Annotated in this window: 51 protein-coding genes and 1 pseudogene; 24 read left to right on the forward strand and 28 right to left on the reverse strand. The window is 61.1% G+C overall.

Going from position 1 to position 56,907, the window contains the following annotated elements:
• Window positions 1-136: 136 nt before the first annotated feature.
• On the forward strand, window positions 137-1,477 hold the full coding sequence (locus tag ACIQUB_RS21185; protein WP_402931837.1) for a nucleotide sugar dehydrogenase: 1,341 nt from the start codon (window positions 137-139) through the stop codon (window positions 1,475-1,477).
• Here ACIQUB_RS21185 and ACIQUB_RS21190 read toward each other — a convergent pair.
• Window positions 1,467-2,642 carry a DUF3095 domain-containing protein gene (locus ACIQUB_RS21190; RefSeq protein WP_402931839.1) on the reverse strand — a complete coding sequence of 392 codons (1,176 nt, stop codon included), beginning with the start codon at window positions 2,640-2,642 and terminating at the stop codon, window positions 1,467-1,469. The genes ACIQUB_RS21185 and ACIQUB_RS21190 overlap by 11 nt on opposite strands.
• Before the next feature lie 316 nt (window positions 2,643-2,958).
• On the opposite strand from ACIQUB_RS21190, the gene ACIQUB_RS21195 reads away from it, so the two are divergent.
• Window positions 2,959-3,438 (forward strand): class I SAM-dependent methyltransferase, encoded by a 480-nt coding sequence (locus ACIQUB_RS21195; RefSeq protein ID WP_402931841.1) that lies wholly within the window; start codon window positions 2,959-2,961, stop codon window positions 3,436-3,438.
• Here ACIQUB_RS21195 and ACIQUB_RS21200 read toward each other — a convergent pair whose 3' ends face one another.
• Both ACIQUB_RS21200 and ACIQUB_RS21205 read right to left on the reverse strand, forming a co-directional pair.
• Window positions 3,439-4,317, reverse strand: coding sequence for an FkbM family methyltransferase (locus ACIQUB_RS21200; protein WP_402931843.1), 879 nt, complete (start codon window positions 4,315-4,317; stop codon window positions 3,439-3,441). It abuts the gene before it with no gap.
• Window positions 4,317-6,035, reverse strand: coding sequence for an adenylate/guanylate cyclase domain-containing protein (locus ACIQUB_RS21205; RefSeq protein ID WP_402931845.1), 1,719 nt, complete (start codon window positions 6,033-6,035; stop codon window positions 4,317-4,319). The genes ACIQUB_RS21200 and ACIQUB_RS21205 overlap by 1 nt, the downstream gene beginning before the upstream one ends.
• 192 nt (window positions 6,036-6,227) lie before the next feature.
• On the opposite strand from ACIQUB_RS21205, the gene ACIQUB_RS21210 reads away from it, so the two are divergent.
• Together ACIQUB_RS21210 and ACIQUB_RS21215 are read left to right on the forward strand one after the other, a co-directional pair.
• Entirely contained in the window at window positions 6,228-7,313 is a 1,086-nt protein-coding gene (locus ACIQUB_RS21210; RefSeq protein ID WP_402931847.1) for a glycosyltransferase family 4 protein, read from the forward strand.
• Window positions 7,313-8,059 (forward strand): polysaccharide deacetylase family protein, encoded by a 747-nt coding sequence (locus ACIQUB_RS21215; protein ID WP_402931849.1) that lies wholly within the window; start codon window positions 7,313-7,315, stop codon window positions 8,057-8,059. Before ACIQUB_RS21210 ends, ACIQUB_RS21215 begins: the two co-directional genes overlap by 1 nt.
• 2 nt (window positions 8,060-8,061) lie before the next feature.
• Here the strand turns inward: ACIQUB_RS21215 and ACIQUB_RS21220 are convergent, their stop codons facing one another.
• Window positions 8,062-8,892, reverse strand: a complete 831-nt coding sequence (locus ACIQUB_RS21220; RefSeq protein ID WP_402931851.1) for an MBL fold metallo-hydrolase — start codon at window positions 8,890-8,892, stop codon at window positions 8,062-8,064.
• 525 nt (window positions 8,893-9,417) lie between these two features.
• On the opposite strand from ACIQUB_RS21220, the gene ACIQUB_RS21225 reads away from it, so the two are divergent.
• Complete coding sequence (locus ACIQUB_RS21225; protein WP_402931993.1) at window positions 9,418-10,938, forward strand: adenylate/guanylate cyclase domain-containing protein; 1,521 nt, start codon at window positions 9,418-9,420, stop codon at window positions 10,936-10,938.
• A gap of 36 nt (window positions 10,939-10,974) precedes the next feature.
• Here the strand turns inward: ACIQUB_RS21225 and glgX are convergent, their stop codons facing one another.
• The 5 genes and pseudogenes from glgX to ACIQUB_RS21250 all read right to left on the reverse strand — a co-directional run bounded on the left by glgX (window position 10,975) and on the right by ACIQUB_RS21250 (window position 15,589).
• Window positions 10,975-13,065, reverse strand: a complete 2,091-nt coding sequence (glgX, locus tag ACIQUB_RS21230; RefSeq protein WP_402931853.1) for a glycogen debranching protein GlgX — start codon at window positions 13,063-13,065, stop codon at window positions 10,975-10,977.
• Between the two features lie 99 nt (window positions 13,066-13,164).
• Window positions 13,165-13,959, reverse strand: a complete 795-nt coding sequence (locus ACIQUB_RS21235) for an SDR family NAD(P)-dependent oxidoreductase (RefSeq protein WP_402931855.1) — start codon at window positions 13,957-13,959, stop codon at window positions 13,165-13,167.
• A 78-nt stretch (window positions 13,960-14,037) separates the two neighbouring features.
• A pseudogene (locus tag ACIQUB_RS21240) lies at window positions 14,038-14,769 on the reverse strand (glutathione S-transferase).
• A gap of 88 nt (window positions 14,770-14,857) precedes the next feature.
• A complete protein-coding gene (locus ACIQUB_RS21245; RefSeq protein ID WP_402931856.1) occupies window positions 14,858-15,031 on the reverse strand; it encodes a hypothetical protein in 174 nt (57 codons plus the stop codon).
• A 297-nt stretch (window positions 15,032-15,328) separates the two neighbouring features.
• Window positions 15,329-15,589, reverse strand: coding sequence for a DUF2934 domain-containing protein (locus tag ACIQUB_RS21250; protein ID WP_402931858.1), 261 nt, complete (start codon window positions 15,587-15,589; stop codon window positions 15,329-15,331).
• A gap of 290 nt (window positions 15,590-15,879) precedes the next feature.
• Between ACIQUB_RS21250 and ACIQUB_RS21255 the strand changes: the two genes are divergently transcribed.
• The 3 genes from ACIQUB_RS21255 to ACIQUB_RS21265 all read left to right on the forward strand — a co-directional run bounded on the left by ACIQUB_RS21255 (window position 15,880) and on the right by ACIQUB_RS21265 (window position 19,430).
• Window positions 15,880-17,343 (forward strand): phospholipase D-like domain-containing protein, encoded by a 1,464-nt coding sequence (locus ACIQUB_RS21255; protein WP_112949387.1) that lies wholly within the window; start codon window positions 15,880-15,882, stop codon window positions 17,341-17,343.
• 95 nt (window positions 17,344-17,438) lie between these two features.
• Window positions 17,439-18,260, forward strand: coding sequence for an endonuclease/exonuclease/phosphatase family protein (locus tag ACIQUB_RS21260; protein WP_402931860.1), 822 nt, complete (start codon window positions 17,439-17,441; stop codon window positions 18,258-18,260).
• Window positions 18,261-18,380: 120 nt separating this feature from the next.
• Complete coding sequence (locus ACIQUB_RS21265; protein WP_402931862.1) at window positions 18,381-19,430, forward strand: alpha/beta hydrolase; 1,050 nt, start codon at window positions 18,381-18,383, stop codon at window positions 19,428-19,430.
• A gap of 19 nt (window positions 19,431-19,449) precedes the next feature.
• Here the strand turns inward: ACIQUB_RS21265 and ACIQUB_RS21270 are convergent, their stop codons facing one another.
• The 5 genes from ACIQUB_RS21270 to ACIQUB_RS21290 all read right to left on the reverse strand — a co-directional run bounded on the left by ACIQUB_RS21270 (window position 19,450) and on the right by ACIQUB_RS21290 (window position 24,931).
• On the reverse strand, window positions 19,450-20,904 hold the full coding sequence (locus ACIQUB_RS21270) for a diguanylate cyclase domain-containing protein (RefSeq protein ID WP_402931864.1): 1,455 nt from the start codon (window positions 20,902-20,904) through the stop codon (window positions 19,450-19,452).
• A gap of 223 nt (window positions 20,905-21,127) precedes the next feature.
• On the reverse strand, window positions 21,128-22,168 hold the full coding sequence (locus ACIQUB_RS21275; protein WP_402931865.1) for a sulfate/molybdate ABC transporter ATP-binding protein: 1,041 nt from the start codon (window positions 22,166-22,168) through the stop codon (window positions 21,128-21,130).
• Window positions 22,169-22,177: 9 nt separating this feature from the next.
• Window positions 22,178-23,050: a sulfate ABC transporter permease subunit CysW gene (gene cysW / locus ACIQUB_RS21280; RefSeq protein ID WP_402931867.1), complete on the reverse strand. Its 873-nt coding sequence runs from the start codon at window positions 23,048-23,050 to the stop codon at window positions 22,178-22,180.
• Window positions 23,040-23,897: a sulfate ABC transporter permease subunit CysT gene (cysT, locus tag ACIQUB_RS21285; protein WP_402931869.1), complete on the reverse strand. Its 858-nt coding sequence runs from the start codon at window positions 23,895-23,897 to the stop codon at window positions 23,040-23,042. The genes cysW and cysT overlap by 11 nt, the downstream gene beginning before the upstream one ends.
• An 8-nt stretch (window positions 23,898-23,905) precedes the next feature.
• Entirely contained in the window at window positions 23,906-24,931 is a 1,026-nt protein-coding gene (locus ACIQUB_RS21290) for a sulfate ABC transporter substrate-binding protein (RefSeq protein ID WP_402931871.1), read from the reverse strand.
• A 340-nt stretch (window positions 24,932-25,271) separates the two neighbouring features.
• On the opposite strand from ACIQUB_RS21290, the gene ACIQUB_RS21295 reads away from it, so the two are divergent.
• Window positions 25,272-26,315 (forward strand): NAD(P)-dependent alcohol dehydrogenase, encoded by a 1,044-nt coding sequence (locus ACIQUB_RS21295; RefSeq protein ID WP_402931873.1) that lies wholly within the window; start codon window positions 25,272-25,274, stop codon window positions 26,313-26,315.
• Window positions 26,316-26,326: 11 nt separating this feature from the next.
• On the opposite strand, the gene ACIQUB_RS21300 is transcribed toward ACIQUB_RS21295, so the two are convergent.
• From ACIQUB_RS21300 to ACIQUB_RS21315, 4 genes are all read right to left on the reverse strand, one after another.
• Window positions 26,327-26,902, reverse strand: a complete 576-nt coding sequence (locus tag ACIQUB_RS21300; protein WP_402931874.1) for a DedA family protein — start codon at window positions 26,900-26,902, stop codon at window positions 26,327-26,329.
• Between the two features lie 38 nt (window positions 26,903-26,940).
• Window positions 26,941-28,308: an FAD-containing oxidoreductase gene (locus ACIQUB_RS21305; RefSeq protein ID WP_402931875.1), complete on the reverse strand. Its 1,368-nt coding sequence runs from the start codon at window positions 28,306-28,308 to the stop codon at window positions 26,941-26,943.
• A complete protein-coding gene (locus tag ACIQUB_RS21310; protein ID WP_402931877.1) occupies window positions 28,308-28,766 on the reverse strand; it encodes a DUF4126 family protein in 459 nt (152 codons plus the stop codon). The genes ACIQUB_RS21305 and ACIQUB_RS21310 overlap by 1 nt, the downstream gene beginning before the upstream one ends.
• A gap of 95 nt (window positions 28,767-28,861) precedes the next feature.
• Window positions 28,862-30,049: an acyl-CoA dehydrogenase gene (locus ACIQUB_RS21315; RefSeq protein WP_402931879.1), complete on the reverse strand. Its 1,188-nt coding sequence runs from the start codon at window positions 30,047-30,049 to the stop codon at window positions 28,862-28,864.
• Window positions 30,050-30,219: 170 nt separating this feature from the next.
• On the opposite strand from ACIQUB_RS21315, the gene mmsB reads away from it, so the two are divergent.
• The gene (mmsB, locus tag ACIQUB_RS21320) at window positions 30,220-31,095 is read left to right on the forward strand and encodes a 3-hydroxyisobutyrate dehydrogenase (RefSeq protein ID WP_402931881.1); all 876 of its coding nucleotides are present in this window, start codon (window positions 30,220-30,222) and stop codon (window positions 31,093-31,095) included.
• A 7-nt stretch (window positions 31,096-31,102) separates the two neighbouring features.
• Here the strand turns inward: mmsB and guaD are convergent, their stop codons facing one another.
• A complete protein-coding gene (gene guaD / locus ACIQUB_RS21325) occupies window positions 31,103-32,470 on the reverse strand; it encodes a guanine deaminase (RefSeq protein ID WP_402931883.1) in 1,368 nt (455 codons plus the stop codon).
• A 166-nt stretch (window positions 32,471-32,636) separates the two neighbouring features.
• Window positions 32,637-33,536 (reverse strand): transcriptional regulator GcvA, encoded by a 900-nt coding sequence (gene gcvA / locus ACIQUB_RS21330; protein ID WP_402931884.1) that lies wholly within the window; start codon window positions 33,534-33,536, stop codon window positions 32,637-32,639.
• A gap of 128 nt (window positions 33,537-33,664) precedes the next feature.
• Here gcvA and ACIQUB_RS21335 point away from each other — a divergent pair, with 128 nt between their 5' ends.
• The 4 genes from ACIQUB_RS21335 (at window position 33,665) to ACIQUB_RS21350 (ending at window position 37,747) form a co-directional block, all read left to right on the forward strand.
• Window positions 33,665-34,369: an SDR family oxidoreductase gene (locus ACIQUB_RS21335; protein ID WP_402931886.1), complete on the forward strand. Its 705-nt coding sequence runs from the start codon at window positions 33,665-33,667 to the stop codon at window positions 34,367-34,369.
• 188 nt (window positions 34,370-34,557) lie between these two features.
• Window positions 34,558-35,121 (forward strand): alkyl hydroperoxide reductase subunit C, encoded by a 564-nt coding sequence (ahpC, locus tag ACIQUB_RS21340; RefSeq protein ID WP_402931888.1) that lies wholly within the window; start codon window positions 34,558-34,560, stop codon window positions 35,119-35,121.
• Between the two features lie 105 nt (window positions 35,122-35,226).
• The gene (gene ahpF / locus ACIQUB_RS21345; RefSeq protein ID WP_402931890.1) at window positions 35,227-36,807 is read left to right on the forward strand and encodes an alkyl hydroperoxide reductase subunit F; all 1,581 of its coding nucleotides are present in this window, start codon (window positions 35,227-35,229) and stop codon (window positions 36,805-36,807) included.
• A 22-nt stretch (window positions 36,808-36,829) separates the two neighbouring features.
• Window positions 36,830-37,747 carry a LysR substrate-binding domain-containing protein gene (locus ACIQUB_RS21350; protein ID WP_402931892.1) on the forward strand — a complete coding sequence of 306 codons (918 nt, stop codon included), beginning with the start codon at window positions 36,830-36,832 and terminating at the stop codon, window positions 37,745-37,747.
• 7 nt (window positions 37,748-37,754) lie between these two features.
• On the opposite strand, the gene ACIQUB_RS21355 is transcribed toward ACIQUB_RS21350, so the two are convergent.
• From ACIQUB_RS21355 to ACIQUB_RS21385, 7 genes are all read right to left on the reverse strand, one after another.
• Complete coding sequence (locus tag ACIQUB_RS21355; protein WP_402931894.1) at window positions 37,755-38,282, reverse strand: hypothetical protein; 528 nt, start codon at window positions 38,280-38,282, stop codon at window positions 37,755-37,757.
• Between the two features lie 443 nt (window positions 38,283-38,725).
• Window positions 38,726-40,180 (reverse strand): NADP-dependent succinate-semialdehyde dehydrogenase, encoded by a 1,455-nt coding sequence (gene gabD, locus ACIQUB_RS21360; RefSeq protein WP_402931896.1) that lies wholly within the window; start codon window positions 40,178-40,180, stop codon window positions 38,726-38,728.
• Window positions 40,181-40,395: 215 nt separating this feature from the next.
• Window positions 40,396-41,142, reverse strand: a complete 747-nt coding sequence (locus ACIQUB_RS21365; RefSeq protein WP_402931898.1) for a ThuA domain-containing protein — start codon at window positions 41,140-41,142, stop codon at window positions 40,396-40,398.
• Window positions 41,143-41,167: 25 nt separating this feature from the next.
• A complete protein-coding gene (locus tag ACIQUB_RS21370; protein WP_402931900.1) occupies window positions 41,168-42,253 on the reverse strand; it encodes an ABC transporter ATP-binding protein in 1,086 nt (361 codons plus the stop codon).
• A gap of 21 nt (window positions 42,254-42,274) precedes the next feature.
• Window positions 42,275-43,186 carry a carbohydrate ABC transporter permease gene (locus ACIQUB_RS21375; protein ID WP_111560524.1) on the reverse strand — a complete coding sequence of 304 codons (912 nt, stop codon included), beginning with the start codon at window positions 43,184-43,186 and terminating at the stop codon, window positions 42,275-42,277.
• 1 nt (window position 43,187) lies between these two features.
• Window positions 43,188-44,075, reverse strand: coding sequence for a carbohydrate ABC transporter permease (locus tag ACIQUB_RS21380; RefSeq protein WP_402931903.1), 888 nt, complete (start codon window positions 44,073-44,075; stop codon window positions 43,188-43,190).
• An 85-nt stretch (window positions 44,076-44,160) separates the two neighbouring features.
• Entirely contained in the window at window positions 44,161-45,453 is a 1,293-nt protein-coding gene (locus ACIQUB_RS21385) for an ABC transporter substrate-binding protein (protein WP_402931904.1), read from the reverse strand.
• 197 nt (window positions 45,454-45,650) lie between these two features.
• Between ACIQUB_RS21385 and ACIQUB_RS21390 the strand changes: the two genes are divergently transcribed.
• From ACIQUB_RS21390 to ACIQUB_RS21435, 10 genes are all read left to right on the forward strand, one after another.
• Entirely contained in the window at window positions 45,651-46,655 is a 1,005-nt protein-coding gene (locus tag ACIQUB_RS21390) for a Gfo/Idh/MocA family protein (protein ID WP_402931906.1), read from the forward strand.
• Between the two features lie 18 nt (window positions 46,656-46,673).
• Window positions 46,674-47,663 (forward strand): LacI family DNA-binding transcriptional regulator, encoded by a 990-nt coding sequence (locus ACIQUB_RS21395; RefSeq protein ID WP_112981216.1) that lies wholly within the window; start codon window positions 46,674-46,676, stop codon window positions 47,661-47,663.
• A gap of 124 nt (window positions 47,664-47,787) precedes the next feature.
• On the forward strand, window positions 47,788-48,735 hold the full coding sequence (locus tag ACIQUB_RS21400; protein WP_402931909.1) for a lytic transglycosylase domain-containing protein: 948 nt from the start codon (window positions 47,788-47,790) through the stop codon (window positions 48,733-48,735).
• Between the two features lie 180 nt (window positions 48,736-48,915).
• The gene (locus ACIQUB_RS21405; RefSeq protein ID WP_402931910.1) at window positions 48,916-50,061 is read left to right on the forward strand and encodes an extracellular solute-binding protein; all 1,146 of its coding nucleotides are present in this window, start codon (window positions 48,916-48,918) and stop codon (window positions 50,059-50,061) included.
• Between the two features lie 11 nt (window positions 50,062-50,072).
• Complete coding sequence (locus ACIQUB_RS21410) at window positions 50,073-50,954, forward strand: ABC transporter permease (protein WP_402931912.1); 882 nt, start codon at window positions 50,073-50,075, stop codon at window positions 50,952-50,954.
• Entirely contained in the window at window positions 50,951-51,778 is an 828-nt protein-coding gene (locus ACIQUB_RS21415; protein ID WP_047504024.1) for an ABC transporter permease, read from the forward strand. Before ACIQUB_RS21410 ends, ACIQUB_RS21415 begins: the two co-directional genes overlap by 4 nt.
• Before the next feature lie 36 nt (window positions 51,779-51,814).
• Window positions 51,815-52,894 carry an ABC transporter ATP-binding protein gene (locus tag ACIQUB_RS21420; protein WP_402931914.1) on the forward strand — a complete coding sequence of 360 codons (1,080 nt, stop codon included), beginning with the start codon at window positions 51,815-51,817 and terminating at the stop codon, window positions 52,892-52,894.
• Window positions 52,869-53,729, forward strand: a complete 861-nt coding sequence (locus ACIQUB_RS21425) for a glycerophosphodiester phosphodiesterase (RefSeq protein ID WP_402931916.1) — start codon at window positions 52,869-52,871, stop codon at window positions 53,727-53,729. Before ACIQUB_RS21420 ends, ACIQUB_RS21425 begins: the two co-directional genes overlap by 26 nt.
• A gap of 247 nt (window positions 53,730-53,976) precedes the next feature.
• Window positions 53,977-54,681, forward strand: a complete 705-nt coding sequence (locus ACIQUB_RS21430) for a GntR family transcriptional regulator (RefSeq protein ID WP_402931918.1) — start codon at window positions 53,977-53,979, stop codon at window positions 54,679-54,681.
• Window positions 54,682-54,799: 118 nt separating this feature from the next.
• On the forward strand, window positions 54,800-55,768 hold the full coding sequence (locus tag ACIQUB_RS21435) for a dihydrodipicolinate synthase family protein (protein WP_402931920.1): 969 nt from the start codon (window positions 54,800-54,802) through the stop codon (window positions 55,766-55,768).
• A gap of 49 nt (window positions 55,769-55,817) precedes the next feature.
• Here the strand turns inward: ACIQUB_RS21435 and ACIQUB_RS21440 are convergent, their stop codons facing one another.
• Window positions 55,818-56,828: a substrate-binding domain-containing protein gene (locus ACIQUB_RS21440; RefSeq protein WP_402931922.1), complete on the reverse strand. Its 1,011-nt coding sequence runs from the start codon at window positions 56,826-56,828 to the stop codon at window positions 55,818-55,820.
• Window positions 56,829-56,907 lie beyond the last annotated feature (79 nt).

Genomic DNA, 56,907 nt, shown 5'->3' on the forward strand with positions numbered 1-56,907 from the left:
ACCGCGACGAACGGCCTGCCAGATGACACCGCGTGTTCACGTTCGCGTCAGTTGCCCAATATGCCTTTTGGCGGGTTTAATTCGCGGCGATCTTACACTAGATCAGAGTTCCTTTCTGTTTCAGGCGAGACTCGCTTTGCAAAGCACCTCTGTATTCGACGATCTTTCCAACAAGATCGAGACCCGCTCGGCGCGCGCCGGCATCATCGGCCTCGGCTATGTCGGCCTGCCGCTCGCCATGGCGATCGCCCGTAGCGGCTTTGCGGTCACCGGCTTCGATGTCGATCCGAAGAAGATCGTCGCCATCGACGCGCGCAGCTCCTATATCGATGCGGTCACCAGCGCCGACCTGCAGGCTCAGATCGATGCCGGCCGCTTTGCCGCGACGACCGAATTTACCGGCCTAGCCGAATGCGACGTCATCATCATCTGCGTGCCGACGCCACTCACCAAGCACCGCGATCCGGATTTGTCTTTCGTAGAGGCGACTGCGCGCACGATTGCCGAGCATCTCCGCCAAGGCCAGCTCGTTGTGCTGGAATCGACGACATATCCTGGAACCACTGACGATGTGGTGAAGGTCATCCTTGAGAAAACCGGCCTGAAATCGGGAACCGACTTCTTCGTCGGCTTTTCGCCGGAACGGGAAGATCCCGGCAACCAGCATTTCAACACGGCCACGATCCCGAAGGTCGTCGCCGGCGATGGTGCCGAGGCCCTGTCGCTGATGTCCGCCTTCTATGGCGCTGCCGTGAAGACGGTGGTTCCGGTGTCGTCGAATGCCACCGCCGAAGCCGTCAAACTGACGGAAAACATCTTCCGGTCGGTCAATATCGCCCTCGTCAACGAGCTCAAGACCGTCTACGCGGCCATGGGCATCGACGTCTGGGAAGTGATCGATGCGGCCAAGACCAAGCCGTTCGGCTACATGCCGTTCTACCCGGGACCGGGGCTGGGCGGTCACTGCATCCCGATCGATCCCTTCTACCTCACCTGGAAGTCGCGAGAATACGAGCTTCCCACCCGTTTCATCGAGCTCGCCGGCGAGATCAACTCGGCGATGCCGCGCTATGTGGTCGGCAAGCTTGCCGAAGCGCTGGATATCCGCGTCGGCAAGGCGCTGAGCCGTTCGCGCGTTCTCATGATCGGCCTCGCCTACAAGAAGAACGTCGCGGATATTCGCGAGAGCCCGTCCTTGCGGCTGATCGAGGTGATCGAGGAACGTGGCGGCCGGGCGGATTATCACGATCCGCATGTGCCGGAAATCCCGTCCACGCGTGAGTATCAGGCGCTGAAGGGTCGGCAGTCCGTTGAACTCACCGACGAGGTGCTGGGAGGCTATGACGCGATCCTGATTGCGACGGATCACGACGGCGTCGACTACAAGCGTCTTGCCGAAAGCGGTGCGCTGATCGTCGACACGCGCAACGTCTTCGCGCGGCTGGGGATTGCCGCCGAGACCATCATCAAGGCGTGATTTCGTCGATCGACAACGTCTTGCCGGTCATCTGGCTGGCGGCGACAGCGTAGCCGCCGCTTGCTCCGTCGATGAAATGCATATGATCGCGCGATAGCGGCGTCGGCACGAAGCAGGTCATCAGTGCCGATGTCTGGCTGTGAAGGCCATAGCGCGCGATACCGTCGGCCTGCGCCTCTTCAAGCAGCGCCCGGATCATACCGAGGCGATGCGCATCGATGTCGAGCGTCATTTTCAGGCCATCGTCGAATTTGCGAAAGTCTGAATTGCCGGCCACATCGCGCTTGTAGCGCCGCGCATCGAAAGTTCCGAGCTTCAGGTTCAGTTTATGCAGGATCACCGTCAGCGCGATCTGCAGCATGATGAAAATGCGTTGCCGCAGCCTCCCGGTGCGCGGCGCGGTCGCGCGGGCTTCCCGGTTGATACCCTTCAGCGAGAAACCAAGCGCCGGCCCATCGGCCGGAACCGGATGCGCGTCGCGGCTCTGTTCGGCGGATATGCCGACCACATCGCTGACCAGCTGCCGGAACTCCGGCGTCACGCCCCGCTCGCCCGGCACCGCGATGATCGAGGCGATTTCGCCATTGCGGGATTCGATTGGGTTCCAGCGGCAGGAAAGGCCGGTCAGATCCGGGCGCGTGCCCGCCGGCGCCGGCTCGATGGCGTAACGCCCTTCCTTCATCTGCCGCTCGGCCCAGTTGCCGCCGCCGCCGGCAAACATCGCGTAGCTGACAAACGGGCTTGCCGAATATCGGGCGACGCGCACATCCAATCCCTCACGCCTGACGTCGCTGAGCGGCACCAGGGCAACGCGCAGCGTCAGCTGCAGATCTTCCTCGGCCCATCGCTGGGCGGCGGCAAGCGCTTCGCGCGCCGCCGTTTCCATCGAGCCGGGCAGGGCGACGATCGCGCCGTCGCCGCCGAAAACGAAGGGATAGTCGCCCTTTCCGAGCGCATTCAGCACGGCGGAGATGACGCTCGCACCGGCCATGTTCACGTCCTTGTAGCGACCATCCATGATCGCCTGCGTCGACCCGACGATATCGGCAACCGCCAACACCCAATCATCGGGCAGACGCCGATAGTTGTTGGTATCGGTCACGCCCTCGAATTGGTCGAAGACCGGCACGCTGGCGAAGAAGCTGTCGTCGGGAATGTCGTTCATGTGAGAGTTAGAACAGACAGGCCGATCTGCGGCAATGACATTTTGGGCGCAGGCCTATCTTGCCCAATTCCAATGCGTCACGCGGGCGGCGAAGACGATAACCTTCATGTGAGTTTGCCAGGCAGCCGCGCATGTCGGCTTGCACGCTTGACCCTTTGCCGCTAGCTCTGTCGCCAACATCCATGCTTGCAACGCGTGGCTGCGAAACCGCGAGATATCGGCTTTGCGGCAAACGCCAACGGCAGGCATGCATCCATCCCATAGGCGTGATGTCTTCGCATCCGCTCTCAAGAACTACGAACGGACACAGTCGCAAATGAGCCGCCTCGACAGCTTCATTCGCCGTTTGACGGCCCAGCGTGATATTCTGAACTCCATCGTCGATCTCGTTCAAAAGATAGACGGCCCCGTGCTCGAATTCGGGCTTGGCAATGGCCGCACCTATGATCATCTCCGCGAGCATTTCCCCGATCGCCGCATCATCGCCTTCGACCGCGATGTGCGCTCCTACTCGTCCTCGACGCCGCCGGCCGAGAACATGGTGACCGGCGAGATTCGCGAATCGGGCCAAGCCTTCCTCGGCATCGGTGCTGCTCTCGCGCATGCCGATATTGGTACGGGCCACGACGAGATCGACGCGGTGACGCTGACGTGGCTGCCGCAACTGATGGTTGGCGTTCTGGCAATGGGCGGGATCGCCGTCAGCGGTCTGCCGATCGAGCGGCCCGAGCTCGAGCCGCTGCCGCTTCCGCCAGGTATCAAGGAAGGCCGCTACTATCTTTACCGTCGGCGCTGATCAGGGCAGGAACAGCACGTCGTACTGATCGATGTCGCGGGGCAGGTCCTTCACCGGCATTTCTTTCTCTTCGTCTTCGAAGAAGACGAGGCAGCGATCGTAGAAGCCGGCAAGCATGGCGATGAATTCACCTGTCTGAGCGGGGCCGTAAAAGCTTGGGGTGAACTCCATGTAGAGTGGCACGCGGCGCGATAAGAGTGGCACCATGGACCGACATGCCACCGGCTCATATCCCTCGATATCCATCCAGACGAGGCCAATCGATGCAGGGTCGATCGAAAGATCAGCCAGGATCTCCGTCACCGGCCGAACGGGGACGCTGATCTTCGTGTCGCTGGCGCTCTGCTGGATCGCGCTGCTCTTGCCATGGTTATTGGCATTCATGAAGAAATCGATCTCGCCCGACATGTCGCCGGCAGCGCAATTGACCGCCGTAACTTTCTCGTCGAGCCGATTCTGCCGCAGATTGAGCTGCAAAAGCGGGAAGTTGCGAGGATCGGGCTCGATCGTGACGATGTGCCGATAAGCGCCGTTGAGCGCGAAATACACCGTCTGCGTGCCGATATTGCCGCCGATCTCCAGCAGATGGCTGTCACCTCGCAACAGGCCGCGCTGCCGCAGGATCGTCAGCAAGCGATCGACGTGATCGCGCTCGAAATGCCCTTTGCGGAACACCTTGCGGCCGATGTAGTCGGAAGGCGAGAAGGTCATCAGGTGGTCGCCGGCATCGACCGTCATCGAGACGACGCGCGGTCCGATGCTCTCGATCAGGATACGGCGGCCGGTGCGCGTATCTAACAGCTTGCGGGCGATCGCGTTGCGCATCTTGCGCCAGCGCTTCATCCAGTATTTGGCGGTCAGCCGCGATTGGCCGGGCATCAGGTCTGTCCTTCGAGCAGTTCGATCGCCTTGTCTCGCGGAATGACGTAGACTTTCAAGGGCAGCGCGCGGCCTCTGACGCTGATTTCACGACTTTCTATGCCGCCCATGTCGGCACCGGCGAGAGCCGCTACCGGTTCGGAGACGACAAGCGCGACCTCGAATTCCTTCGCTACGGCCTCCAGGCGGCTGGCGACGTTCACCATGTCGCCGATCGCCGTCGTGCTGCGGGCGCGGCCGAAGCCCAGCGTTCCCACCACCGCCGGGCCGGTATGGATGCCGATGGCGATGCGCAGCGGCATCGACAGCTCGTCCGATAGCTCTTCGCTCAGCTTTTCGATGTCGCGCGCGATCGATGCCGCAGCCGTGAGTGCTTGGCGGCAAGCCTCCTCGGGCGAAGTTCCGATGCCGAAGAGCGCCATGGCGCCATCGCCGATGAACTTGTCGACACGGCCACCGGCCTTCTCGACCGCATTGCCGACCAGCGCGAAATAGCGGTTGAGCAGGAAGACGATATCGAAGGGCAGGCGGTCTTCGGTCAGCGCCGTGAAGTCGCGTATGTCGCAGAAGAGAACGGCGATCTCGCGCTCCCGGCCGGGCGTCGTTTCCTGGGTGTTGGCGGGCAGGGCGGTCTCCGTCGCGCGAAGCAGAAGCGGCACCACGGTCACGTCTTGCGTCGGGCGCAGCTGGCAGGCAAGCCGGACATCGGGTGCGGCGTTGATCCGCTTCAGCGTCGATTGCTCCATCCGGTCGGGGGCAGGGAGTGCCTCGAGATTGCTCAGCACCTGCACCCGGCAGGTGGAGCACTGGCCCTTGCCGCCACAGACGGAATAATGCGGTATCCCACCAAGTCTACTTGCTTCAAGGACCGTGAAGCCGCGCGGAACGCGCACCACTTCCCCGCCCTGATAATGCACCGTGATCTGGTCGACACGTTCCCTCCAGCGACGGTGCGTTCTGGCCGCGATGACGAGGAACAAGGCGCCCGCGAACGAGCCGTATAGCCCGGTGCGGATCATCCTGACTTCCGCGATCGCCTCCGGGTCCTTCATGTAGCGAGAATTGAGGTTGGATTCGTAGCGACTGCTATCTGCAATGCCCTCGTAGGCCGGTTCGGCAATGGTACGACCCATCTCGATGAAGCCGAGAATGGCGAGAACCGGCACAAGAATGGCCACGACCAGCAGCGACGCCGCGATATCGGTGTACCAGTTGCGATAACGCAGCCAGTAGTGCAGCCCGATGCAGCCGTGGAACCATACGAACACGAGCGCGACCACCTGGCGCAGCCCATTGCCGGGCGCGTTGATCCACAGCGTGCGCATGATGGTTTCGTAATTGTCGCGATAGCCGTAGAGCGCGTGAACGACACGCGTGCCGATCACGTGGTCGATCAACAAGATGGGAATTGCCAGACCGAGAATGATCTGGGCAAGCTCGCCCTTGGGCATGACAAGGCTGCGACGGATGTAGATCGAGCGCAACACCAGTGCGATATGGGTGAAGATCGCGCCGTAAAGCGCCAGCGTGCCGACCGGATTACGCCACAGCGCGGTGAAAAACCGCCGGCCGTCTTCCGCCGCCGAAACGGAAATGAGGCCGAGCGCATGATTGGAAAAATGCAGGAACGCGAAGGCGAACATGACAAGGCCGGAGCCGAGCCGCGCACGCCTTATCGAGCGTTCCGAAAAAATGCTGCTGACTGCGCCGCTCGCCATTCAATACCGTTCTTGAAACCCAAATCACATTTGCACTAGTGATAGGGCAATTGAGGTTTTATTGCCGCCTTTCGACCGTCCGTGCACGTCACATGTTCGTCAGCAAGCCGTAAGGATGAAGACCATAGCAAACTTTCGCCCGGCGGGCACAGGGGCCGGTCTTGAACACTGCGTCTCAAAGTGCGTGACCGCATGCGCATAGCATTCTACGCACCGCTGAAATCGCCCAACCATCCGGTGCCCTCGGGAGACCGGCTGATGGGCCGGCTGCTGATCCGCGCCTTGCAAATGGGCGGCCATACGGTCGAGGTCGCATCCGAATTCCGCAGTTTCGCATCGACGCCGGACGCGGCGGCAAAGGTCGAGGGCGAGGCGGCCTTGGAGCTACAGCGGCTCCGGGCTGCGTGGTCGGGCGGGGACAAGCCTGATCTTTGGTTCTGCTATCATCCTTATTACAAATCCGTCGATCCGTTCGGGCCTGTGCTCTGTGCGGAATTCGGCGTTCCTCTTGTCACTGCGGAAGCATCCTACTCTCCCAAACGCGATCAGACAGACTGGGCGCCGTATCAGGCGCGGATCGGCGCGATGGTTAGGGATGCCGCGGTCAATATCGGCTTCACGCGGCGCGACCGACAGGGTTTGGAGAGGGCAATCCCCGAGGCGCACGTCGCGGCACTCGCTCCTTTCATCGATACGGCGGCATTTGAAGGCCTCCAGCCAGTGCCGGAGCCCACACGGCTGATCACGGTCGCGATGATGCGCGCCGGCGACAAGATGCAGAGTTACGCGATGCTCGCCGAAGCGCTGACCACGATAAGGGACAAGCCTTGGACGCTTGCGATCGTGGGTGACGGTCCGATGCGTGGTGAGGTGGAACGCCTATTCGCAACATTCGAGCCGGGGCGGATCGATTGGCTCGGAGAGCGTGGAGCTGACGATATCGTCCAGGAGCTTGGAAGATCGGGCATCTACGCATGGCCGGGCTGCGGCGAGGCGTATGGGCTTGCCTATCTCGAGGCACAGGCGGCCTGCCTGCCTGTGGTCGCGCAGGACACGGCGGGCGTTCCGGAAGTTGTCCAGTCTGGCTTGACCGGATTGCTGACGGCTGAAGGGGATATCGCCGCCTACGCTTCGGCGATCAGCGAACTGCTCGACGATGCCTCGAAACGCACCGAGATGGCGAACGCGGCACGCCGCTTCGTCCTGAACGAACGATCGCTTGCGATTGCGGCAAAGGCGATCGACGAGATTTTATGCAGATACATAGGAAAACAATGATGACGGCTCACGACATCTGGGCGCCATTGCGGGCTGAGCTCGACCGGTGGCAGGCCGCCGGCAAGATCGCCCGTTTCTGGCTTCGCGACGACGATGCGATCGAGCCTACGCCGGCGCTGGACAAGCTGCTGAAGTTGACCGCCGATGCCGGTGTGCCACTGACGCTCGCCGTCATTCCGGCGTCCACGGGCGAGCCGCTTGCCGCGCGGCTGGCTGAGGAGCGGCATGTGCTGGTGGCCTTGCATGGATGGTCGCATACCAATCACGCGCCAGCTGACGAAAAAAAGCAGGAACTCGGCGCCCATCGCGCGCCGGAAATCGTGCTCGGCGAACTGCGCGACGGCTTTGCCATTCTGCAACGGCTGTTCGGCCTGCGCTTCATCTCGATGCTGGTGCCGCCCTGGAACAGGATCAACGGCGCGCTTATCGCGGAATTGCCGGCGCTTGGCCTTGAGACCCTGTCCGTCTACGGAGCGGCGAAAGCGGGAAGCCCGATACGGCCACTGAATACCCACGTCGATATCATGAACTGGCACGGCATCCGTGGCGGCAGGCCGCATGACGAGCTGGTAGCTGACGTGGTGAAGGAACTGCGGGCGCGCTTCGATGATGATGCGGAGCCGATCGGCATTCTCACGCACCATCTCGTGCATGACGAAACCGCCTGGGCGTTCCTCTCCGACCTTATGAACGAGACGAGCGCCCATCCCGCCGTCGCTTGGAAATCGGCGGCGTCTTTGGTCTAAGCCTAGAGTTCGAGAACCTGGTTGTCGCGAGCTGCGAACGAGCTCGGGAAGGCGGCCTGTGCCTGCTTTTCCATGTCTTCCAGTTGCGCATCGGTTCGCGAGGGGGCGTGGTGGAAGAGTGCGAACTGTTTCGTGCCCGCCATTTTCGCCAGTTCGATGCCGTGCTGCCAGGTCGAGTGGCCGAAGCCCTTGAAGCGCTGCATTTCGTCTTCGTTGTAAGTGCAGTCGTAGACGGCGAGATCGACGTCTTGCATCATTTCCAGCGCGACGGGATCATGGCTGCCGGGCGTGTGCTCGATATCGTAGACCAGCGCGATGGAGCGGCCCTGATACTCGACGCGATAGCCGATCGCGCCGCCAGGGTGGTTCAGCATGAAGGTCTTGATCTTGACGCCCGGATGCGGCTCCAGAATTTGTCCGGCATGAAAGTCGCGGAAGCTCATCGTCGCCTGGCAGATGTCGGTCTTCACAGGGAACCATGGCGGGCTGATGAACTGCTCGATCATCTCGCGCGTGGTCATCTTGCCATCGAGATGGCCGGACCAGATGCGCAGATCGATCGACGGATAGTAAATGGCCTTGAAGAACGGCAGCCCGATGATGTGGTCATAGTGACAGTGGCTGAAGAACAGGTCGACGTCGCGGACCTGCTCGTTGAGCATGCAGAGCCCGGCCTCGCGGGCGCCGGAGCCCGCGTCGAAGATCATACGGTGTTCGCCACAGCGAATCTCGATGCAGGAGGTGTTGCCACCATAGCGATCGAACTCGGGTCCGGAGACCGGGATACTGCCGCGAACGCCCCAGAACTTAACTTGAAAGAGATCTTTACTCATCGCTTTTTCAAAATGGTCCGACCCCACCGCGCTAACGTGATCATCATTTGATGCCAAGCGTGGCATTCCACAAGCCGTCTTGTTTTACGTACCGCATCCACCCTATCAAACCGACCGGTGGAATTTCTTAAGCAACCGGGTTTTGTCGCAGAAAGCAACAGCTTATGGTTCGATTTTCGTAAATTGCGGTGCGCTTTTGGCCAGCTTGCAGTGCCGAATCCTGATTTTCCTTCAAAATATATGGGAATTCGCATACGGGAATGCAAATGGCGGCCGATCCCACTAAAGTCTAGCATTTGCGCTTGCTCTCGCTCGACGCCCATCGTTGGTCGTGCAATGATCCCAACGCGTCGCCGCCCAATCGCCCGATTTTCCGCGACGGCATCTTCATGGCATTCAGTCTTCAAGTTCGCGTCCAACACAGGACGATCCGTGTTGAAAACGAGGTGGTGCGTGGCAGGCGATGCTGATCATGGTTCGATTGCGAGGAAGAACGGCTACTTCATCACGGCCGTGGTGATCGCGATGCTGGCAGGATTGCCGCTGGCGGTGTGGATGGATGTGAGCAATCTCTCGCAAAGCGCGCTGAAGCGGCAAGCTCAGGACATGAGCTCGCTGATAACAAGCATCCGCTCCTACTACGCAACCAATGTCGTCGGCCGGATACTGGCGGCACACGCGGCTGGAATGGATACCGGCACGCCGGTCACCCACGAATACGCCACCATTCCCGGCGCGATCCCCATACCCGCCACGCTCTCGCTCGAACTCGGGGACGTGATCAAGCAACAGCAGGCGAATATCACTTATCGCTTCGTTTCCGACCTGCCGTTCAACAAGCGGGCGCCGCATGATCTCGACCGTTTCGAGACCGCGTCTTTGGCCGCGCTGCGGGCCAACCCAAAACAGACCTTGAGCGATATCAACCGGAGCGGATTTACCAATACCTTTCGTCTGGTGACCCCGGTGCTCATGGCGCAGGCCTGCGTTGCCTGCCATAACACGCATCCCGAAAGTCCGAAGAGGGACTGGAAGATCGGCGACGTTCGCGGCATTCAGGAGGTCATCATCCGGCAGCCCTTCGCCGCCAACGTTTTCGCCTTCAAATACCTGTTGCTTTACTTTCTTTGTTCAGCCGGTCTCGGCATGGCGTTGATTTTTCTGCAACAACGTCAAGCGGCATTGATCCAGGGCTTCAACCGCGACCTGGAATCCGCCAACGAATTCCTGGCCAGCATATCGATGAAAATCTCGCGTTATCTTTCGCCACAGATCTACAAGGGGATTTTCAGCGGCCAGAAGGATGTCGTGGTTCATACCGAGCGCAAGCGGCTGACGATCTTCTTCTCCGACATCAAGGATTTCACGGCGACCACCGAACGCCTGCAGCCGGAGGCGTTGACGGAGATGCTCAACGAATACCTGACCGAGATGTCGGCGATCGCTCTGAAGCATGGCGGCACGCTCGACAAGTTCATCGGCGACGCCGTGCTTGTCTTTTTCGGCGATCCCGAAACCAATGGCGCGGCGGAGGATGCGAAAGCCTGCTTGAAGATGGCGATCGACATGCAGCACCGGCTTGGCGAGTTGAAAGCGAAATGGCGCGGCGACGGCACCGAAGAGCCGTTTGTTGTCCGCATGGGGATCAACAGCGGTTACTGCAATGTCGGCAATTTCGGCAGCAATGACCGGATGGACTACACGATCATCGGCGCCGAGGCCAATCTGGCCGCCCGCCTGCAATCGATCGCCGAGGGCGGCAAGATCGTGATCAGCTACGAAACCTATGCACTGGTGCAGGATATTGTCGACGCCACGCCACTACCGCCGATCACGATGAAGGGCATCCAGCGGGAGATCGAGCCCTATGCCGTCAATGGCCTGCTGCTTGGCGAGGATCACGCGATCCGCGTCATGAGCGAGCATTTCTCTGGGCTCGACCTGCACCTCGATCTTGGCCAACTGGACCCCAAGGAGCGCGCACGGGTGCGCGCGGCGCTTGCCGAGGCGATGGCAGCGCTCGATGAGCGCGATGCGCAGCGCTGATATAAATCCTCGCTGCTGCGCGCGCTCGGATTTCGCCTAGCCGCTCCTCGGGACGAACACGGCCATGCTTTCGCGCTCGACAGTCAGCGGTTCACTGATATCCAGTTTGTCGAACGGCTCGTCCGCACCAGTCGCCAGCACACGGCTCCACTCCTCGATCCCGTTTACGTGCGGCAGACGGACCTCGCAATCTCCGCCGGCGTTGAGCACCATGAACACACCAGCGCTCTTGTCAGCGTCAGGCGTGTGAGCGCTGTAGGACATGTAGACGCTGAGCAGGCGCAGTTCCGGATCGTTCCAATCCTCTTCGCCCATCTGCTCGCCATCAGGGCGGTACCAGGCGATTTCGGTGCGCCCATCCTCGCCGACGGCACCCGTCAGGAAGCGCTCCTGGCGAAGCTCGGGGTGGTCTTTGCGCAGCGCGATCATCTTCTGGCAGAAGCCGAGGAACGGATCGTCGAGACCGGACCAGTCGACCCAGCCGATCTCGTCGTCCTGGCAATAGGCGTTGTTGTTGCCGCCCTGGCTGTTGCCGACCTCGTCGCCGGCCACGATCATCGGAATGCCTTGGCTGAGAAGCAGCGTCGCCATCATGTTGCGGCGGCGGCGGGCGCGGGCATCCTGGACGCCGGCATCGTCGGTCGCGCCCTCGGCGCCCATGTTGTCGGAGTGATTGTCCGAATGGCCGTCGCGGTTGTCCTCGCCGTTCGCTTCGTTGTGCTTGTCGTTGAAGGACACCGTGTCCATCAACGTGAAGCCGTCATGGGCGGACAGGAGGTTGACCGATGATGTCGCCGCGCGGTCGGAGTGGTTGAACTGAAGTTGCGAACCGGTAAGGCGCGACGCGATGTCAGGCGCCATGCCGCCGTCGCCTTTCCAGAAACGCCTGGTGTCGTCGCGGAACTTGTCGTTCCACTCCCGGAACGGATGCGGAAAGCCGCCGACCTGATAGCCGCCTTCGCCGACATCCCAGGGCTCGGCGATCAGCTTCACGCCCGACAGGACTGGGTCTTGGCGGATCGCGCCGAAGAAGATGCCCTGGCGGTCGAAATCGAGGTCTTGGCGCCCGAGCGTGCTGGCGAGGTCGAAGCGGAAGCCATCCACGTGCATGACGCCGACCCAGTAGCGCAGACTGTCGAGCACCATGCGCATGACCATGGGGTGGGCGACGTTCAGCGTGTTGCCGGTGCCCGTCGTGTCATAGGTGTGGCGCGGATCGTCGGGGGAGAGGATGTAGTAGCTGGCATTGTCGAGCCCGCGGAAGGAGAGCGTCGGCCCGCGTTCGCTGCCTTCGGCGGTGTGGTTATAGACCACATCCATGATGACCTCGATGCCGGCGGCGTGGAACGCCTTCACCATAGTCTTGAACTCGGTGATCTTGCTTCCCGACAGGTATCGCGGCTGTGGCGCGAAGAAGCCCAGAGTCTGGTAGCCCCAGTAATTGGTGAGGCCCTTCTCAAGCAGATAGCGGTCGTTCGGAAAATGCTGGATCGGCAACAGCTCGATCGCCGAGATGCCGAGCTTGGTCAGGTGGTCGATGATCGGCTCGCTGCACATGCCGAGAAACGTGCCTCTCAGCTCGTCGGGCACATCAGGATGCGTCATCGTCATCCCGCGCACGTGCGCTTCATAGATGATCGTGTCCGTCCAGGTTCGGCGGATTGCCTGATCGCCATCCCAGTCGAAATCCGGGTCCTGCACGATCCCCTTGACCATATACGGCGCGCTGTCGCGGTCGTCGAAAGAGAGGTCGTCATCCTTGGCGCCGATCGTGTAGCCGTAGAGTGCGTCGTCCCATTTGAGTTCGCCGAGCACCTGCTTGGCGTAGGGGTCGAGCAACAGCTTGTTCGGATTGAACCGATGGCCAGCCTTCGGCTCGTAAGGGCCGTGGGCGCGATAGCCGTAGACCGTGCCGGGGCCAACGCCGGCGATGTAGCCGGACCAGATGTCGCCCTCGCGCTTTGGCAGCGCCATTCGCGCGACCTCCTCTTTGCCATCGGGCGAGAAGAGGCAGAGCTCCATCTGTTCGGCGTGGGCGGAAAACACCGCGAAATGCGTTCCCTGGCCGGTATATTCAGCACCGAGTTCGGGCTTGAGAAAGTCGAGTTCTGAAAACGAAAAGCTCATCGAACGCCCCCGCTTGGTTGTTAGCCTGCAGGGAACGTTGTTGCGCTGCAAAAGTTCCTTGGATCACAGCGCGAGCGTATCGATTTGCGCCACTGAAGATCAGGGCATCAACTGTCCGCCATTGACCTCGATGATCTGGCCCGTGACGTAGCCTGATAGCGTCGGCGATGCGAGAAACAGATAGGCGCCGACGCAATCCTCCGGCGTGCCGACGAAGCCCATCGGGATCGACTTACGCTGCATCTCCATCTGCTCGTCGTTGGTGTAGCGTTCATGGAACGGCGTGGCGATCACGCCTGGCGCAACCGCGTTGACGCGAATGCGGTCGGGCACGAATTCCTTCGCATGGCCGCGGGTGATGGTGGAGACGAAGCCCTTGGCGGCCGCGTAAAGAATGGCGCCGCCACCGCCGCCGTTTCGCGCGGCAATCGATGTGGTGTTGATGATGAAGCCTCCCTGCTTCTTCAGCCAGGGATGGGCCGCGCGGGTGGCGGCCAGCACGGAGCGGGCATTGAGGTCCATCACCTTCTCGTAGTGCTCGTCTGTGAATTCCGAGGTTGGCTTGCGACCGAGCATGCCTCCGGCATTGTTCACCAAGCCATCAAGATGGCCGAATGTCTTGGCGGTTTCTTCGACAACACGCTCGGTCTCACCCTCCTTCGACACGTCGCCATGCACGAGATGGACGTGGCCGCCCGCCGTCTTGATCTCGTCAGCCAGCGCTTCCGCCTGCTCGCGGCTCGAATTGTAATGAATGCCGACCTTCATCTCCTGTGCCGCAAGCGCCCTGGCGAGTGCCGCGCCAATGCCTGTCGAAGCGCCGGTGATCAGAACGGCCTTGCCGGCCAGATCGGGAATTTTGATTGCCACAAGCAATTGCGCAAGATGTGCCATGAAAACGATCTCCCAGTTTTATCGAAAGGCCGACGCGCGTCCGGCCAAGATGATGTCCCGCCGGGATTAGATTGGAGATCAGTTGCCTGCGTCAAGCTCCGGATAGTGACGGAAGATGCCGTCTTCGTTGAAGGCGAGCCGGCGAGGGGAGGCGAGGTAGGCGGCGATCCGGGGACGCTCGCGCGCCGCCGCATGCAGATCGGCCAAGGCGGGGTAGTGGTTCTAGTAACCCTTCATCGCATTCGGAAATGCGTAGCAGAGACCTTCGATCACCTGGAATAGCGAGAGATCGACATAGGAAAGCTCCGAGCCGACGATGTGTCGCGAGCCGCTCGGGTTCTGTTGTAGTGCGCGCTCGAAATAGCCGAGATATTTCGGGATCCGCTCATCGATGAACGCCGCCGAACGCGCCTTCGCTTCGGCCTTCTGATCCTCGTAATAAAGTCCTGTCGAGATTGGATGGTGGGTATCGTGAATCTCGGAGACGAAATCCGTGATCGTCAACTGCAGCCCGTTCGCGGTGTAGCGCAGCTTTTCATCGGAGGGTGCGAGTCCGAGCTTCGGCCCGAGGTAGAAAAGGATGTTGGCGACGTGCGAAACCAGGATGTCGCCATCCTTTAGAAAAGGTGGAGCAAATGCGGTCGTCGGATTCAACCCATGATCCAGGATTTCCAGCATAGCATCGGTGCCCATGCCTGGCTGCTCGTGTCTCACGACGTCGACGTAATCGGCGCCCGCTTCCTCGAGTGCGAGGCGTACGAACTCGCCGCGTCCCTGAATACCGTTCCAATAGTAAAGTTGATAAGCCATCCGCGCCTCCCTGAGGGCGTCTGGTCGCTGGATCGTCGTGCAGACGCCGCCTGTTTAGATTATCGACGATCGGCACTTTCGCCGGTCGTTACTTGCGGCCATACCAGCGTGAAACCGCCGCGATGCGTTCGAATGCCGATCGGCGTATCGAAATGGCGGCTGGCTTTTCTCGGAAGAAGAAGGCCACGAGATTGTCGACAACGACGACAAGCAGCATGGCGAGCGCCAAATAGGCCGTTGCAGCAAGGACCAGGGTCGGCATTTTATCTCACACCGGAGCGATGAACATGTAGCAACCTGCTACAATGAGGGAAACGAGAATTACGTCGAAGTAGCTGCGGTTCATGACCATTCTCCCAGTTTTGCAGGAGAACCGTCAGAAGGTCACTTTTGTTCCATTGGGAACCGCCGCCACAGCACTTTTAAGTAAGTCCGAAATTGCGCTGCGATTGGAGATCTTGCTGGCATTCATTCAATACGACTGAATTAATGCAGAGATGTGACTGAAATGAAAACAGGGCGCCTTGGAGCGCCCTTTTAAATCAATAATTTGCAGAGATCATGCCGACTTTCGCGGCGTGGATTTCTTGAGCGCGGCTTTGGTCGCCTTGGCGGCGCTACTCACCTTGATCTCGGGAGCTGCGCGTTTGGTTCTGCTCTTGACTTCCTTGCCATCGGCGGACGCGGCGGACCCTTCGAGCGCGGCGCGCTCTTTCATCGCCTGTTGCCAATGTTCATGATCACGCCCGCTGGGGCGGCCTTCCTCTTCCCAAAGCGCATACGCGCGCTTCTGAACCCACTCTCTTTGAGTTTCCGTCATCGCCGATCTCCACTGCAGGGATGCCATCGTTCAAACGCGATACTGATTGAAGAGTTCCAGACGAATCGCATTGTTTCAAGTAATTTCTGACACACTGCAAAAATATATGTGGCGTTGCAGCACGATGCTTAACGAAGGCGCGGCATCTGCCCCAAATACGGGCATTCCGGTGCCGTGGCTGGCGCGGTTATACTGTCATCAGACCACGCCGAAGACCGGCCGATAGCGTTCCGTAGCGCCAATCAAGGGCGTGATTGAACAGTCCTGAATTGCCGCTATATCTTGGTGACATGTTTTATCTCATATCGACCTATTGGCCGCATATCCTGTTTGTTATTTCGTTGCTCATGGGGGCTGCCGCGGCAATCCACGCGACCATGACGAAGGAAGAAGTGCGCGCCGCGATCGGTTGGGTCGGCGTCATCGTCCTTTCGCCCATCGTCGGCGCCGTGCTTTACGCGATCGCCGGCATCAACCGCATCCGCCGCGCCTCCTTGAGCCTGCGCCGCGATGCACTGATGCCGCAGGCCGATCTCGATGAGCTGGAGACCTTCGACGCCGAAGCCGAGATCGTCATCAGCGGTTTCGGCCGACGTTTCGCCGCCCTCCAGACGCTCGGTGACCGCGTGGCGCGCAGCCCGATCGCCACCGGCAACACGATCGATATGCTCGAGACCGGCGATGATTGCTACGCCGCGATGAAGGCGTCGATCGACGGTGCCGAGCGAAGCGTTCTTCTCGAAACCTATATCTTCGACCGCGACCCGATTGGCCTCAGGATCGCCGATGCGCTGATCGCGGCGACGAAGCGTGGCGTGCAGGTCCGCGTGCTGATCGACGCCGTCGGCGCCCGTTACTCGGTGCCGAGCATCCTCGGTTACCTTGAGGATGGCGGTGTTTCCGTCTCCGTGTTCAACGGCAACGTCATTATTGGGCTGCGCTTGCCATACGCGAACCTGAGAACGCATAGAAAGATCGTGATCGTCGACGGCCGGGTGGCGCTGACCGGCGGGATGAACATCCGGGCGGGTTTCACGCGCGAGTTCGCCGGTGAAGACTTCGCGCGCGACACCCATTTCATGGTCACCGGACCCGTTGTCGCTGATCTCTTCGATATCGCCGCTGAGGACTGGCGCTTCACGACCGGCGAGGAGCTGACCGGCGACGAGTGGCGCATCGCAGCACCCGAGCGGGAGCCAGGTGATCCCGTCTTCATGCGCGTGGTCGCTTCAGGACCTGACAGAAGGGTGGAGACGAACCACAAGATGCTGATGGGCGCCTTCTCGGTCGCCCGCACGTCGATCAAGATCATGTCGCCTTACTTCTTGCCGGATAGGGAACTGATCAGCGCGCTGGCGACGGCGGCGCGCCGGGGCGTCGAGGTCGACATCGTAGTTCCCGCCGCCAACAATCTCGTTCTGGTCGACAGGGCAATGACCGCGCAATTCGACCAGATCGTCAGCAACTACTGCCGCATCTGGCGCGCCAGCGGCGCGTTCAGCCATTCGAAGCTGCTGTCGATCGACGGCGTCTGGTCCTATGTCGGCTCGTCCAATCTCGATCCGCGCTCGCTGCGGCTGAATTTCGAGATTGATCTCGAAGTGTTGAACGAGGGCTTTGCCAACGAGATCGAGGAGCATATCGACGAGGCGATCCGCTCCGCAGCGCCGGTTACGCTGCAAGGCTTGCGGTCCGCGCCGTTTCCGGTGCGCCTGCTGAACAAGGTCCTCTGGCTCGGCTCGCCCTATCTCTGAGCAATTTTTGCGTGCTCTGACATGGCAAGTTTGAGCTGAGCGCCTATACTGAAGCCAGGGAACCCATTCGCTTCATGGAGCACCGGAAAACAGCGATGCATGCCAGAAACAACAATCTGCCCGCTAGCATTCTTGCTTCCATCCGAAATCACAGGAAGCGCATAGAACTGGCTCATGTCAGTCCGATGTCACGGCCCGAAGGCACGCTGATCGCGTCCTACAATGTCCATAAATGCGTGGGCAACGACAGACGCTTCGACCCTGATCGCACAAGCCGCGTCATCCATGAAATCGACGCGGACGTCATAGCGCTTCAGGAGGCGGATACGCGGTTCGGCGAGCGGACGGGCATTCTCGATCTGCCGCGACTGGAGAGGGAGAGCGGGTTGGTGCCCGTGCCGATCAGCGGCGTGAACAAGGCGCATGGCTGGCACGGCAATGTGGTGCTGTTCAAGAAGGGGCTGGTACGAGACGTTCACCAGATCAAGCTTCCCGGCCTGGAGCCGCGCGGTGCGCTCGTCGCGGAACTCGATCTCGAGCGGGGTGGCGCGCTGCGGATCATCGCCGCGCACTTCGGCCTTCTCAGGCATTCGAGAGCGCAGCAGGCGAAAGTGTTGCTCGAACTCATGGCGGATAAGTCCGACATGCCGACCATCCTGCTCGGCGACCTGAACGAATGGCGGCTGGGGGACCGCTCGTCGCTTCACTCGTTCCAGTCGATCTTCGGTCCGCAGCCGCTCGCCGTGCCGAGCTTTCCAGCGCGTTTGCCGGTGCTTGCGCTCGATCGCATCATGGCAAACCGCAAGGGCGTGCTGACCACGGTCGAGGCCCACGATACGCCATTGTCGCGCGTCGCCTCCGATCATCTGCCGATCAAGGCCTTCGTCAATCTGCAGGAAGACGCCAAGTCCGCCTGACACGGGCGGCGCTGTAACCGCGCCCGGTTTACCATAGGCGCCTCGCGCATCTTGACACAGCTTCCAGTCGTGAGAGGGTCTGCGCGGATCGGCACAGGGCCGGCACGGAGAGGTCTGGGAATGCGAAGCGCACGCCATCATGGAGATACGGCCGGCCGGCCGGTAGCGGCGGCACTGCGTATTGCTGCGGCCGTTTCCCTGTTTTCGCTCTGTCTTGCGGTTCCCTCACTTGCAGCTGACGAACCCGTACAGACGGAGGCGTCGAGAGCACAGGTCGCGAAGCTCCTGGACAAGATGGGCGAGCATTATGCCAAGGCCAGTACGCTCTCCGAACGTCGCGATGCTTTCGAACAGTTGATGCAAAAGACACCGGGCCCGTCACGCGTACAGATCAGGGAAGTCGACGCCGGTGGCGTCGGCGCCGAATTGATATGGCCGGCGCGGCTTCATTATTCGCTCGGCAAGCGCGCCATCCTCTATGTCCATGGCGGTGGTTTCTATAGCGGCTCGCTGGATACACATCGCGCGTCGGCCGCGTCCTTTGCAAAAGCGGCATCGGCGGACGTGCTGCTGATCGATTATCGGCTGGCGCCGGAATATCCCTATCCCTCGCAGATCGACGACACGTTGACCGCTTATCTCTGGCTGCTCGATTCCGGATATGAGAGCGGCAACATCGTCATGCTCGGCGATTCCGTCGGGGGCAACCTCGCGATCGAGGCGGTGCTGCGGCAGATCAAGCTACGCGGGCCGCCACCTGCTGCCGTTATCACCATCAGCGCCGTGACCGATCTTGCGGCCACCGGCGCATCGATCAAGGCGAACGCCATCAATGATCCGTTCGGCAATGCATTGCAGATCGAGGCGGCGCGCAAGGCCTATCTCGGAGATCGCTCGCCCACCGACCCGCGCGTATCGCCGCTCTATGCCGACATGACCGGCTTTCCGCCGCTGTTGATGCAGGTCGGCTCCAGGGAGATCTCGCTCGACGACACGTTGCGTCTTGCCGACAAGGCCAAGCAGGCCGGTGTCGATGTGACGACCGAGGTGCTGCCGGGGATGATCCACCAATGGCAGTTGTTCCCCTTCTGGCTCGACGACGCCCGCAAATCCAACCAGCGTGCCGCCGAATTCGCGCTCCAGCATTTCGCAGACCAGCCGCGTCAGTAGCGAGCGTTTCGACCGCCGCCTATAGAGCCGCTGCCGAAGCCGCCTTGCGGCTTGCGTGGTGCGCCCGCTTCTGTTCGTACATCGCCAGATCAGCGCGCCGAACCATCGCCTCCATCGTCTCTCCGTCTTCGCTCGTAGCAAGACCGACCGAAATATCGAGCGGAGCATTGGAGTAAAACTGGTTGTTGATCTTCAGCAGTTCCTGAATGGTCTCGAGCATCGCCTGAGCCGCCTGCCGATCGGCGCCGGGCATCAGTACCGCGAACTCGTCTCCGCCCACACGGGCAGCGTGGTTCGGCATGGAAACGGCGCCGTTCAGCACCTCGCCGAGACGGCGTAGCAGCGCGTCGCCGGCGTCGTGGCCGCGCTGGTCATTGGCGATCTTCAGTCCGTCGAGGTCGATGATCAAGGCCGATACCGGCCGCAGCGATTTGCGCTGCAAGCGGTTGAGCTCATCCATGTAGAAGGCGCGATTGTGTAGCTTGGTCAGCACGTCGTGCTTGCCGAGATATTCGAGATAGGCCTCGGCCTTCTTGCGCGCGGTGATATCGGTCAGGGCGACCTGTACGCGTGACCAGTCTTTCTCATGGCCGGGAAATACCGAGAATTGCAGCAGCACGTGGCGCTCGGAGCCATCGAGCGCGTAGTTTATGACCTCGCGCTGGTGAAACAGATTGCCGTTCCAAAGCTCGATCAGCTGCTCGCGAAAGGTCTTTTCCATGTCGTCGCGGAAGATGTTCGCGATGCCGTGGAGGAGGGTGGTGCGATCCGGCGCACCGAAGAGATCGAGCGTTGCCTTGTTGACCTCGATCACGCTGATCTCGCTCATGCACTGCACGACGAACTCCGGGTGAACATCTGTAAATACGAGGAAATCCACGATGCCGCGATTGCGCACGTCTTCAATCAAAGCTTTAACGCGGCTGAAATCCTCGATCCAGAGCGATACCGGGGAGTGCTCGAAAATGCCCTCGGCATAGAGGCGATTTTCCTGTTCGGCGCGCCGCGCGGTCTCGCGCGCGGTCACGTCCTCGGTGGTGATCAGCACGCGCTCCAGCGTCTTCTCAAAGCCAGGCAGGACCGAACCGCGCAGTTGGATATCGAGGCGTCGGCCCGAGAGTGTATAGTTCACCGCGCTGCCGTCGAACTCAAGGCGTCCGTCCCAGAGGGAAGCGAGTTCGTTGACATGGCTCTCCAGCATCTCGTCCCGGAATATGGAGGAGAGATTGGCGGTGAGGTGTTCCTGGCTTTCGGCTTCGAAGAGATCGAGCGTCTTCTGGTTGATGCGCAATATCCGGATGCGCTGCGAGCAGGCCGCGACGCGGTTCACATCCTCTTTCAGGAAGCTATTGATGTCGGTCACACCAGCCTGCCGCCAGACCTCGAACTGCGCCGCAACCCCGCTGAAATCCTCGATCCACATGGCGATCGGCGCCAGATCAAAAATGTCGAGGTCGGAAGCAATACTTGTCATGGCGGCGGTCTTTCGATGCGATCAGCTTGCAAACCATCGCAGCGCGGCGATAGCCCACTCATCCTTAGCGCTCAATTCTAAAGCCGAGCTTGACGAGAACAGCGATAATGCAGGGGCAGAGCGCATTTTCACGTGGGCTGCCGTCAACGCCGCGCCCCGGCATATAAGCAAAAAGAACGGCAGTGCGCCGTTCTTTTTGTATTGGTTCGCTCTCTGGCCATCCTCAGGCAGACCTGAAGAGCTTCCAGCGGGTCGGCCGAAACGCAATGCCGCTCTGGTCAATGGCCCCTGCTGCCGCCGGCGGCAGTTCAGCCTCGATCGGCGGATGGCCTTGCCCGATGTCGATCTCCACGTGACGCGTTCCGGCAACGCGGCGGCTGCTGGTCACGACACCGGCAATGCCTTCGGCGCCATTGCGGATCTCGATATCGTGCGGACGGAAGTAGAGGCTCGCCTCACCGTCGGCCTCGCCCTCGGCGCGGATGCCGAGCGAGCGCCCGTCGAACCAGATTTCGCCATTGGAAATCTTGACCTTCAGACAGTTCGATTGGCCGACGAAGCCGAAGACGAAGGGGGAGTTCGGGTGATCGTAGACATCATCGGGCGTGCCGACCTGCTCGATCGCGCCCTGGCTCATAACCACGACCCGGTCGGCGAGTTCCATCGCCTCGTCCTGGTCGTGGGTGACGAAGATGGTCGTGTGCCCCGTCCGGTCGTGGATCTCGCGCAGCCACTTGCGCAGATCCTTGCGGACCTGCGCGTCGAGCGCGCCGAACGGCTCGTCGAGCAGAAGCACGTTCGGCTCCACCGCCATGGCGCGCGCCAGCGCCACGCGCTGCCGCTGGCCGCCGGAGAGCTGCGCGGGATAGCGCTTTTCGAGGCCGGGGAGCTGGACGAGATCAAGCAATTCCAGCGCTCTGCGGCGTATTTCGTCCTTCGGAGGACGGCGCGAGGAATGGCGAACCTTCAGGCCGAAGGCGACGTTGTCGAGCACCGTCATGTGGCGAAACAGGGCGTAATGCTGGAACACGAAGCCGATATTGCGCTCCTGCACACTCTTGCGAGACGCGTCTTCGTCGCCGAAGTAGATCAGGCCCTCGGTCGGGCTTTCGAGCCCGGCGATCAGGCGCAAGAGCGTCGTCTTGCCGGAGCCCGACGGACCAAGCAGCGCGATCAGTTCGCCGGAGCGAATATCGAGCGACACGTCATGCAGAGCCGGAAACCGATCGAATTCCTTGCGTAGGTTTTGAACACGAACTTCCATTCTAATTCCTCAGTGCCGCCGGCTCGCGGCGATTTCATCGCTGTATCGCATTTCCAGCAAGGTCTTCAAAACAAGGGTGACGAGCGCGAGCAGTGCAAGCAGTGTGGCAACGGCGAAAGCCCCGGTGAAATTATACTCGTTGTAGAGGATTTCCACTTGCAGCGGCATGGTGTTGGTCTGGCCGCGAATGTGGCCGGAAACCACCGAGACGGCGCCGAACTCGCCCATCGCACGGGCGTTGCAAAGCAGAACGCCGTAGAGCAGCCCCCATTTGATGTTCGGCAGGGTCACGTGCCAGAAGGTCTGCCAGCCGCTGGCCCCAAGCGAGATCGCTGCCTCTTCATCACCGGTCCCCTGTTCCTGCATGAGCGGGATGAGCTCGCGGGCGACGAAGGGGAAGGTGACGAACATGGTTGCCAGGATCAATCCTGGAACTGCGAAGAGAATCTTGATGCTGTGGGCGCTCAGCCACTGCCCGAGATAGGTGTTGGCGCCGAGCAGTAGCACGAACACCAGACCCGATATGACCGGCGAGACCGAGAAGGGCAGGTCGATCAGCGTTGTCAGGAAGGCCTTGCCCTTGAACTCGAACTTGGCGATCGCCCAGGCGGCCGCCACGCCGAACACGACGTTCAATGGCACGCTGATACCAGCGACGATCAGGGTCAGCCGGATCGCGGAAAAGGTCTCCGCATCCTGCAAAGCCGTGAAGAAGGCGGTCGGCCCCTTTCGGAAGGCTTCGACGAACACCGCTGTGAGCGGCAGGATCAAGATCAACGTCAGGAACACCAGCGAGGCGACGATCAGCGTCCACCGCGCCCACCGATGCTCGGTGACGACGGATCGCACTTTCGCCGCGGGAGCGTGGATCTCATGCGCCATTGCCATACCTCCGTCTGCTCCAGCTCTGGATGAGGTTGATCACGAGAAGCTTCGCGAAGGACAGCACCAGCATGACGGCCGCGATGCCGGTGGCGGCCGCGTAGTTATATTCTTCCAGCTTGATGACGATCAGCAGCGGGGCGATCTCCGATTTGAACGGCAGGTTGCCGGCGATGAAGATGACCGATCCGTATTCACCGACGCCTCGTGCAAAGGCCAGCGCGAAGCCCGTGAGAACCGCAGGCGCCAGGCCGGGCAACAGAACACGGGTGATCGTCTGCAGACGGTTCGCGCCGAGCGTGGCGGCGGCCTCCTCGACCTCCTTGTCGATCTCCTCCATGACTGGCTGCACTGTGCGCACGACAAAAGGCAGGCCGACGAAGACCAGCGCCACGACGATCCCAACAGGCGTGAAGGCGATCTTGATGCCGAGCGGCGTCAGGAACTGACCAAGCCAGCCGTTGGGCGCATAGAGTGTCGCAAGCGCGATGCCGGCGACGGCGGTCGGCAGCGCGAAGGGCAGGTCGACCATGGCGTCGATGATGCGCTTGCCGGGAAAGCGGTAACGCACCAGCACCCAGGCGAGCACGATGCCGAAGACGACGTTGACGCAGGCAGCCGCGAATGCGGTGCCGAAACTGATCCGCAGGGCGTTTACCGTGCGCGCGTCAATGGCGATCGACCAGAATTTCTCCCAGCCGAGTTCGCTCGAACGCCATGCGAGGCCCGAGAGTGGGATGAGGATAAGAAGGGTGAGCCAGATCAAGGTAAAGCCGAGTGCCATTCCAAATCCTGGAATGACACTCGGCCGCCCGAACCGCCACCGCGTGGGGCTATGTGCTCTCATACGATGTATTATTGTGCCGGCTTGTAGATTTGGTCAAACACGCCGCCATCGCCGAAGAATTTCGGCTGCGCTTCCTTCCATCCGCCGAAATCGTCGATCGTTGCAAGCGTCAGCTTCGGGAAGCGGGCGATATCGGCAGGGTCGGCTGCTTCAGGCTTGATCGGGCGGTAATAGTGCTTGGCTGCGATCTTCTGACCCTCGTCGGAATAGAGGTAGTTCAGATAGGCCTCGGCGACCTTGCGCGTGCCCTTCTTGTCGACATTGCCATCGACCACGGCGACCGGCGGGTCTGCGCGGATCGAGAAGCTCGGGGTTACGATCTCGAACTGATCGGGGCCGAGTTCTTCGAGCGAGAGATAGGCTTCGTTTTCCCACGCAAGAAGCACGTCGCCCAGTCCGCGCTGGACGAAGGTGGTGGTGGCGCCGCGTGCACCGGTGTCGAGAACGGGAACGTGCTGCAGCAGGCTCGTCACATAGGCCTGCGCCTTCGCCTCATCGCCGCCGTTTGCCTGCTTGGCCCAAGCCCAGGCAGCCAGGAAGTTCCAGCGCGCACCGCCCGAGGTCTTCGGGTTCGGCGTGATCACCTGGACGTCGTCCTTCACGAGGTCGGCCCAGTCCTTGATGCCCTTCGGATTGCCCTTGCGCACCAGGAACACGATGGTGGAGGTGTAAGGCGTCGAGTTGTTGGGAAGTTTGCTCTTCCAGTCAGCCGGGATCTTGCCGGTCTTCTGGGCGATCGCGTCGATGTCGCCTTCGAGAGCGAGCGTCACGACATCGGCGTCGAGACCATCGATGACCGATCGCGCCTGGGCGCCGGAACCGCCATGCGAAGCCTGGATCGCCACTGTCTCGCCGGTGTCCTTCTGCCACTTTTGTGCGAAGGCGGCATTGAAATCCTTATAGAGTTCCCGTGTCGGATCGTAGGATACGTTGAGAAGCGTCTGGTCGGCAAAAGCTGGTGCGACAGCGCCGATGGCGAAACTGCCTGCCAGAACCGCGGCCGCGAGAAGCCGGGTAATCCGTTGTGCGTGCATGGGAACCTCCTTCGTTTGTGATCCAAACTCTACCAAGTTGGTCGTATAATGAAACGAAGATTGTTTCTGTTCCATGCGGCGGTTTCGGAATGACGTGCCATTTCGTCCGCCGATTTGAAATGATTGTGCTGTCGAACCTGCACCACGGGTGGCTGCGATTTGACTCTCGCAATCAGGAATGGCCACGTTTCTAAAGCGACCTGCAAGCGGACGCGGGCATTCCATCGCTTGATGAGCAAAAGCTTTCGCGGTGGAATTGAAATCCGTCTTATTCGGCGACTATAGTCCGCCGACGCCGCGCTCGACTCGCGCGCGGGGAGGCAAGGGAAGGAATACGCAAATGACCAAAGTCCGCGCACTGGTGCTGGAGCGCCAGCATGAACTCGCGATCCGCGAAATCGATCTGCCGATGGAAACCGGGCCGGGCGAGGTCAAGATCAAGATACACACGGTCGGCGTCTGCGGCTCCGACGTTCACTATTACACGCACGGCAAGATCGGCCCCTTCGTCGTCAACGAACCAATGGTGCTCGGGCACGAGGCGGCAGGCACCGTCGTCGAAGTCGGCGCCGGCGTCACGCATCTCAAGGTCGGCGATCGCGTCTGCATGGAGCCGGGCATTCCCGATTCGAATTCGAAGGCAAGCCGGCTCGGCATGTATAACGTCGATCCCGCTGTCAGCTTCTGGGCAACGCCGCCCGTTCACGGCGTGCTCACGCCCGAAGTCGTGCACCCCGCCAACTATACGTTCAAGCTGCCTGACAATGTGAGCTTTGCGGAAGGTGCCATGGTCGAGCCTTTCGCCGTCGGCATGCAGGCCGCCACCAAGGCGAAGATCGCGCCCGGCGACACCGCCGTCGTGCTCGGTGCCGGTCCTATCGGCACCATGGTCGCCATCGCCGCACTCGCCGGCGGTTGCGCCCGCGCGATCGTGGCCGATCTCGCCCAGCCGAAGCTCGATATCGCCGCCCAGTATCAGGGCGTCATCCCGGTGAATATCCGCGAAACGAACCTCGCCGAGGAAGTCTCGCGGTTGACGGACGGTTGGGGCGCCGACGTGATCTTCGAATGCTCCGGTTCGCCGAAGGCCTGGGAAACGATCATGGATCTGGTGCGTCCTGGTGGCGTCATCGTTGCTGTCGGCCTGCCTGTCAACCCAATCGGTTTCGACGTCTCGACTGCTTCGACCAAGGAAATCCGCATCGAAACGGTGTTCCGCTACGCGCATCAGTATGAGCGGTCGATTGCACTGCTCGGCTCCGGTCGCGTTGATCTGAAGCCTCTGATTTCCGAGACCTTCGGCTTCGAAGAATCGATCAAGGCTTTCGACCGCGCCGTCGAAGCGCGGCCGAGCGACGTGAAGCTGCAGATCGTGATGGACTAGGCGCCTGCCGGTTAGCTCGCGCTAGCCGACACTTTTCTGAAAGCTCTTCTGAAGACAAGGGCCGCGCCAGCCACGATGGCCGCGGCCCCGAGCCCGATGAAAAGGTGATGATGCAGCGGCAGACGACCGAGGATCTGTTCGATCCCGTGTCCGAAGAGATAGCCGAGCACCGTAAACAGCTGTCCCCATACAAGCGCCGCGATCGCGTTCAGCATCACGAATTTGCCGGTCGAGATTCGCGTCGTGCCGATCACGATCGGGCTGATCGTGCGGAGGCCGACGAGAAAGCGGAACGCCAGGATGAAACCTGTCGGGTAGCGCTCTAAGAGGGACGTGACCTGCGCCAGCGTCGGCGTCTCCATCAGCCGGCGGACGACATGCCAGCGGGCAGCGTAGCGGCCGGCGAAGAACCACATCTGGTCTCCGGCGAATGAACCCGCCGACGCCATCAGCGAGGCCGACCAATAGGTGAGCAGCCCGCGATGGGAGAGGATGCCGCCGAGGAAGGCCGCGGTCTCTCCTTCGAATGCGGTGCCCAGGAAGATCGCGACAATCCCATAGTGTTCGATCAGATGTTCTATGGACACGATTGATCCCTCAGCGTTTTGGCCTGCCGCCGTGAAGGCTACACGCTCTTGAGGTCGCCAAGCAATGTCGGGATCAATTCGGACACTGTCGGGTGGATCGGCAAGGCCCATTTCAGCTCGGGATAGGTCGTCCCGGCGTTCATCGCATCGATGAAGCCATGGATCGCCTCATCGCCCTCTATACCGAGGATCGCGGCGCCCAGGATCTGCTTGGTTTGCGCGTCGGCGATCACCTTCATGAAGCCCTTCGTCTCGCCCCGCTCCTTGGCGCGGCCGACTTTGGTCATCGGTCGGGTCGACATCATGATCTCGTGGCCCGATGCGCGCGCCTGCTTTTCCGACATGCCGACGCGGCCGAGCGGCGGGTCGATATAAAGCGCATAGGCGAGGATGCGGTCGCTGAGCTTGCGATCCTCGCCGTCGAGCAGGTTGGCGGCCACGATCTCGAAGTCGTTGTAGGACGTGTGCGTGAAGGCGCCGTGGCCATTGCAGTCCCCCAGCGCCCAAATGCCCTCGACATTGGTCGCCAGCTTGTCGTCAACGCTGATGTAGCCACGCTTGTCGATGGCGACACCGGCGCGATCGAGGCCGAGATCATCCGTGTTCGGCACACGGCCGGTTGCGATCAGCACATGGCTCGCTGTGATCTCGGCGATGCCATCGGCGACCGTGACCTCTATCCCATCCGCTCCGTTCTTGAACGCGATGCGGTCCGCGCCGGTATGGATGGCAATTCCTTCTGCCCGCAGAATATCGGCGATCGCGTCCGAGATATCCTCATCCTCCCGCGAGGCGAGCTTGGGGCCGCGCTCGACGACCGTTACCTCCGCACCGAAGCGGCGATACATCTGGGCGAACTCAAGGCCGATATAGCTTCCGCCAATGACCACCAGATGCCGGGGCAGCGTGTCCAGCGCAATGATCGATGTGCTGGTCAGATAGTCGATGTCGTCGATGCCGAGCATATCGGGAATGGCCGGTCGCGCGCCGACGTTGAGATAGATGCGCGGCGCGGTCAGCAGTTCGCCGTTGACCATGACGGTCCGTTCGTTTTCGAAGCGCGCATGACCGTAGATTACGGTGACGCCGCCCGTGCCCGCGAACCAGCTGATCAGGCCGTTGCGGGCCTCCATGGTTACCGTCTCGGCCCGCTTGCGGACGATCGCCATGTCGATCCCGATCGCGCCCGGGATCGTCACACCGTAGCCGCCGGCATTGCGGGCCACATAGGCGGCGCGGGCGCTGGCGACGAGGGTCTTGGTTGGCATGCAGCCGGCGTTGACGCATGTGCCGCCGAGATATTTGCGCTCGATCAGCGCGACCTTCATGCCCTTCTCCGCCATCCGGGCGGCGAGGAAGGGGCCGGATTGACCGGCACCGACAACGATGGCGTCGAAGTTGCGCATCAGACCGACGCCACGATCAGGATGGCGCCGACAATGGCGACCGCGTCCTCGAGAATGGCGGCCGGCGGGTCCCTCCGAAACGCGCTTGCCAATTTAGCGCGCGCCGCAGCACCGCCGAGCGTGCCCGCGACCGCGCCGAGAATGCCGGCGATGAGCCCTGGTATCAATGATCCGCCGGCAGCACCGATCGTGGCGCCTGATAGCGCGCCCATGATCAGCCGCGCACCGAACTGCATCGGCACTTTTCTTGAAGGCGTGGACGGCAACTGATCCGTCACCAGTTCGACCAGCGCCAGCAGCGTGAAAATCCATGGGGTCCAGCGGTAGCCCATGAAGGCGAGCGGTGTTTGAGACACATCGAACCATCCGAGCGCCGCGCCCCAGGCAACGGCTGCCGGCGCAGTCAGCGCGCGCAGCCCAGCGACGATGCCAATCAGAAATGCGAGAAACAGAAGCATGCGCAATCCCCCATCGCAGCGCAGGCTATCCCCGCGACGAGTGAAAGCTGGCACATTGTCGGGTCCGTTGCAATTTGGCGGCGAAGAATTCTCGATCAGTTTGAGAACGCCGCTATTCCCGTTATGGCGCGGCCGAGGATCAGCGCGTGAATGTCGTGCGTGCCCTCATAGGTGTTGACCACTTCGAGGTTGACGAGATGGCGGGCGACGCCGAACTCATCGGAGATGCCGTTGCCTCCAAGCATGTCGCGCGCCATTCGGGCGATATCGAGCGCCTTGCCGCAGGAATTGCGCTTCAAAATCGAGGTGAGTTCGACCGGCGGGTGGCCGTCTTCCTTCATGCGGCCGAGACGCAGGCAACCCTGCAGCCCGAGCGTGATCTCGGTCGCCATGTCGGCGAGCTTCCTCTGGATCAACTGATTGGCTGCAAGCGGCCGGTCGAATTGCTTGCGGTCGAGCGTGTATTGCCGCGCCCGCGCATAGCAATCCTCGGCGGCGCCGAGCGCGCCCCAGGCGATCCCGAAACGGGCGGAGTTGAGGCACGTAAACGGGCCTTTGAGGCCGGAAACGTTGGGCAACAGGTTCTCTTCCGGCACGAAGACGCCATCCATCACCACTTCGCCGGTGATCGAGGCACGCAGGCCGATCTTGCCGTGAATCGCGGGCGCCGTCAGGCCCTTCCATCCCTTTTCTAGGATGAAGCCCCGGATCACGCCATCCTCTGTCTTTGCCCAGACCACGAAGACATCGGCGATCGGCGCATTGGAGATCCACGTCTTGGCGCCGGATAGGCTATAGCCGCCGTCGACCTTTTTTGCGCGCGTCGCCATCGATCCAGGATCGGAGCCATGGTTCGGCTCGGTGAGGCCGAAGCAGCCGATCCATTCGCCGGTGGCGAGCTTCGGCAGATATTTCTGCTTCTGCGCTTCCGATCCGAACGCGTCGATCGGCACCATCACCAGCGAGGACTGGACGCTCATCATGGAGCGGTAGCCGCTGTCGACCCGCTCGACCTCGCGGGCGATCAAGCCGTAGGCTACGTATCCGAGGCCCGCGCCGCCATATTCGGGCGATATCGCCGGGCCGAGGAGGCCGAGTTCGCCCATTTCGCGAAAGATGCTTGGATCGGTTTTCTCATGGCGGAAGGCTTCGAGCACACGCGGCGCAAGCTTTTCCTGCGCATAGGAATGCGCGGTATCGAGCACCATGCGCTCTTCATCCGTCAATTGCTCGACGAGCCGGAACGGATCGGACCAGTCGAAACTCTCGCGGGTGTGCTGCATGGTTCATCCTCCTCGATCCATCGGCATGTCGCGGACCCTATTGGGATACTGCCGGGGCGAGGGAGCGTCAACACGCGGCGGTCCCCGTCGCTCTCGACTGCGCGCGATGATGACATAGCTATCATTTCATGGGCCCTCAAATGGGATCGTCTGAATGATGGGAGCAGGGCATGACAAAAATCGCGTTTATCGGCCTCGGCAATATGGGTGGGCCAATGGCGGCAAATCTGGTCAAGGCAGGGCACAAGGTTGCGGGCTTCGATTTGGTGCCGGTGTTGCTTGAAGCTGCCGTGGCGACCGGCGTTCAGCCGGCAAGCGATATCTCTCAGGCCGTCAGCGGTGCCGACGTCGTTGTGACCATGCTTCCGCAGGGCAAGCACGTCCTGACGGCGTGGACGGATATTCTCGGCGCCATTCCCTCGGGAACGCTTGTCATCGACTGCTCGACGATCGACGTCGACAGCGCGCGCAAGGCACATGAAATGGCAAAGGCGGCTGATTGCCCGTCGCTTGATGCGCCGGTCTCCGGCGGAACGAGTGGTGCGGCGGCCGGAACGCTGACCTTCATGGCGGGAGGAACGCCGGAGAGCTTTGCCAGGGCCAAACCCATACTCGAAGGGATGGGTCGGAAGATCGTGCATTGCGGAGAGGCAGGCGCAGGGCAGGCGGCGAAGATCTGCAACAACATGATCCTCGGCATATCGATGATCGGCGTCTGCGAGGCCTTCGCGCTGGGCGAAAAGCTCGGCCTCGCGCACCAGGCCCTGTTCGATGTCGCCTCGACATCATCCGGCCAATGCTGGTCGATCAACACATACTGTCCGGTTCCCGGCCCGGTGCCGACATCTCCCGCCAACAACGATTACAAACCGGGCTTCGCGGCCGCCTTGATGCTGAAGGACCTCCGCCTGTCGCAGGAGGCAGCGCTCGCAACGGGTGCCTCGACGCCGCTTGGCGCCGAAGCCGCGCAGCTGTTTGCGCTCTTTGAAAAGCAGGGCAATGGCGGCCGCGATTTCTCGGCGATCATCGAGATGCTGCGAGGCTGAGGTCTTGTTACGGAAGGCGCAGGTTCGTGCCGCCGACCCAGGCAGTTGCGATGTTGGGTTTCGAGGCGGTGTTAATGATCTTTTGCAGGATTTGCTCGCCGCTATCGAATTCGTCAAATAAGCGCACCGATCCCTTCGGCGCCTTGGTGTCGATAACGATCGCATCGAACAGATAGCCGGGCTTGAACTGGCCGATCGGCAGATCGAGCGCCACGCCTCCGCCTGCCGTCGCGATATAGAAGGCATCGCGAAAATCGATCTGGGCAGGCCCGTAGCTGGCACGCGATTCGGCATCGCGCTTGGGATCGACACCGCCTTCAAGCGCGCGCGACATCAGGATCGCGCCGCGACAATTCTCGAGCATGGAGGCGCTCGGCCCGCCGGAGATATCCGTGCCAAGACCGACATGCATGCCCTTGTCGAGCGCGGCCTTGAGCGGGAAGACGGCGTTGGCGAAATAAACGTTGGATAGCGGGCAGTGGGCGACAGCCGCTTCGCGCTCCCGCACCTTGTCCATGTCGTCATCCGTCAGGAAGTTGGCGTGCGCCAGAACCGTGCGGCGGCCGAGTAGGCCGAAGCGATCGAGCGCTTCCGTATCGGTCACGCCATATCGCGACAGCACATAGCCATGCGCCCAATCGCTCTCCGAACAGTGGGTTTGCACATGGCAGCCGCATTGCTTGGCGAGAGCACCCAACCCCTCAAGCGTCGCGTCGGTGCAGGATGGCACGAAGCGTGGCGTGATGACGGGGAGCACCCGCTTTTCGCCATTCTCGGGGTGGGTATTGATGTAATCGATCAGCGCCCGCGTGCCTTCGATCCCGGCTGCCGGCGTTGCGTCGCGATAATAGTCCGGGCACTCGTCGGCATTGTCCATCGCCACCTTGCCGATCAGCGCTCGCTGGCCCTTCTCCAGGCAGATGTCTGCGAGCGAGCGCGTTGCATCCTGGTGCACGGTGGCGAAATAGAGCGCCGTGGTCGTTCCATTGGCGAGGAGGTCGTCGACGAGCAGGCCGTAGCTGCGCTTTGCAAAGGCGAGGTCTTCGTAGCGGGCTTCCAGTGGGAAGGTGTACTTCTGCAGCCAGACTTCGAGCGGCACATCGAGCGCGCTGCCAAGCTGGGGATATTGCGGCGCATGGACGTGAAGATCGACGAAACCCGGAAGGAGATAAGAGCCTACAGGCAACGTGACCAGTTCGCCGCCTTCCTCGCGCGCCTCGCGAATAGTCCGGTAGTTCGGATCGCTCGGCCGATGCATGGCGGCGATCGTGCCATCCGCGCCGATATCGATCAGCACCTCGTCCAGGATATCGATCTTTCCGCGCTCCGGTGCGTGAAATCCGGAGGCGCAGAGCGTTTTATTCCGCAAGTCCAATGCTGTATTCCAATTCAATCAATGCGTCAGTATCCGAGCACACATATGCGCGAATTTAAATCTATAGCGAATAGTCAGCGGGTCCATCGCCGGAGCCCTGCGTTTTTACGGTGGCTGCCGTGCAATGATGGGACGCTCGGTCGTCCGGCAGCCGTCGCCGCGATTATCAGACGCGAGTGGACCGCTCGGCATGCTGAAGCAACCACGCCCTGACCTTGGCGACGGATTGGGCTTGCCTCGGCTTGCGGAGCGAGACGACGTAGAAATCCGACTGCGCGCGCATCGTTTGCGCAAATGCCGGCACCAGCCGCCCGGCGGCAATATCCTCGTTGACAAAGACCGCGCTTGCCAGCGCGATACCCTGGCCGGCAAGCGCAGCCTCGATGGCGTGGGATGTCTGATTGAAACGAACGCCCTTCGAGGCGGCGACCGGCCTCGCACCCGCGATCGTGGCGATAAACTCCGGCCACTGATTGTGGGTGTCGTGGAGCAACATGAAACGCGCGAGATCGGCGGGGTCGAGCGGTCCGGTTGCTGGCATCAGCGCCGGGCTGCAGACCGGGACAAGCTCCTGCTCGAAAAGCAGATCAGCCTCCAGCGAGGCTGGGAAGGGCGGCCGCGCTAGCCTAACGGCGATATCCACGTCATCAGACTGGAAGTTCGCGACACGTTCGCTGGCGAGAATGCGCATATCGAGATCAGGGTGCGCGGCCAGGAAATCCGGTAGCCTCGGGATCAGCCATTTCGATGCAAAAGTCGGCGTGACACTGATCGTCAGCCGCAGCGGCTCCGGTCTCAAGGTCGCGGTCGCATCGGAGATCAGTTCGAAGGCACGCCGGATGCTCTCGGCATAACCGCGTCCGGCTTCGGTCAAGGCAAGTTTGCGTGGCAGGCGCTCGAATAGGCCAAGGTTCAGTTCCTTCTCCAGCCCACGAACCTGCTGGGCCACCGCCGCCTGGGTGACGCTCAGTTCTTCGGCTGCGGCGCGAAAGTTGAGATGGCGGGCGGCGACCTCGAAGGCGCGGAGGCCATTTAGCGGCGGAAGGCGAAAAAACGGGTCGTTCATGCGATAGATTTTCTACTGATTGATGCCAATCGAATTGGCGCGAAGCGATGCTTTCCTAATGGTATCATATGGCATCAAGGCTGAAAACAAGCGCGATGCGCAAGAGAAACGACGAAAGGGTGGATGCCATGACAGTAGAAAAAGTGGCGCTGGTGACGGCGGGTGGCAGCGGCATGGGGGCGGATGCCGCCAAGCGTCTCGCGGCCGATGGCTTCAAGCTCGCCATCCTCTCGTCATCGGGCAAGGGCGAGGCGCTGGCCAAGGAACTCGGTGGCGTCGGCGTCACGGGCTCGAACCAGTCGAACGACGACATCAAGCGCCTTGTGGATCTCGCCATGCAGGCCTGGGGTCGCATCGATGTGCTCGTCAATAGCGCCGGGCACGGCCCGCGCGCGCCGATCCTCGATATCACCGACGAGGACTGGCACAAGGGCATGGACGTCTACCTGATGAACGTCATCCGCCCGACCCGGATCGTGACGCCGATCATGCAGGCACAGAGGTCTGGCGCGATCGTCAATATCTCGACCGCCTGGGCTTTCGAGCCGTCGGCGATGTTCCCGACGTCAGCGGTCTTCCGCGCCGGTCTCGCCTCCTTCACCAAGATCTTCGCCGACACTTATGCTGCAGACAATATCCGCATGAACAACGTCCTGCCGGGCTGGATCGACAGCCTGCCGGCAACCGACGAGCGTCGCGAATCGGTACCGATGAAGCGCTATGGCACGAGCGAAGAGATCGCGGCGACTGTCGCGTTTCTGGCGTCAGAAGGTGCGGGCTATATCACCGGGCAGAATATCAAGGTGGACGGCGGGCTTGGCCGATCGGTTTGATCGCAGAACCAATGTGTGCCAAATCAAGCGGCTTTTGATGGCCGCTTGATAAACGTCACGTCGCAGGCTTTCGATAGAGGATATCTATCGAAATATTTTTCTTTATCTATTTCATTTATCGCCAGCCCCTGTTTATGTTGCGCTGCGAAAGCGGGTTTTCGCTTCGCAGCAATTTCACAGGAGCCTTCATGTCCCTTATCAATACATCCATTAAGCCCTTCAAGGCGCAGGCCTTCAAGCAGGGCAAATTCATTGACGTGACCGATGCCGACACCAAGGGCAAGTGGGCGGTATTCTTCTTCTATCCGGCTGACTTTACCTTCGTTTGCCCGACGGAACTCGGCGATGTCGCCGATCACTATGCCGAGCTGCAGCGCCTTGATGTCGAGGTCTATTCGGTCTCGACCGACACGCACTTCACCCACAAGGCCTGGCACGACAGCTCCGAGACGATCGGCAAGATCCAGTACACGATGATCGGCGACCCGACGGGCACGATCAGCCGCAACTTCGAAGTCATGCGCGAAGGCGAAGGCCTTGCCGACCGCGGCACCTTCGTCGTCGATCCCGATGGCGTCATCCAGGCGATGGAAGTCACCGCCGAAGGTATCGGCCGTAACGCCGTAGACCTTCTGCGTCGCATCAAGGCTGCACAGTATGTGCGCGCACATCCGGGTGAAGTTTGCCCGGCCAAGTGGGAAGAGGGCGAAAAGACGCTCGCTCCGTCGCTGCACCTCGTCGGCAAGATCTGACGTTCAAATGATAAGCCGCCTTCCGGTCCAGACTGGAGGGCGGCACCCAATACCATATTCAGCGCCCCAACGCGGCGCGGCCATCCATTTTTAGCGGAGTGTCCCATGCTCGACGACAATCTGAAATCCCAGTTGAAGGGCTATCTGGAACGGGTCGTTCGCCCGATCGCGATCACCGCTTCGGTCAATGACAGTGCCAAGTCGAAAGAGATGTCGGAGCTTCTCGCCGAACTGGTCGCGCTTTCCGACAAGATCTCGGTCGTGGAAACCCGCGATGACGGCGAGCGTGCGCCCTCCTTTGCGCTGACCAGCCCAGGCCACGACATCAACCTGCGTTTCGCCGGCATTCCGATGGGCCATGAGTTTACCTCGCTTGTGCTGGCTCTGCTGCAGGTCGGCGGCCACCCGCCGCGCACCGAGCAGGCAATCATCGATCAGATCAAGGATCTCGACGGCGATTTCCTCTTCGAAACCTATTTCTCGCTGACCTGCCAGAATTGCCCAGACGTCGTGCAGGCTCTGAACCTGATGGCCGTTTTGAACCCGCGCGTGAAGCATGTGGCGATCGATGGCGGCTTATTCCCGGCCGAGGTTCAAAACCGCCAGGTCATGTCTGTGCCGACGGTCTATCTCAACGGCCAGCTGTTCGGTCAGGGCCGAATGGAAGTCGAGGAGATCGTTTCCAAGCTCGACACCAACTCGGCTGCACGCGCTGCGGAAAAGCTGAATGGCCGCGAAGCCTATGACGTGCTCGTCATCGGCGGTGGCCCCGCTGGTGCAGCCGCTGCGATCTACGCCGCGCGCAAGGGCATCCGTACCGGCGTTGCAGCAGAGCGCTTCGGCGGTCAGGTCCTCGACACGATGGCGATCGAGAACTTCATCTCCGTGCAGCACACCGAGGGTCCGCAGTTCGCAGCCTCGCTGGAAGCGCATGTGAAGCAATACGACGTCGATGTCATGAACCTGCAGCGCGCTGAGAAGCTCGTTCCCGGCAAGGATATGATCGCGGTCGAGCTCGCCAATGGCGCGACGCTGCGCTCGAAGACGGTTATCCTGTCCACCGGCGCTCGCTGGCGGCAGATGGGTGTTCCCGGCGAGGACCAGTATCGCAACAAGGGTGTTGCCTATTGCCCGCACTGCGATGGCCCGCTGTTCAAGGGCAAGCGCGTTGCCGTCATCGGCGGTGGCAATTCCGGCCTTGAAGCGGCAATCGATCTTGCCAACATCGTCAGCCACGTGACGCTGATCGAATTCGACAACAAGCTGCGTGCCGATGACGTCCTGCAGCGCAAGCTGCGCAGCCTTCCCAACGTCGATATCCTGCTTTCCGCCAAGACGGCGGAAGTGCTGGGCGATGGCCAGAAGGTGACCGGTCTCGTCTACGAAAACCGCGTTGCCGGTCAGCGCCACACGCTCGATCTGGAAGGCATCTTCGTCCAGATCGGCCTGCTTCCGAACACCGAATGGCTGAAGGGCGCCATCGAACTGTCGCCGCGCGGCGAGATCATCGTCGATCATCACGGCCAGACGTCGGTTCCCGGTGTATTCGCCGCCGGCGATTGCACCACGGTGCCTTACAAGCAGATCGTGATTGCGCTCGGTGAGGGCGCAAAGGCGTCGCTTGCGGCCTTCGATCATCTGATCCGCACGTCTAGCCCGGACGAGGACGCCGTGAAGGCGGCCTGAGGCTGATCGACACGGTTCTGGAATGACGCTTCGCGAGCTGGAATACCTGATTGCCTTGGCGGATCACCGGCATTTTGGCCGGGCCGCCGAGGCGTGTTTGGTTAGCCAGCCGACGCTGTCAACCCAGATCAGGAAGCTTGAAGAGACGCTAGGCGCTCCCCTGATCGAACGCACGCCGCGCACGGTCATGCTGACAGCGTTCGGCGAGGATACCGTCGAGCGGGCAAGGCGTATCATGCGGGAGGTCGCCGAGATCAGGTCGTCGGCCTTGCGCAGCCTCAACCCTGAGGTAGGCACCCTGCGTCTCGGCATCTTCCCGACGCTCGCACCCTATTTCCTGCCGCATGCGGTGCCGCGCATCCACAGGCAGTTCCCGCGGCGGGAGACGCTGCTGATCGAGGAAAAGAGTGATGCACTCCTGGCGCGGCTCAGAAGCGGCAATCTCGACGCCGCGATCCTCGCTCTTCCCGTCAACGACGATCACCTGAAGTCAGAGTTTCTCTTCGAGGAAGACTTTCTGCTTGCCGTTCCCGCCGCGCATCCGCTGGCAAGGCGGCAGTCCCTGGTGCTCGGAGATCTCAACCGCTACGACCTCATGCTGCTGGAAGAGGGACACTGCCTTCGCGACCAGGCGCTCGATGTGTGCCGCCTGTCGGGTGCAAGCGAGCGCACCTCGTTTCGCGCCACCAGCCTGGAGACGCTGCGCCAGATGGTCGGCGCCAATGTGGGGATCACGCTTCTGCCGGAGCTCGCCGCGCTGCATCCGGCGTCGGGCGATATAAGGCTGCTGCGTTTCGAAGGCATATCGCCGAACCGGCGGATCGGCATTTGCTGGCGTACGGGTTCGGCGATGGGCGCTTTTCTGGAGACTATCGCCGGTCTCCTGCGGGAGGTGGCCCAGGAGCTGCTTGCCGACATCAGGCGCTCGCCAGCCGGTTAAGCTGACTTTACTTCCATTCCCACAGGAGCTTGGTCGAGAACGGCCGAGCGCCGATCAGGAGCTCGGGTTGCGTCAGCTTGGCCTCGAAGGTCGCGGCATCAGCGTCGCCATTCAGCCCGACAAAGAGCATCTTCATCGAAGCGCCGCGCGGCTGGCCCTTCTTCCGGTAGGCAAACTGGACCGCGCAGGTGGGATATTCCCATCCCGCTGTCAGCGTCTCCGCGAACGCTTCCTCGCCGAGCCCGTTCGCATGGCCCGTCGACGCCAGGAACTGGCCTAGTCCGAAGAAGCCGGAAAACACCCGGTACGCCGTCTCCTGCGACATCTGCGTACCCTGTCCGCTTGCCGTGTCGCGACGGTAAAACAGGCTGTCTACCTGGCCCTGCTTGCGGCTCATGGCGTAGCTGATCAGGTTTTTCTGCGCCAGCAGCTCCATCGTCAGATCGTAGGTCTGATAGCTGCCGGGATCGGTGTGCAGATCGTCGATACGTGCCTTCAGATCGACAACATAGTCACGATAAAATGCGGCGCTCATCGGCGTTTCCTCATGGCTTTTGGCGCGTGGTAACAGAAACCATAGAAATTCCAAGGGGGTCGGCGGTCTGCGCGGCAAGGGCGGCATGTCGCAAATCTGCGACAGAAGCTGCGCGTCACGCGCATAGCGCATAGCTGTTCTGCAGAATTGTGCCTATGATTTGAGCGCGCTTGCTGTATAAACAAATCATCGAAGCGATGCACCTCCTCCCGCAGAGCTTTGAGTTGCAGGTGGCCTTATCCTCCTCCCAAGGGCGCCTGTGGGAATGACAGCACTCCTCCTCCCAGCTGTCATTCGGTTATTTTCGAAAAGCCTGTCGCACCTCCTCCCGCGGCAGGCTTTTTCGATTCTGGCCCACGCGTTCTTCAGCTTTCAGTTTTCGGATCAGACGGTAGCGCCAGCGCGCAAACCATTCGGCTTGCGCGCCTTTCCATCGACAAGTGTCAGCTGATGCCGCCGAGGCAGACATATTTGATCTCGGTGAACTCCTCGATGCCGTATCGCGAGCCTTCGCGGCCGAGACCTGAGAGCTTCACGCCACCGAACGGCGCTTCCGCCGTCGAGATCAGGCCCGTATTAACGCCGACCATCCCGTATTCCAGCGCCTCGGCCACGCGGAACACGCGCGCGAGATCCTTGGCGTAGAAATAGGAGGCGAGGCCGAATTCGGTGTCGTTGGCCTGTTCGATCACATCCGCCTCGTCCTTGAAGCGGAAGAGGGGAGCAAGCGGGCCGAACGTCTCTTCGCGCGCGACCGCCATATCCTTGGTGACGTTGGCGAGAACGGTGGCCTCATAGAACGTGCCGCCCAGCGCATGCGGCTTGCCGCCCTGGATGATGTTGGCACCCTTGGCCAATGCATCGGCGACATGCTCCTCAACCTTCTCAAGCGCCGGTTTGTCGATCAGCGGTCCGAGGATCACGCCCTCGTCGAAGCCGTTGCCGGTCTTGAGCTTGCCGACCGCTTCCGCGAGCTTCTTCGAGAAGGCGTTGTAGACGCCGTCCTGCACATAGAGCCTGTTGGCGCAGACGCAGGTCTGGCCGTTGTTGCGGAACTTGGCGATCAGGGCTCCCTCGACAGCCGCATCGAGATCGGCATCGTCGAAGACGATGAACGGCGCATTGCCGCCGAGCTCGAGCCCGAGCTTCTTGATCGTCGGCGCGCTCTGCTTGTAGAGCTCGGCGCCGATTTCGGTAGAGCCGGTGAAGGTGAGTTTGCGTACGGTCGGGTTCGACGTCATCTCCGCGCCGATCGCGGCGGCAGAGCCTGTTAGCACCGAGAAAAGCCCGGCCGGCAGGCCGGCGCGCTCGGCAAGCAGGGCGATTGCGATCGCCGAGAACGGTGTCTGCGATGCCGGCTTCAGCACCATGGCGCAACCAGCCGCAAGCGCCGGCCCTGCCTTGCGGGTGATCATCGCATTGGGGAAATTCCAGGGCGTGATCGCCGCGACCACGCCAATCGGCTGCTTCATCACCATGATGCGCTTGTCCGGCTGGTGGCCCGGTATCAGGTCGCCATAGATGCGCCGGGCTTCCTCCGCGAACCATTCGATGAAGCTTGCGCCGTAGACGATCTCGCCGGTGGCTTCCGCAACCGGCTTGCCCTGTTCGAGCGTCAAGATGCGCCCGAGGTCGTCCTTGTTCTCGATCATCAGATCGAACCACTTGCGCAGGATGCCAGCACGCTCCTTGGCGGTGCGGGCGGCCCAGCCCTTCTGCGCAACGCGCGCGGCCTCGATCGCCACCTTCGTCTCGGCGCCGCCGAGCTTGGGAACGCGGCCAATGATCTCTCCGGTGGCCGGATTATTCACCTCGATCGCATTGGCGGGATCGGCATCGATCCATTCTCCGCCAACAAGAGCGGCCCGGCGAAAAAGGGAAGGGTCTTTCAGCTGCATCGCATTCATCCTGTTTGACAAGTTGCCCGCATTGACGCCGGCACTGATCGGGTCAGCGTCTTTCTGGTGTCCAGGATAAAGTGGTGTCCCGTCCGGCAAGATCAAATTGGCCGAATTGCCGCAGCGTTGCAACTGGAGCCATTGCCAGCATCCTCAGAGCCAAAATCGGCGCGACCATGGGCCGCGCCGGTGTTCAGCCAACGGATCGGCAGGTGTCAGACCTTTTTCGCAGGGCGACCGTGCAGCGGCTCGGCGCGGTGCCAGTTTTCCAGGATGCGGCCGTCGGTGTGGTTCTGCTTTGCCCAGCGGATTCCGTTCGAGATGACCTTGTGGATGGTCTTGTCGTGGTAAATCGGGTAGGTTTCATGCCCCGGGCTGAAGAAGAAGATGCGTCCCCGGCCGCGCTGGAAGGTGCAGCCGCTGCGAAACACCTCGCCACCCGAATACCAGGAGATGAATACCAGCTCATCTGGCTGCGGAATATCGAAGGGCTCGCCATACATCTCGGACGCGTTTACCTCGAAATAGGGCGGCAGTCCCTCCGCGATCGGATGAGACGGGTTGACCACCCAGACGCGCTCAAGATCGCCCTCCGGCGTTTCGCGCCAGGAGAGGTTGGCGTTGGTGCCCATCAGGCGGCGGAAGAGCTTGGAGTGGTGTCCGGAGTGCAGGACGAGCAGCCCCATCCCCTTCAGAACACGCTGCTGGACGCGGTCGATCAGTCCGTCGCTGACGTCTTCGTGCGCCATGTGGCCCCACCAGAGCAGAACATCGGTGTCGTTGAGTACCGAGTCGGGCAAGCCTTCGTCGGGCTCATCGAGCGTGCCTCGACGGATTTCGAAATCGGGATGCGCAATGCCTGCCGCAATCGCACCGTCGATGCGATCAGGATAGATCTCCTGAACCTCCTTGTGCAGCTGCTCGTGGCGTCCCTCGTTCCAGATGGTGACCTTGATCGTCATGATGTCCTCGATGTTTTCAACGTGATTAGGATGCTTGAGCCGAGCGGATGACACGCCCGGTGGTGTCGAACAGATGGCAGGCGGCGCTATCGGCTGTCAGCGAGACGCGGTCTCCCGGCCGCACCGCGATATCGCCTTCGGCGCGTACGACGATAGGCTGCTCCTTGGAGCCAACGGTCATGTAAGTCTCGACGCCAAGGCGCTCGACGATGACGACGTCGGCCGTGAAATTGCCCTGGCCCTCGGGTGCGATCTTGAAGTGCTCCGGGCGGATACCGAGCGTGGCGGCACCCTCGGGCACCGTTCCGGCACCATCCGGCAGGTCGAGCGTCAATCCGATCGGGCTTTGCACACGCAGCCCGCCAGCCTGCCGCTTGCTGATCGTCACGGGAACGGTGTTCATGCGCGGAGAGCCGATGAAGGTGGCGACGAACTCGTTGTCGGGCTTGTGATAGAGGTCCATCGGCGCGCCCTGCTGGGCGACAAGCCCCTTGTTCAAGACGACGATGCGGTCCGCCATGGTCATGGCCTCGACCTGATCGTGGGTGACGTAAACGACGGTTGCCTTCAATTCGCGGTGCAGGCGCTGCAGTTCGGCACGCATCTGCACACGGAGCGCGGAATCGAGGTTGGACAACGGTTCATCGAACAGGATCAGCGACGGCTTCTTGATGATGGCGCGGCCGATCGCAACGCGCTGTCTTTGACCGCCGGACAGTGCGGCGGGGCGACGGTCGAGGTAATCCGTTAGCTGCAGGATTTCGGCAACGCCTTCCACCTGCTTGCGGATTTCCGCTTCCGGCACTTTCTTCAGGCTGAGCGAAAAGCCGATGTTCTGCGCAACCGTCATGTGCGGATAGAGCGCGTAGGACTGAAACACCATGGCGATGCCGCGCTTGTCCGGCGGAACGTCGTTGATGCGCTTGCCGTTCAAGATTAGGTCGCCGTCATCGATGCCTTCCAGCCCGGCGATCATCCGCAGAAGGGTCGACTTGCCGCAACCGGACGGGCCGACGAACACGGCGAACTCGCCGTCCTCGACGGTGATGTCGACGCCCTTGATGACCTCCAGGGCGCCATAGAATTTGCGAACGTTCTTGAGATTGATCATCTGTGAAACTCTTTCTGGATATCAGCCTTTGACGCCGCCCGCGAAGGTCTGGACGAGGAAGCGCCGCGCGAAGCCGAAGGCGATCACAGCCGGCAGGAGGTAGATGAAGGCGAGGGCGGCGAGCAGGCCGTAATCGATCTCGTTGATGCGCAGGAAAGCGCGAAAGAGGCCGAGGGGAAGCGTTTGCAACTCGGGTGACGAGAGGAAGATCAGCGGCAGCAGGAAATCGCCCCATGCCGACATGAAGGCAAACAGCCCGGCTGCGGCAAGACCCGGCAGCGCCAGCGGGATGAGGACGCGGCGGATGCGCTGTGTCATCGTTGCCCCATCCATCAGGGCAGCTTCCTCATAGTCGCGCGGAAGGCCGTCGAAGAAGGTTTTCATGATCCACAGCGCGAGCGGCAGCTGCATGGTCGCAAGCACCAGGATCAGGCCGAGATAGCCGTCGATGAAGCCCGTCCAGCGCATGATCGGCCGGGCATACTCACCGAAGATAGGTCGAAGGATCGCGCCCTCGGCATTGTTGAGCGTCAGCAGGAACTTGTAGAGCGGCACCACCAGCGCGGTCGGCGGCAACACGCGGATCAAAAGGATCGCGTAGAGAAACGGCAGTTTCCACCACGCCCGCGTGCGCGACAAGGCGTAGCCACCAAGGCCGGCCAGCACCATGACCAGCACCGTCGCGGAACCGACGACGAAGAGCGAATTGAAGAGCCACTTCGCCCCGTCTTCCTTGGTGAAGACACGCAGATAATTGTCGAGCGTCCACTGTTCCGGCCAGCGGAGAAACAGCTGGGCATTGCCATCGAGCGAGGCGAGCAGAACCCAGAGAAACGGGATAGCGCAGAAGATCGAGATCAGGGACAGCGTGGCGTAGGCGAGCAGATCCGATCGGGTCTTGTTGGCGTTTTCTGTCGGGGAAAGCACTGCCATGTCAGACCTCCACCTTCATTGCCCGCACGTATGCGATGCCGAGGATCAGCGAGATCACCAGAGTGACGACCGCGACCGCGGCGCCGTAGCCGAGCTGGAAGGCAGTGAAGGACTGGTTGTAGATGTAGATGCTGATGACTTCGGTCGCACCACCAGGGCCGCCGCGCGTCAGCGCATAGACAAGACCGAAGACCGCGATCGTCGAGACGGCGGAGATCAGCATATAGAGAAGGATCGTCGGCATCATGAGGGGGAGCGTGATGCGGCGGAACATCTGTGATGGCGTGGCGCCGTCCATGCGGGCAGCCTCGTAGATTTCGCTCGGAATGGTGCTGAGGCCCGCGGTCAACAGGATCATCGCGGTAGCGATGCCGCGCCAGGTGTTGACGACGATGATCATCGTCAGCGGGAAGACTTGGAGCCAATCGGTGGGCGTCACGCCGAAGAAGCTCACGATGCGGCTGAGCGTGGCGTTCTCGCCGCCGGCCAGCATCGAAATCCACATGAAACCGGCCACGACCTCGGGTGCCGCGTTGGGCAAAAGGATCATCGAGGAGAAAATCTGGCGGAACATGATCTGCCGGCGCAGGGCAATGGCCGAAACCAGGCCGAGAACAAACTGGCCGATCACAGCGGAGCCGACCACGAAGAAGAACGTCACGATGAGCGCGTTCCAGAATTTCGCGTCGTTGAGAAGCCGCATGTAGTTGCGAATGCCCACGAAGCGCGGACGAAGGGCCGCGGCGCCGGTGAGGGCTTCGTTGGTGAAGCTCAAATAGACGGAGTAAAGCGCGGGATAGATCACGAAGGCCAGAAGCAGGACCAGCGACGGCAGCAGGATCACGAGGAGCTGCCGCTCGACGCGTCGTTCGTGAGAATTGAGGACCATGAAGCTCGCAACCTTGTCTGATGATCGCAGACGCGGCCAGCCGGCCGCGCCTGCAGTCTTGGGCGGAAGTTGAAGGGCTTGAGGCTTATTTCACCACGTCGTCGCCGAGCGTTTCCTTGACGTAATCGACAAGGATCTTCTGGGCGCCTGCGGCATCTGTTTCCTTGCGCAGCAGCGCTTCGGTTGCGCGTGCCACGCCTTCGGCAATGGTGCCGAAGCCGGAAGCCTGCTTCAGGAAGACGCCGTTGCCGGCCGCGGCGTGGATCGGAACGAGTTCCGTCAGCTTCTGGAACTCGGCGCTCTTGGCCGCATCCTTGCTGGCCGGAATATTGCCGATGCGCGCGGCGTAGGAGACCTGTGTGTCCACCGAGCCGATCTCAAGCAGCGCCTTCGTCGCCAGCTCGACGTTCGCGGACTTTGCATTGACAGCCCACGGAGCCGCAAGGTTCGCGAGCACGTACTGGCCGCCCGTCTGGCCGGGAACGGTCCAGGTGCCGACGATCCTGGTGACCTCTGGGATCGGGTTCTTGCTCTCGCGACCCCAATCGAAGATGTAGCACCAGGAACCGCAAGTGGTTGCCGCAAGCTTGCCCTCGGGGAACATCTGGTACTTGGGAATAACCCACGGCTCGGGGCCGAGCAGCGGCTGCGTCGGCATCAGATCCTTGTCGATCAGCTCCTTGTAGACGCCGAAGACATCCTTGATGCCTTCGCCGCTGAGATCGAGCTTTCCATCGGCGTCGACGAGTTGCGGCGTCTTTGATCCGACGAGGAGATGCTGGAAGCCTTCATCGAAGGCACCGCTGCCCCAGGACACGCCGGCCGGGAAGAGCAGGCCGTAGGCGCCGGTCTTCGCCTTCACTTCAGCGGCGCGATCCAGCAGGTCTTGCCAGGTCTTCGGCTGTTCGGTCGAAATACCGGCTTTCTCCAGCACATCCTTGCGGAAGTAGATTTCCTGGATGCCGAGCATGAATGGCATGACGTAGGTCTCGCCGTCGGGGCTCACGGCCAGCTGCTTTGCGACGTCATAGAAGTTGGCGTAGCCGTCCCAGGCGGTGATCTCCTTGGTGACAGGGGCGAGGTATCCGGCCTCGACCATGTCGGCCACGGCCGCCGTCGACGGGATCGAGAACAGATCCGGCGCATTGCCGGCGCCAAGCTCGGTGAGCAGCTTCGTCAGGTAGTCCTTGTCGGGCGCCGGGTATTCGACGACCTCGACGGTCACTCCGTATTTCTTTTCGATCGCCTCGACCGTCGACTTCATGGCGTCGATGCCGGCCTGGCCGTGATTTGCAATTCGGATTGTTTCGGCATGCGCCAGCGTCGAGACCGCGCTGAGCAAAATGGCGCACAGGCCACCAATGACCGTCTTCTTCAACGGAAGTCCTCCCTTTTTGATTGGCGGCGCCCTCCAGCACCGTGTGAAAAATGTACACGCATTCCTCAATGAGGCAAGACGGATTTCTGAAAGAATTTCCGCGTTTATATAATCCGTTGTTTTTACGTATTAAAATAGAACTTGCGCCGAGTTTTCCGTTTGTGTAATCGTGTACACAATCATGTGGGAGGAGTTTCATGACACAGAAATTGCGGCTTGGCGTTATCGGCGCCGGCCTGAAGGCGGCCGAATATGCGGCGAGCTGGGCGGCGATGCCGGAGGTTGAGTTCGTAACGCTTGCCGATACGACCGCTTCGTCGCGCCAGCGTCTGATCGACGTCTGCACCGCAGCCGGCGCAGCGGCACCGAAGAGCTTCGAGGATTACCGCGAGATGCTCGCGAAATGCCGGGATGAGCTCGACATCGTCTATATCTCCACCCCGCACGCATTTCATGGCGAGCAGGCGGCAGCCGTCGTCGAAGCCGGCATCGATCTTTTCCTTGAGAAGCCGATGGTCACGACCGTTGCCGAGGCTGAGACGCTGATCGCAGCGCAGAAGAAGAGCGGCGTCACGGTTGTCACTGCTTTCCAGGGCGGCCTCTCGCCGCTGGTGATCGATACGCGCAAACGCGCGCTTGCAGGCGAGTTCGGCGAGCTTATCGCGATTTCAGGCATGATTTGGGAAAGCTGGGCCGACAATTATGCCGGTCACTGGAAGCAGGAGCCGGAAATCTCGGGCGGCGGCTTCATGTTCGACACCGGCGCACACATGATGAACACCGTCTGCCTGCTGGCCAATTCCGACTTCGCCAGCGTGTCGGCCTATATGAACAGGCACGGCCGCAAGGTCGATATCGCCACCGCCGTTTCCGCCCGCTTGAAAAACGGCGCCATGGCGACGTTGACGGCCGCAGGCGAGGGGCCTCCCGGCTGCGCCTCCTACATCACCTTCTTCTACTCGAAGGCGATCGTACGGATCGATGCCTGGGGCGGCTGGCGCGAAATCAGCGTCGGTCGGGTCAACGAGCCGCGAGAGGAGGCCGAAATTCTCGGAAACCCGATGAAGAACTTCCTCGCCATTCGTGCGGGTGAAATGGAAAACACCGGCTCCGTTGAAATGGGTCTGCGTTTCGCTAGGCTGTGGGATGCAATCAAGGAATCGGCGGCAGCCGACGGCATGCCCGTCCGGCCCGCCGAATAGACGTATCGGACACCGGACATGAATAAGCGGCGGATCACCTCGAAGGAACTGGCAAAGCTCGCCGGGGTATCCTCCGCCACCATCTCGCGCGCATTCTCGCCTGATTCCAGGATCGGCAGCGCCACGCGCGATCGAATTCTCTCGGTCGCACGCGAGCACGGCTATCAACCGAACGCGATTGCCCGCTCGCTGAACAATCAGCGCTCGCGGCTGGTTGCTCTCGTCGTCAATGCAATCGGCAACCCTTGCGAGGCCGAGGAGCAGCAATTGCTGGTCCACAGACTGCAGGCGCGCCAGCTGCTGCCGATCATCCTGTGCTGTGCCGATCACGACGATCGGCTGCAACTGATGCGGCTGGCATCCACCTATCAGGTGGATCATGTCGTGGTTTTCTCGGACATGGTGTCGATGCAGGACGCGGTCGATATCTTCCATACGACCAAGCCGATCATCGTCTCGTTCGAACCGCTCGAGAATGAAAACGTCTCCAATATCCGCATTGACGGCTCGGCGGCAGCCGACGAGATCATCGAGAAGATCGTCAATGACGGCAAGAAGCGCTTTGCCTATCTCTCCGGCACCAAATCCAGCTGGATCGACAAGCTTCGACGCAAATGGTTCGCGGATGCGCTCGCCAAGCGGGGATTGACCATCGAGGCAGAGGCCTTCGGCGACTACACCTATGATTCCGGCTTCAAGGAAGCGGTGCTGCTGCTGCACCGCTCGAAGGTCGATGCCATCATTTGCGGCAACGACGTCATGGCGATCGGCGCGCGAGACGCCGCACGGCGCATGCTCGGCAAGAACACGCCAGATGATATCGCCATCGTCGGCCAGGATGGCATTGCCATGGCTGCATGGGATTGCAACGATCTGACGACGCTGAGCCTCGATCATGTCGCCTTCATCGATGCGGTTGTCGACCTGATCGAACGCCACGATGCCGATCTGCCGGGGCCGCACAGCATAACGCTGACCTGTAATGCCCGCTGGGGATCCACCGCCTGACGCGATCCGCTCTGCGCAAGCAGGCTTCTGTTTTAGGGATGCCTTGACTACAGGCTCCAAACCAAATGGTATGCACGCCTGACATCATCCAATGGCGGCGTCGCCAGCGTGGCGCCGAGAGCAAATGATCGCGATCAGGCGGCGCAGCATCGGTCTATTCGTGTCGTGGGCTTTCCGCCTCTCTCTTTGCATGACGCCGATTGGCTCCGCCAGCGCTGCCGAGACTAGCGAGGCCCAGCCGGAGGCAGCCTGCCTCTACACGCGCTCGATGACCGGCTCGGCCGAGACACTCTGCATTCGCAAGGACAGCTTCAACCGCGATCTCTGCGGCGCGATCGAAAGGACCGCGAGCGAACACGACCTGCCGCCCGATTTCTTCGCCCGGCTGATCTGGCGCGAGAGCCGGTTCAGGCCGGACGCGCTGAGCTACAAGGGTGCGCAGGGTATCGCGCAGTTCATGCCGGGTACCGCCAAGCTGCGCGGCTTGCAGGACAGTTACGATGTACTGGAAGCCTTGCAGAAGTCGGCCGAATATCTCGACGAATTGCGCGACCGCTTCGGTAATCTCGGCCTTGCGGCCGCGGCCTATAACGCAGGCGAAAACGGTTTGTCGAACTTCCTCAATGGCGGCGGCCTGCCGACGGAAACCCGCAGTTACGTGATGGCGATCACCGCCCATAGCGTCGAGGAATGGAAATCTTCGGCACCCGACAAGGCGGCTGGCCCCTTGGCAGAAGATCAGCCGTTCATCGAAAGCTGCGTGGCGCTTGCCGATCGCCGCAAGATGACCGAGCCGGTCTGGCGGCCGGAAGGAAACTGGGCGCCATGGGGGGTGCAGATCGCGGCGAGCGCCAATCCCGATGTCGCCCGCCGCCTCTTCTTCGAGGCGGTTGCGCAGTTTCCGGCGCCGCTTGATCAGGAGCAGCCGCTGATCTTGCGGCAACGCGACCGCAGCTTCGGCTTTCGGCCGCGTTATGTGACCCGCATTGCGCGGCAGACGAGGGGGGAGGCCAATGATGTCTGCAAACAGATCCGCAAGACCAACCAGATCTGCCTGGTTTTCAAGAACTGAGGCGTTGCGCTGGGTGGCATCCGCGATCTTTCGCGGCGCCCACTGCCTATTCGGCAAATTAAATTGCACGGGTGTGCAAAAAATTGATTGCGGCCCTATCTTGTCATGTCACTGTTACGCGTTGGCGATAGCAAAACCGCAGTCCTAAGGGCAGTGCCCCAAAACCGAATGGAGACGGTCATGAACAGACGCGAGTTTCTTGTCACATCATCGGCGGCAGCCGGTCTGCTGGCCCTGCCACGCTTTGCAATGGCTGCAGATGGCACGATCAACCTCTACAGTGGCTCCGACGCCAACATCATCGATTTCTGGAACAACACCGTGCTTCCGGCCTTCAAGAAGGCCCACCCCGAAGCTGCCGTAAAGGTCACCGATGCCGGCGACAACGCCGGATTGCGTGCGATTGCAGACCGCGCGCTGGCAGCGCTCAAGTCGAAGACAGATCCGCAGTCGGATATCTTCGAACACTTCGATCCGCGTTTGCCCGCTGGCGCTATTGATGCCGGCCTCTGGGTCAAGTTCTCGGCCGAAAACATCGACGGCTTCGCCAACGTCAATCCACTGAGCGTCGACAGCGAATATTCGCTGCCCTATCGTGGTTCGCAGGTTCTACTCGCCTACGATAAGACGAAGCTCGACCCCAAGGATGCGCCGAAGACCTGGGAACAGCTGACGGCATGGATCAAGGCCAATCCTGGCCAGTTTATCTACAATCGCCCGGACAAGGGTGGCTCCGGCGGCAACTTCGTGCGCCGCGCGATCCACGAGGCCAATGGCCGTGATCCGAAGAAGTTCACCACCGATAACTACACTGCCGAGCTTGGCAACCAGATGCTGACGCCGGCTTGGGCGATCCTCAACGATCTCGCGCCGTCGCTTTACGAAAAGGGCGCCTACACGGCCGGCAACACACAGTCGATCCAGCTGCTCGCCCAGGGCGTTGTCACGATGACGCCGGTCTGGTCCGACCAGGTTCTGCAGGCTCTGTCGCAGGGTGTCCTGCCTGAGACGACGGGTCTTGTTCAGCTGAGCGATCTGGCGCTCTGCGGCGGCTTCTCGCGCATGACGGTGTTCTCCAACGGCGCTAACAAGGACGCTGCACTCAAGCTCGCAGCCTTCATGCTGACCAAGGAAATCCAGGAGGCGATCATCACAGAGATCGGCGGCTTCCCCGGCGTTTCCTGGGATCATATCTCTGACGAACTCCGTCAGAAATACGCTGACGTCATCCCGACCACGATCCCGACCTTCCCGAGCGGCGATTGGGAAAGCAACATCAACGACGGTTGGTACCGTAACGTTGCTCCGGGCATCAGCCGCACCTGATGCGTAAGGGCATGACATTGTCGCTGCCGGCGCGGGCAACCGCGCCGGGCAAGGCGCAAAATCCGGTGGGGCTTCTTCTGGTCGCTCTGCCGGTGTTTCTGCTCGGGTGGCTGATCGTCTACCCAATCTTCTCGGCCGTGATCACCACCGTGTTCGTCCCGCAGGCGGATGGCACGAGGTCGGTATCGCTGGCCTCGTATGCGTTTTTCTTCAGCGATTCCTACAGCCTCGCCAATCTCCGGGTGACGTTGTGGACGACTTTTGTTTGCGGCGTTCTGCTGCTGGTGATCGGATTGCCGATCGCGCTCTATCTGCGCTTTTCGCAGGGACGTCTTCCCGCCTATGTGCAGGGTATGGCGATTTTCCCGATGTTCGTGCCATCGATCATCCTGTCCTACGCACTGATCCGCACGATCGGGCCCAACGGCACCGTCGATCTGCTGTTGAATGCTGTCGGACTGCCGAAGATTCCGTCGCCCTATCTGACCCCATGGGGCCCTGTGATCGGTCTGGTGTGGGACAATCTTCCGTTGACGGTGCTGATGCTGACGGCCGGGCTTGGCAACATTCCGAAGAGCTCGGTCGAGGCCGCCCGTGATGTCGGTGCTTCGCCGATGCGCGTTTTCGTTTCGATCATCCTGCCGCGCATGGGCAATTCGCTCCTGGTCACGGCGTCCTTCGCCATCCTTGGCATCTTCTCGTCCTTCACTTTGCCCTATGTGCTCGGCCCGGCATCGCCGGAAATGATGGGGCCGTTCATGCAGCGCACCTTCTCCGATGTGAACGATCCCCTGAATGCGCTGACGCAGGCCGTCATCTCCTTCGGCTTCTGCCTGATCTTCGGCATCTTTTATGTGCGCTCGATCGCCAAAAACCGGGAGGCGTCGCGATGAAGATCGCAAGCAAGGTCAACGGCTCCGAGATCGATTGGGCGGGCATCCTGTTTGCCGTGCTGCTCACGCTCTTCATCGCCGTGCCGCTGATCGTGGTCGGCACCTGGGCATTCACCGAGGTCTGGCGCTACCCGTCGGTCATTCCGCAGCAATTCGGTTTCCGCTTCTGGTCCCAGACGCTGTCGCGCGCGGATGTGTGGGATGCGCTGTTCCTCAGCCTGCGGCTGACGACGACGGTCACGCTTCTCTCCGCCATCATCTGCCTGCCGGCCGCTTACGCTTTCGCGCGCATGTCGTTTCCCGGAAAGAACGTGCTCTTCCTGTCATTCCTGGCATCGCACGCCTTTCCGAAGTTCGGCTTGCTGGTCGCGATTGCCGGCATCTTCCTGAAGCTCGGGTTGATCAGCACCTTCTGGGGCGTCGTCCTGATCCAGTTGGTTGGGACGTTGATGCTGATGATCTGGATTCCGGTGGCGGCCTTCCAGAACATCGACCGCCGGATGGAAGAGGCCGCGCGCGATGCGGGCGCCGGGCCTTTGCGCGTGTTCTGGTCGATCACGCTGCCGCAGGCAGCGCCAACGATCTTTGCCGCATTGCTGCTGACCTTCGTCGGCACATTTTATGAAACCGAAGGCGCATGGCTGATCGGCGCGCCTGAAATCCGCACCATGCCGGTGTTGATGATCACCTTCATCAACAACCAGATCGTGGTGCAATATGGCGCCGTTCTCTCGGTGATGCTCTGGGTGCCGTCGTTCATCGCGCTGATGTTTGCCCGCCGTGTCGTCGGAACGGGTGCGTTTGCTCGCGGCTTCGGCGCGTGACGTTAGGATCGGGCGTCGCCCGAGGAAAGGCTTGATATGGCACGCTTGACGATCAAGAACGTCTCCAAGACGTTCGGCACTTCGTTCGCGGTCCGTGATTTCTCGCTCGATGTGGAAGACGGCGAGCTCGTCTGCCTGCTTGGTCCGTCCGGATCCGGCAAGTCGACGCTGCTTCGCATGATCGGCGGCTTCGAGCAGCCGAGCGGTGGCGCGATCCTGATCGATGCCAAGGATGTGACGACGCTTCCGCCCGAAAAACGCCCGACAGGCATGGTGTTCCAGAGCCACGCGCTCTGGACCCATATGGACGTCTTCAACAACATCGCTTTCGGCCTCAAGCTTCGCCGGCTGCCTAAGGCCGAGATCCGCGAACGCGTCGAAAACGCCCTGTCGCTGGTCGGGCTTGCAGACTACGGTCGGCGCATGACGACGCAGCTGTCGGGTGGCCAGCAGCAGCGCGTGGCGCTCGCTCGGTCTCTCGTGCTTGAGCCGAAGATCCTGTTGCTCGACGAGCCATTCGCCAGCCTCGACCAGCATCTGCGCGAACGGCTGCGCGAGGAAGTGCGCGACATCCAGCAGCGCGTCGGCATCACCACGCTCTTCGTCACCCATGGGCAGGATGAGGCATTGGCGCTCGCCGACCGTATCGTCGTCATGCGCGATGGCAGCACCGAGCAGATCGCGCCACCCGATGTCGTCTACCGCGAGCCGCAGACGGAATTCGTGGCCGGCTTCATCGGCTCGATGAATTTCGTGAAGACCAGCATTCGTGGCGGCGTCAGCCAGCACCCGGCCTTTCCCGTTGCCGTGCCGATCGAAGATGGCGACGTCGTTCTGGCGTTCCGCCCCGAGGCGCTGTCGCTGCAGCCATCGAAGACGCTCTCGACCGCGATCGTTCACCGCAGCATCGATTTCGGCACGCACAAGATCGTGGATATCGACCTTGCCGACGGGACGCGCTTGAAGGCAATGACGGCACCGGATAGCAACTGGGTGAAGGGCGTGGGCATCGAGCCGACGGCATCCGCATTCCGGGCCTTCCGTGAAAACCAGCTGGTCTACCAATCGGCAACCTCAGGCGAACGACATCATGATCGAATCCTCGGCAACGCTTGATCGCAGCGGCATCGCGATCGATCAGGCTGGCCACAAGACCTGGCTGAAATGGCATCGCGGCCACCGCTATGCCGGCGACATCTCGTTTACGGGACAGCGCATTGCCGAGGCGATGGCGCTGGGCGCCAGCATCGAGATCGATCTCGTGCGTTTCAATGGCGCCGGCTTCGCCGTTTTGCACGACGAGACGCTGAACAAGGCGACAACGGGCGAGGGGCGCGTGATCGATGCGACGGAGAGCAACTTGCGCGCTCTGCATCTGCGCGACCCCTTCGGCGAGCCTACGGCCCACAGGGTGATGCTGATCGATGATCTCGGCCAACTACTGAAGCGCGTCGGCCGCGATGGCGGTGCTGTGCTGCAGCTCGACCTCAAGGAAGATTCCCCCGATATCCGCGACGAGGATATCGACGCCTTCGCTGCCGCGATCTCGCCGGTCGCAAAGTCGGTCATTCTCTCGGCTGGCGATCCCGAGGCTGTCGAACGCTTGTCCCAAGCCGTGCCTGACATGCCGATCGGCTACGACCCATGCCATCACGGTGCGATCGAGCGCCTGAAGCAAAGCCGTGACTTTGACGGTTTCGTCGTAGATGCCGTGGCTGCCTCGCCGCGCGCGCGGATGATCTACCTGCACCATCAACTCGTGCTGTTTGCCGACGATGCCGGATACGACCTCGTTGCGGCCTTCCAACGCATTGGGCGCAGCATCGACGCCTACACAATCAATTCGGCAATTCCGGCCGCATTGCCTGTCGTGCGCCGCCTTCTTGCTCTGAAGGTGGACCAGATCACCACCGATGACCCGGTCGGTTTGGAAGCATTGCTTCTCGGTTAGGCTCTGGACATTATATAGCTTTGGAGCCTCGCTCGAATTTCGAGCAATCTGCAGTTGACGCGATATAAGGGGCGGTTTGAAGCCGGCGCTACAAGAGCCGAGGTGTTGCGCGTTGCCCTTGTGAAATCGGCATGCACCTGGCTGGCATTGAAGAAGCATCATTGTCGTCGAAGCCATTTGAGTTGCTGCCCGTTCAACTTCCTGTCCGACTGTAGTAAGCGAGAACTTTGATATTCGGGAATCGACCATGAGCGAAAAGACCAACACAGATGTGGTTGAACGGCGCCGCGGCTCAGGCGTGAAACTGGTCTACGACATCTTGCGTGATGAGATCCTTGATCTGAAACTCGCGCCCGGAAGTCCGGTGGACGAAGTGCAGCTTGCGGAGCGGTTCCAGATGTCGCGAACGCCAATCCGTGAAGCCCTTGTCAGGCTTGCCGGTGACGGCCTGATCGAGACCCTTCCCAACCGCTCCACGTTGGTGTCGAACATCGACCTATTGAACCTGAATACCTACTTCGACGCGCTCGTTCTGATGTACCGAGTGACGACGAGACTTGCGGCGCAGAACCACAAGCCTGCCGATCTGGTCGCCATCCGCGAACTGCACAGCCAGTACGCGGCGACGGTTGAAGCCAGAGACCTGCGCGACATGATTGCGGTCAATGCCGCGTTTCACACCGCAATCGCCGAAGCCGGTCGCAACCCCTATTTCACCGGATTGTTTCGCAGGCTCCTTGACGAGGGGCGGCGCATACTCCGGCTTTACTACAAGTCCTATGACGAACAGTTTCCGCAGCGGTTTGTCGATGAACATGCCGAGATCATCGCAGCAATAGAGGCGCGCGATTTGGACACGGCGGACCATCTTGGAAAGATACACGGCGAGCAGATCGTCGAGCAGGTTCAGCGCATGTTTGTTCGCAATCAGAAGCTCGACATCACGCTCTAGCAGAGCGATGCATTTTTCTTGTCGACAAGAAATATTTTCGGTGGTACTCCTTCTTGTCAAGGGGGCAGCGTGCGCAGCGTACGGCTGGTAACCCGTTAAACCGACTATGGAGAGCGACATGAAAGCCAGTATCTTTTCCGGTGTGATTCCCGCGTTGATGACGCCCTGCAAGGATGATCGCACGCCCGACTTTGACGCGCTGGTGCGCAAGGCCAAGGAACTCATCGCCAAGGGCATGTCCGCCGTCGTCTATTGCGGCTCCATGGGTGACTGGCCGCTCCTGACAGACGAACAGCGCATGGAAGGTGTCGAACGACTGGCGAAGGCAGGCATTCCTGTTATCGTCGGCACCGGTGCCGTCAACACGGCGTCGGCCGTTGCTCATGCAGCCCACGCCCAGAAAGTCGGCGCAAAGGGCCTGATGGTCATCCCGCGCGTGCTGTCGCGCGGTTCGGTCGTTGCCGCCCAGAAGAACCATTTCAAGGCGATCCTTTCAGCGGCACCCGATCTGCCGGCTGTAATCTACAATAGCCCCTATTATGGCTTTGCCACGCGCGCCGACCTGTTTTTTGCGCTTCGCGAAGAGCACAAGAACCTTGTCGGCTTCAAGGAGTTCGGCGGTGCCGCCGACATGCGTTATGCGGCTGAAAACATCACCAGCCGAGACGATGACGTGTCGCTGATGATCGGCGTCGATACGGCCGTTTTCCATGGCTTCGTAAACTGCGGCGCAACTGGCGCAATCACGGGCATCGGGTGCGTGCTTCCCAAGGAAGTGATCCACATGTGCAACCTGGCGAAGGGCGCCGCCAAGGGTGACGTCGAGGCGCGCCAGCGCGCGCTCGAACTGGAATCGGCCCTTGCGGTTCTGTCTTCCTTCGATGAGGGCCCCGAACTCGTATTGTTCTTCAAGCATATGATGGTTCTGAAGGGCGACAAGGAATACACGTTGCACTTCAACGAAACGGACGTGCTGTCCGAGAGCCAGCGCGGTTACGTCGAAGCCCAGCTGAAGCTGTTCGATACTTGGTACTCCGAGTGGAGCAAGCTGCCAGGCGCGGTTCAGACCTACCAGGCGCAACGATAATAGGTTATCGCAAATAAGGAGGGCCTCGCTTTGAGGCCCTTCAGACTGCTTACCTCAAAACCGGCGGGATTTGGGACACGGTGGGCTCGAAGTTTCCGTGCTCGATCAGCTCGAACATCCTGGCCAGCATTGCCGGCACGTCCTGGCGGACCATCTCGATGTTGTCGCCGAGGAGCGCAACGAGCGGGTCATAGTCGAAGCAACCGAGAGCGAACTCCTGTTCGCTGACGGGGCCGGCAAGCCGCACCCAGCGCAGCACACCTTCAAGCGTGATCGTCGAGTTGACGAACATGCCTCTCGAAAATGGCAAGCCGCTGGCGGCGCGCTCCTGGAGTGCGTTCTGCGCCTTTTCGGGGGCGTAACCACAGGCAATGACCCTGTCGTCCTCAAGATCGATGCCGTGATCCGCATGGGCCTGGCGGAAGCCCCTCAAGCGCTCCATCGTGTTGTGATCGCCGCCGCGGCCGCCTACGAACATCAACGGCTCCATGGAGCCAAATCGTTGTTGGCAGCTGGCGAGAATTCTACGTGTCAGCTCTCGGGCGCCCGCGAAATTGTCGGAAATGACGGAAGGCGCGAGTATGCCGGGGAGGTCGAGGTTGATCGTGCGCACGCCGGCAGCGGCACAAAGCTCGGTGATCCTGTCGGGGTCGGTGGCACCTGTCGCGATCACGCAATCCACTTGGTAGGAGAGCATCGTTCGGGCGGCCTCGATCTCAAGCGCGGGGTCGCGGCGCGTGCAGGTGATGAGCGGGAAGAGGCCTTTGTCACGCGCCATGGTCTCGAAGAGCTCGACGATCGAGCCGAAATACCGATTGTCGTACTTGGGAACGATCATGCCGATGATGTGCGACTTCTCGCGGCGCAGGAGGCTTGCCTGCATATTGAGCGCGTAACCCTGCTCCTCGGCTATGCGCGTTATCTTCTCTGCAAGCTGCTTGCTGATGCGACGCTTTTTCCAGTTTCCGTTCAAGACAGCGCTGACCGCGCTCGCGGATGTGCCCGCGAGTTCTGCAAGGTCGTAGATCGTCGTTCGCTTCTGCTGCCTGTCCAGACTCAAAATTCTCATCTCCTGTATCGGGCGCTAACTTGACATCAAACGAGAGAAGTGGCAAATCTTGCTTCATCGATTGAGCACG

This window comes from Rhizobium sp. NPDC090275 (assembly GCF_044772225.1).
Lineage (GTDB): Bacteria > Pseudomonadota > Alphaproteobacteria > Rhizobiales > Rhizobiaceae > Rhizobium.

Bases quoted from the DNA above. Each gene is read 5' to 3' on its own strand.
- ACIQUB_RS21190 (WP_402931839.1), bottom strand. From the start codon at position 2,642: ATGAACGACATTCCCGACGACAGCTTCTTCGCCAGCGTGCCGGTCTTC.
- ACIQUB_RS21195 (WP_402931841.1), top strand. From the start codon at position 2,959: ATGAGCCGCCTCGACAGCTTCATTCGCCGTTTGACGGCCCAGCGTGAT.
- ACIQUB_RS21200 (WP_402931843.1), bottom strand. From the start codon at position 4,317: ATGCCCGGCCAATCGCGGCTGACCGCCAAATACTGGATGAAGCGCTGG.
- ACIQUB_RS21205 (WP_402931845.1), bottom strand. From the start codon at position 6,035: ATGGCGAGCGGCGCAGTCAGCAGCATTTTTTCGGAACGCTCGATAAGG.
- ACIQUB_RS21210 (WP_402931847.1), top strand. From the start codon at position 6,228: ATGCGCATAGCATTCTACGCACCGCTGAAATCGCCCAACCATCCGGTG.
- ACIQUB_RS21215 (WP_402931849.1), top strand. From the start codon at position 7,313: ATGACGGCTCACGACATCTGGGCGCCATTGCGGGCTGAGCTCGACCGG.
- ACIQUB_RS21220 (WP_402931851.1), bottom strand. From the start codon at position 8,892: ATGAGTAAAGATCTCTTTCAAGTTAAGTTCTGGGGCGTTCGCGGCAGT.
- ACIQUB_RS21225 (WP_402931993.1), top strand. From the start codon at position 9,418: ATGCTGGCAGGATTGCCGCTGGCGGTGTGGATGGATGTGAGCAATCTC.
- glgX (WP_402931853.1), bottom strand. From the start codon at position 13,065: ATGAGCTTTTCGTTTTCAGAACTCGACTTTCTCAAGCCCGAACTCGGT.
- ACIQUB_RS21235 (WP_402931855.1), bottom strand. From the start codon at position 13,959: ATGGCACATCTTGCGCAATTGCTTGTGGCAATCAAAATTCCCGATCTG.
- ACIQUB_RS21245 (WP_402931856.1), bottom strand. From the start codon at position 15,031: ATGCCGACCCTGGTCCTTGCTGCAACGGCCTATTTGGCGCTCGCCATG.
- ACIQUB_RS21250 (WP_402931858.1), bottom strand. From the start codon at position 15,589: ATGACGGAAACTCAAAGAGAGTGGGTTCAGAAGCGCGCGTATGCGCTT.
- ACIQUB_RS21255 (WP_112949387.1), top strand. From the start codon at position 15,880: ATGTTTTATCTCATATCGACCTATTGGCCGCATATCCTGTTTGTTATT.
- ACIQUB_RS21260 (WP_402931860.1), top strand. From the start codon at position 17,439: ATGCATGCCAGAAACAACAATCTGCCCGCTAGCATTCTTGCTTCCATC.
- ACIQUB_RS21265 (WP_402931862.1), top strand. From the start codon at position 18,381: ATGCGAAGCGCACGCCATCATGGAGATACGGCCGGCCGGCCGGTAGCG.
- ACIQUB_RS21270 (WP_402931864.1), bottom strand. From the start codon at position 20,904: ATGACAAGTATTGCTTCCGACCTCGACATTTTTGATCTGGCGCCGATC.
- ACIQUB_RS21275 (WP_402931865.1), bottom strand. From the start codon at position 22,168: ATGGAAGTTCGTGTTCAAAACCTACGCAAGGAATTCGATCGGTTTCCG.
- cysW (WP_402931867.1), bottom strand. From the start codon at position 23,050: ATGGCGCATGAGATCCACGCTCCCGCGGCGAAAGTGCGATCCGTCGTC.
- cysT (WP_402931869.1), bottom strand. From the start codon at position 23,897: ATGAGAGCACATAGCCCCACGCGGTGGCGGTTCGGGCGGCCGAGTGTC.
- ACIQUB_RS21290 (WP_402931871.1), bottom strand. From the start codon at position 24,931: ATGCACGCACAACGGATTACCCGGCTTCTCGCGGCCGCGGTTCTGGCA.
- ACIQUB_RS21295 (WP_402931873.1), top strand. From the start codon at position 25,272: ATGACCAAAGTCCGCGCACTGGTGCTGGAGCGCCAGCATGAACTCGCG.
- ACIQUB_RS21305 (WP_402931875.1), bottom strand. From the start codon at position 28,308: ATGCGCAACTTCGACGCCATCGTTGTCGGTGCCGGTCAATCCGGCCCC.
- ACIQUB_RS21310 (WP_402931877.1), bottom strand. From the start codon at position 28,766: ATGCTTCTGTTTCTCGCATTTCTGATTGGCATCGTCGCTGGGCTGCGC.
- ACIQUB_RS21315 (WP_402931879.1), bottom strand. From the start codon at position 30,049: ATGCAGCACACCCGCGAGAGTTTCGACTGGTCCGATCCGTTCCGGCTC.
- mmsB (WP_402931881.1), top strand. From the start codon at position 30,220: ATGACAAAAATCGCGTTTATCGGCCTCGGCAATATGGGTGGGCCAATG.
- gcvA (WP_402931884.1), bottom strand. From the start codon at position 33,536: ATGAACGACCCGTTTTTTCGCCTTCCGCCGCTAAATGGCCTCCGCGCC.
- ACIQUB_RS21335 (WP_402931886.1), top strand. From the start codon at position 33,665: ATGACAGTAGAAAAAGTGGCGCTGGTGACGGCGGGTGGCAGCGGCATG.
- ahpC (WP_402931888.1), top strand. From the start codon at position 34,558: ATGTCCCTTATCAATACATCCATTAAGCCCTTCAAGGCGCAGGCCTTC.
- ahpF (WP_402931890.1), top strand. From the start codon at position 35,227: ATGCTCGACGACAATCTGAAATCCCAGTTGAAGGGCTATCTGGAACGG.
- ACIQUB_RS21350 (WP_402931892.1), top strand. From the start codon at position 36,830: ATGACGCTTCGCGAGCTGGAATACCTGATTGCCTTGGCGGATCACCGG.
- ACIQUB_RS21355 (WP_402931894.1), bottom strand. From the start codon at position 38,282: ATGAGCGCCGCATTTTATCGTGACTATGTTGTCGATCTGAAGGCACGT.
- gabD (WP_402931896.1), bottom strand. From the start codon at position 40,180: ATGCAGCTGAAAGACCCTTCCCTTTTTCGCCGGGCCGCTCTTGTTGGC.
- ACIQUB_RS21365 (WP_402931898.1), bottom strand. From the start codon at position 41,142: ATGACGATCAAGGTCACCATCTGGAACGAGGGACGCCACGAGCAGCTG.
- ACIQUB_RS21370 (WP_402931900.1), bottom strand. From the start codon at position 42,253: ATGATCAATCTCAAGAACGTTCGCAAATTCTATGGCGCCCTGGAGGTC.
- ACIQUB_RS21375 (WP_111560524.1), bottom strand. From the start codon at position 43,186: ATGGCAGTGCTTTCCCCGACAGAAAACGCCAACAAGACCCGATCGGAT.
- ACIQUB_RS21380 (WP_402931903.1), bottom strand. From the start codon at position 44,075: ATGGTCCTCAATTCTCACGAACGACGCGTCGAGCGGCAGCTCCTCGTG.
- ACIQUB_RS21390 (WP_402931906.1), top strand. From the start codon at position 45,651: ATGACACAGAAATTGCGGCTTGGCGTTATCGGCGCCGGCCTGAAGGCG.
- ACIQUB_RS21395 (WP_112981216.1), top strand. From the start codon at position 46,674: ATGAATAAGCGGCGGATCACCTCGAAGGAACTGGCAAAGCTCGCCGGG.
- ACIQUB_RS21400 (WP_402931909.1), top strand. From the start codon at position 47,788: ATGATCGCGATCAGGCGGCGCAGCATCGGTCTATTCGTGTCGTGGGCT.
- ACIQUB_RS21405 (WP_402931910.1), top strand. From the start codon at position 48,916: ATGAACAGACGCGAGTTTCTTGTCACATCATCGGCGGCAGCCGGTCTG.
- ACIQUB_RS21410 (WP_402931912.1), top strand. From the start codon at position 50,073: ATGACATTGTCGCTGCCGGCGCGGGCAACCGCGCCGGGCAAGGCGCAA.
- ACIQUB_RS21415 (WP_047504024.1), top strand. From the start codon at position 50,951: ATGAAGATCGCAAGCAAGGTCAACGGCTCCGAGATCGATTGGGCGGGC.
- ACIQUB_RS21420 (WP_402931914.1), top strand. From the start codon at position 51,815: ATGGCACGCTTGACGATCAAGAACGTCTCCAAGACGTTCGGCACTTCG.
- ACIQUB_RS21425 (WP_402931916.1), top strand. From the start codon at position 52,869: ATGATCGAATCCTCGGCAACGCTTGATCGCAGCGGCATCGCGATCGAT.
- ACIQUB_RS21430 (WP_402931918.1), top strand. From the start codon at position 53,977: ATGAGCGAAAAGACCAACACAGATGTGGTTGAACGGCGCCGCGGCTCA.
- ACIQUB_RS21435 (WP_402931920.1), top strand. From the start codon at position 54,800: ATGAAAGCCAGTATCTTTTCCGGTGTGATTCCCGCGTTGATGACGCCC.